Origin of the sequence: Fulverythrobacter ferritrahens, from assembly GCF_020539485.1 — a bacterium.
GTDB lineage: Bacteria > Pseudomonadota > Alphaproteobacteria > Sphingomonadales > Sphingomonadaceae > Andeanibacterium > Andeanibacterium ferritrahens.
On sequence record NZ_JACDXU010000001.1, the window covers coordinates 283,976 to 340,211 of the forward strand.

A 56,236-nucleotide genomic window follows, 5' to 3' on the forward strand; every position below is an offset into this window, starting at 1 on the left:
TCGCCCCGATCCGGGCGCAGGCGAGCATGGCCACCGCTGCTTCCAGGATCATGGGCAGATAGATGGTCACCCGGTCGCCCTTTTCGACGCCATTGGCCTTGAGCGCATTGGCGAAGCGGCAGACCTGTTCGTGCAGCTGGCTGTAGGTAAGGGTGCGGACGGGGTTGGCCGGATCGTCCGGCTCCCAGATCAGCGCAATCGTATCGCCTTTGGTTTCCAGATGCCGGTCGAGGCAATTGGCGGCGAGGTTCAGAGTGCCGTCCCAGAACCAGCGTATGCCGAAATCATCCTCGTTGAAGCTGGTGCCCTTGACCTGGGTGAAGGGCTTGATCCAGTCGAGGCGCTGCGCTTCCTCCCGCCAGAACCCTTCCGGATCTTCCACCGAGCGGCGATATTTCTCCTCATAGGTCGCGGCGTCGATCAGGGCCTTTTCGGACCATTCCGCCGGAACCGGGTGGAGGGACACCTCGTGCATCATATGCTCCCAAAGCCTAGCTTTCGGCCTCGGCTTAACGAGCGATTGGGACTAGCGCCAGAGGGCGTCGAGCGCGGGCATGAAATGTTCGCGATGCTGCAAGGGAATCCGCGCCAGCAGATCCTGCTCGAAGGCTTCTATGGTTGCCTCTATCGCGGGCACGCGCTTCTTGCCTTCTTGCGAAAGACTCAGCCCCTGCGATTTCCCGTCGATCGGCGCGCGTTCGATCAGCCCGGCATCTTCCAGTCGCTTGAGCAGGGGCACCATATTGGCCCGCTGGATGTCCAATGCGCGGCCCAGCGCGCTGGCGGTGACCTGCGGGTTCTCGCTGATCCACAGCAATACTGTGGCGTCCACGATCCTCACCCCATGTTCGGCCAGCCGCTGGGTGAGTTCCGCAGTCATGGCGCCGGATGCCCGCCTAAGGGTGTAGCCGGGATGTTTGACGAGTGGATCGTGCATGTTCGGCCCCCGCTATTGTTGTTGCGTATAACAATCCAGATCGTTATGAGCAATAACAATCCAAGCTTCCGGTGTTCGCACCGTCCTTTGAGGAGTCTTTACCATGGCCATGCCGTCGCAACCCGATCCGCGTCCCGAAGAGGAAACCGTCAAGTACGAAGTGATTGACGGTGTTGCATGGGTCTATTTCAACCGCCCCGACAAGCGCAATTGCCAGAGCCCGAAGCTCAACCGCCAGATGGGCCGCGTGCTGAACGAGCTGGAATTCCGCGATGACGTGCAGGTGCTGGTTCTTACCGGCGAAGGCAGCGCATGGTCGGCGGGCATGGACCTGCTGGAATATTTCCGCATGAACGAAGCCGGCGGCATCGGCGCGGTCCGCAAGGCCCAGCGCGAAGCCTATAGCTGGTGGGAACGCCTGCGCTGGTATGAAAAGGCCACGATCGGCATGATCAATGGCTGGTGCTTCGGCGGTGCTTACGGCCCGCTCTTCGCCTGCGATATCGCCATTGCCTCGGACGATGCGCAGTTCGGCCTTTCGGAAATCAACTGGGCGATCCTGCCCGGCGGCGGCGCCTCCAAGGTCGCGGCTGAACTGATGCCCTATCGCAAGGCGATGTATCACGCGATGATGGGCGAGAACCTGACCGGCCAGCAGGCTGCCGAGCAGGGCCTCGTGACCGAGAGCGTCCCGGCCGACAAGCTGAAGGCCCGCGTTCAGGAAATCGCGGACAATCTGAAGAAGAAGGACACCCATGCCCTTCGCGCCACCAAGTGGGCAATGCGCCGCGTCATGGAAATGACCTATGACAATGCCGAAGATTATCTGATCCGCGCTCAGGAAGCGCTGAACGATTTCGGCGGCTGGGAAACCCGCAAGGAAGCCACCAAGCAATTCCTTGACGAGAAGACCTTCAAGCCTGGCCTTGGCGCTTTCGACAAGACCAAGGTCAGCAAGGACTGATCAGCCTGAAATAGCCGCGCGGCACTTGTCCGCGCGGCGCTCCCCAATTAGGGAGCCAAACCGAAATAGGCCCCGATCCCCGCTCGTGGGGAGTCGGGGCCATTGCCTGCATGGGAGTTTCGAGCGATGAGCGGCAAGCGCTTCACCAACAAGCAGATCGACCGGCTGCTGCGCCCCAAGAGCGTTGCGGTTGTCGGTGCATCCGACCGGCACGGCGCGCTGGGCGCGACGCTGCTCAACAATCTCGTTCAGTATGAATTCGCGGGCGATATCTATCCCGTGAACCCCAAGCGGGAAGAAATTCAGGGCCTCAAGTGCTACGCCTCGGTCGACCAGCTCCCCGAGGGGATCGATTGCGCCGTGCTGGCCATTCCGCGTCCCTTCGTGCTCGATACCGTGCGCAGCCTGGCCAAGCGCGGCTGCGGCGCCGTGGTGATCTACTCGGCCGGCTTCTCCGAAGCGGGTGAGGAAGGCATGAAGGAACAGCTCGAGCTGGGCGCCATCGCCGCCGAATATGGCATGGTGATCGAAGGGCCCAACTGCCTTGGCTGCACCAATTATGTCGAGCGCGTGCCGCTGACCTTCGTGGAAACCAACATGATCAGCCCGCCCAAGGGCGCACGCGCGGTCGGCATTGCCAGCCAGTCCGGTGCTCTTGCCGCGGTTCTGGCCACGGCGCTGCACCCGCGCGGCTGCTATGTCTCCACCTCTGTCTCGACCGGCAACGAGGCCGCCTCGGGCGTGGAAGATTATGTCGAATGGCTGATCGATGACGAGAATACCCACGTCATCACCATGTATGTGGAATCGCTGCGTCGCCCCAAGGCGTTCATCGCCGCTGCCCGCCGCGCCCGCGCTGCTGGCAAGCCGATCATCATGCTGCACCCCGGCAAGTCCAACAAGGCGCAGGAATCGGCCGCGACCCACACCGGCGCCATGGCTGGCGACTATGCGCTGATGAAGGCCAAGCTCGGCCGTGAAGGCGTGATCTTCGCCGATACGCTGGAAGAGCTGGAAGACATCACCGAAATCGCCCTGCGCTGCCCCAGCCTGCCGGGCGCCAATATGGCGGTCCTGGGCGAATCCGGCGCACTGCGCGGCCTGGCCTTCGACATTGCCGAGGATATCGGGCTCGACCTGATCGATCTCAATGACGACAACAGCCCGGCCCTGCGCGCCGTGTTGCCCGATTTCGTGCCGGTTTCGAACCCCACCGACATCACTGCCGTCGGTCTTTCCGAGCCGGAAATCTACACCAAGGTGCTGACCGCGCTGCTGGCTGACGACCGCGTCGGTTCGGTGGTGGCCTCGATCATCCAGTCGGACCCGATCACCTCGAAGATCAAGTTCCCCGCGATCATCAAGGTGCTGGAAGACGGTACCTTTTCCAAGCCGCTGGTCTTTGCCGGCGTGGACGAAGGCGCGCGCGTTCCGCAGGAATATATCGACGGGCTGCGCAAGGTGGGTATCCCCTGGTTCCCGTCGACCGAGCGTGCCTATCGCGCGATTGCCCGCCTGGCCGATCTTTCCAAGCGTGACCTTGTCGATAATTCCCAGGCCCCGCTGCCGCTGCCCGCTCTCAAGGGCGTGTCGGGCGTGGTGCCGGAATACAAGGCCAAGGAACTGCTCGCTCCGCTGGGCATCCCGTTCCCCAACAGCAAGTTCGCCGCCACGGCTGACGATGCCGCCGCCGCTGCCGAGGAAATCGGCTTCCCGGTGGTGCTCAAGGCGCAGGCTGCCGCGCTGGGCCACAAGTCCGATGCAGGCGGCGTGATCCTGAAGCTCGACACCGCCGAAGCAGTGAAGGCCGCCTTCGACAAGATCTTCACCAATGTCGCGGCCTATGATGCCTCGATCCAGCTCGATGGCGTGCTGGTCGAAAAGATGGGCACGATGGGCCTGGAAATGATCGTGGGCGCCAAGTCCGATCCGGAATGGGGCCCGGTTGTCCTGGCCGGTTTCGGCGGCGTGACGGCGGAAATCCTGAAGGACGTGGTCCTGCTGACTACCGATCTTTCCGAAGAACAGGTTGCTGCCAAGCTGCTCACCCTCAAGCAGGCCGCTCTGCTCAAGGGCTATCGCGGTTCGCCCGAACTGGACGTTGCGGCGCTGGCCAAGCTGATCGTCGAGATCGGCCGCGTGATGGAAGGCAATCCTTCGATTCGCGAGATCGACCTCAATCCGGTGATCGTCCACCCCAAGGGGCAGGGCGTGGTGGCGCTGGATGCGCTGATGCTGGTCCAGCACTGATCCTGTTTTCCGCGCCATGCCGTTTTCGGGGAACCGGAGCGGCAGAGCGCGGTTTTCGGACATTATCAATCAATTGATCCGGACCGCGCGGCCTTTTATGGCTTCGCGGTCCAGATTTTTCTCACGCCTGCAAAGCAAACCAGCCATTGCCGCACGCGTGCAAACAGGCCTAGAGGGGCGCCACTATGACCCAGAACATTCTCGAAAAGCTCGCCGCGACCAATCCCGAAGCCGAAATCTGGTGGGATTCCTCGCCCCTGATTTACCCCAGCTGGAAGGAAGAAACCCTCGCCAAGGCGCCGGAAGGCAAGCGGGCTGAATGGGATGCACAGCTGACCCGTCTGATGGATCATGAAACCATCGAGACCACGGGCGAGATGGGCTTCCGCGGCGTCACCACCAACCCGCCGCTGTCGCTGCAGGCGATCAAGCTGGCCCCGGAACGCTGGGCGAACCACATCCGCGACATCGCCCGCGCCAATCCTGGCATGGACGTGGAAGGCGTGTATTGGACGCTCTATCTGGAAGTGGTGAAGAAGGGCGCGGAAGCGATCCTGCCGGTCTATGAAAAGTCGGGCGGCAAATATGGCATGCTCTCGGGTCAGGTCGATCCGCGCTTCGTGCGCGATGGCGACAAGATGCTGGCGCAGGGCCTGACAATTTACGAGCAGGCTCCCAATGTGATGGTGAAGCTGCCCGGTTCGAAGGAAGGCTATGAGGTTCTGGAAGAGCTGACCGCGCGCGGCATCTCCACCAACAACACCACCAGCTTCACCGTGCCGCAGTACATGCGCTGCATGTCCGCCGTCAGCGCCGGCCTGCTGCGCGCCCGCGCCGCTGGCGTGGATCTGTCCAAATGGCGTTCGGTCATCACCCATATGTCGGCTCGCCTCGGCGAACTTTCGGACTGGAAGACGGAAGCCAAGACCCGTGGCATCGAACTGACCCTGCCGGAAATCCGCGATGGTGAGGAAGCTGTGCTGAAGCGCGCCTATCACTTCGGCAAGTCGGAAAACCATCCGTCGAAGATGCTGCAATGCTCCATGCGCGTCGAAAAGGACGAGCGCACCGGCAAGCTGGTTAGCCGCCATATCCAGGATTATGCCGGTTCAGACATGGTCTATACCTGCCCGCCCAGCTACATCGCTGGCCTGATGAACGCCGAAGACGAACTGGAAGCCTTCGATCCCAAGGCGATCGACCGCGAGCCGAACAAGGCCAGCATCGAAAAGCTGCTGAAGCTGCCCAGCTTCCGCGCTGCCTATGAATTCGACGGTATGACGCCTGACCAGTTCGCCCATTTCGGTTCGTTCAAGGCAACCGAAACGGAATTCGCCGCCGCCACCCGCCAGACGGTGGACTTCGTGGCGATGGTGATGGACAAGTAATCGCTCAGCCTCTCTCCCGCTCAGGCGGGGGAGAGGCAGCCTTCGGGGACGGCCCCGGAGGATATTTGGCGAAGGGCAGCTCATAATGCCCGCGCTGGGGAGAAAGCGATGCATCTGAAACTGGCCGCGGGCCTTGGTTCCCTTCTGCTCGCAGGAAGTGCGATGGCACAGGTTCCTCCCGATATCGCAGCCCAGCTTCGTGAGCGTGGGCAGTCGATGGACCCGGCGGTGGGCGAGCTTTACGAACCGTTGTTTGCTGGCGAGAGCTATGCCGGCATTACTCTTACCCGTGACATCGCCTATGGCGCCGATCCGCTGCAGAAGCTGGACCTCTATGTGCCGGAAAAGGCCAAAGGGCCGCTGCCGGTGCTGTTTTTCGTTCATGGCGGCGGTTTTGTGCGGGGGGACAAGCACGGCACTTTCTACCCCGATAACATCACGGCCTGGGCCGCGCGGCATGGCATGGTGGGTGTGGGTGTCAATTACCGCCTCGCGCCGGATCATCCCTGGCCCGGCGGGGTGGAGGATTTGCGCGCGGCGCTCGGCTGGGTTCGCGCCAATATCGCGGAGCATGGTGGCGATCCTGACCGCATCGTCCTGTGGGGCCATTCAGCCGGGGCGAACCATGTGGCGGACTATGTCGGCCATACGGAACTGCACGGCGATGAGGCCAAGGGGCTGAAGGGTGCGATCCTGCTGTCACCCAATTATACGGATGAGGCGCCTGCCGAGCCGCATGTCTATTATGGCGCGGATGCCTCGCTGCAGACCCTGCCTGCCGCAATCGCCCGCCTGCATCATGTTGCCACGCCCCTGTTCATCGGCTTTGCCGAGTTCGACCCGGATTCGATGCGTCACACGGCCGAACGGATGATCGCCGATCTGTGCACCCCCGCTGGCCCTTGCTCGGCTCATGTTGATCTGCCCGGCCACAATCACTTCACCGAAGGCATGGCGGTGGGAACGGCTGACGTTTCGCTCTCTGGCCCGGTGCTGGATTGGGTGAACAAGGTGACGGCCAGGTAGCCCGGCCTCTCAATATTGCGAGCGTCTGACGTCGTAATCGATCCTGATCCGTACCCATTCGCCATATTTATACTTCCCGCCCAGGCGCGGCGGGCGGACTTTGAATTGCCAGGCGGCTGCCATTACCGCCCTGCCGATATTTGAATGGCTGGGGGACTCTTCCAGGAAAATACAGCTTTCCACGCGATATTCCGGCACGGTCTTGCAAGTTATCATGGCTGAGCCGGGGCCGCTCGCGGTGGAGAGATAACCAGCCAGTTCCTGATCGGTCGGCTCGCGATACCATTGGGCGGCATACATCGGCTGGCCATTGGGCGTAGTGCCGACGCGCTGGGAATCCCCCGCGCTGGCACTATTGGCGGGGCCATAGACCGGCTTGGCTTGTGCCGGGGCAGGCTGGGCCTTGGGCAGGTTCGAAATATCGAGCTGCGCCATCTGGTTCTTGGACAGGGCAATGACTGCCGGCGGGGCAGGCACAGGCGGCTGCACTACCGGTTGCTGCACGGGCTGCGGATCGGGCTGGGGCTGGTCCTGCGGCTGGGCAGAGGGCTGCACGGCAGGTTTCTGTTCGGCGGGCTTGGCCTCCGGTTCCTTGGAAGGCTCGTCTTCAGATGCCGAATCGAAGGTGGTGACCACCGTGGCCAGCGGCGCCTCTTCCTTCTTGCCCATGCTTAGCGTCAACAGCAGGCCGATGATGACCGCCTCCAGCAGCAGGGCAATGACAAGCCCAATCGCACGGCGGCCGAATTCGGCGCGGATCCGTTCGATCAATGTCATACTGGAAACGTAGACCGGCTGGGACAAGGAACCTCTGATGGGCTGGGCAGGGCGACGAAGGGATTCTCTGGAAGGATTCTCGGCGGCTGGATACCAGTGCGGCGAGGTAATGTCTCGTGAATGAACCACGGCTTTCATTCGGCCCGGACTGATCCGTTGCGGGTCAAATATTCCCTTTGAATTAAGGATTATTCTTTGCCCTCTATTCAAAATCTGAAATAGGGCCCATCGGGCCTTCACGGCATCGGAATGCATGTGAAAACAAGCCAAAGGACGTCTCAATCAGCTATGCGGGCCAGATGGCAAGGGATGCCGGGTCTCCGTGCTGGATGGCTTTCCCGGCTTGGAGCGATCGTGCTTCTGGGGGCCGTGTTCGGTAACTCCGTTACTGCGCTTGCCAATTCGCCGCAGCCAGGCATCGGAGCTCCGGCGCAACCCGAGGCCAAAGGCGTCGCTACCGCTACGGCGCGTATCGTCCGGGCTATCCTGGAATATACGCGCTGGCCCAAGCCGATTGATCCTGTGGAGGTTTGCATCGTGGGGACGGCGAGCATGGGCGCGGCGATCGAGACGATCAGCCTGTCCGATGGGCGCCAGGTCGCCGTGCGTCATCTCGCGCGGGATGGTTTCGCCTCGTCCAGCGGATGCGATGCCTATTATCTGGGCGCGCTTGATGCCGGGGCCATGCGGCAATGGATTAGCCGGGCGCATGGCGGGCCGGTCGTCACTATAGCCGAGCGCGATCCCCAATGCCGCAGCGAAGCCATGTTCTGCATGGTCTATGGCCCCAACACCGTTTCATTCCGGCTCAACGTCGATGCGGTTTCCCGTTCCGGCGTTCGGGTCGATCCGCGCGTCCTGCGCATTGCGAAGGACAGGTAGGCGTCGTGGCGGATATGCGGACACCCACCCTTCACGGTATTCTGGCGCGCGCGCATGGGCGGCTGATCCTGGCGGCCGTGCTCATCGCGGGGATCACCGTGCTGTTCTGCGGCGCGTCGATAATCCGCGACCATGCGGCCCGTAATCTGGAGCTGATCGCGCGGACATTATCCTATTCGGTGGAGCCGGCACTCGTCTTTGGCGACAAGGAAGCGATCCTGGAAGGTATCCACTCGGTCGCCGATAATGGCGCGGTAGCGCGGATCGAGGTGACCGATGCCGAAGGCCGCCTGCTGGCCAGCTGGTCGGGCGAGGATGATAATCCGCTTGCCTGGATCGAACGGCTGGGCAGCAAGATTTTATGGTCCCAACCGTTCCGCCTTCCTATCGAGCGTGGGGGCGAGAAGATCGGGGAAGTGCGCGTTACGGGCAGCGCGGCGGGGATCGAACGTTTCATCCTGCAAGGCGTGCTCATCGTATTTTGCTGCATGGGCATTGCCGCGGTCGCCACGCGCATACTGGCCCGCAAATTGCACAGCGGCGTGATCGCCCCGCTGAACCATGTGGCGGACGTGGCCCATTCGGTGCGCACGGAACGGGCATTTCACCGCCGCGTGCCGGCCGCCGGCCTGGTGGAAATCGATAATTTCGTTGAGGATTTCAACGGCCTGCTGGCGGAAATCCAGAGCTGGTATGACGGACTGACCGAAGAGAACGAGGAACTTGCCCGCCTGGCCCGGCACGATGCACTGACCGGCCTTGGCAATCGGGTTCTGTTCGAGCGACATCTCGATGCGGCAGTGGAAGGGGTCCGGCAGAAGGGATGGCGTTTCGCCCTGCTCTATCTCGACGGGAACGATTTCAAGCGCATCAACGACTGTCATGGGCACGAGGCGGGCGACAAGGTGTTGCAGGCCATTGCCGAGCGTCTGCGCCAGTCCGTGCGCCAGGCAGATCACGTATTCCGCCTGGGAGGTGACGAATTCGCGATCATTCTGGGCGCGCCGATCGAAAATAGCGAAGTCGATGCGATCGTGGCGCGGATCGATCAGGCGATGGACGATGCCGTCGATCTGGGCAGGGGAGGCTTTGCCGCTTTGTCCGTCAGCGTGGGGTACGTCATCTGCCCCGATCACGGCGAAGCACCGGCCGAGCTTGTCCGCAAGGCGGACGAAGCAATGTACCGAGACAAGATCAGGAGAAACAGCAATGGCTTTATCTGAACGCGTGGCGAAGAAACTGGGTTCAGGTGGCATCGCCATGGTCATGCTGCTGCTGGCCGCCTGCCAGACCGTGCCCGATAACAGCTCCCCCTATTCCCCTGCGCAGATCGCGGCCTTGCGCCAATATCAGTTTGAACAGGAGGGTGATCGCTGGTTGCTGGATCTGGACAGCAAGCTGCTGTTCCCCACCGACAGCGCCGCTCTGGTGGATGGGCAGGTCGTGACTATCGGCACCATGGCGCGCGAACTGGCGAAGGTCGGCATTGGCGGTGCGGATGTGGAAGGCCATGCGGATTCGGTGGGCGATGCCGAATATAATCGCGATCTCTCGCTGCGCCGCGCGCAGTCGGTCAAGGATGTGTTGACTGGCGGCGGCATGGCTGCTGACCGGGTGGCTGCTGCGGGCCTTGGCGAAAGCCAGCCGATCGCCAGCAATGACACTGAAGAAGGCCGGGCGCAGAACCGCCGGGTGGTGATCATCGTCTCGCCGGACGATGTCATTCCGGCCGAATAAGCCTTCCGCCTGATTCTAGGCGAAATTCTCGATCAGCTTTAGGAAGACGTTGCCATAGGCTTCACGCTTGCGGCTGCCGATGCCGGGGATCTCGGCCAGTTCGGCATGGCTGCGCGGCCGGCGGGCGGCCAGTTCGCGCAAGGTGCTGTCATGGAAGATGACATAGGGTGGCACATCGGCATCACGGGCCAGATCGCGGCGCAGCTCTCGCAAGGCATCGAACAGCGGATCGCCCACCGGGTTCGCGGTGCCGTCTCCCCGCTTGCCGCGCTTGGCCCGCGCCGGTGGCAGGACGAACTGGACCCGTTCCTCCCCGCGCAGGATCGGGCGAGCGGCCGGGCCCAGCATCAGCCCGCCATGTTCGGTCGTCTCCAGTGCGCCGCGCACCAGCAGCGCTCGCGCGACCGGTTTGATCAGGGCCGCTTCATCCCCCTCGACGATGCCGAACACCGTCAGGGCGTGATGGCCGCGCTGGATCACCTTTTCGTTCTGCTGCCCCAGCAAGACCGCTTCCAGATGGCCGAGGCCGAAGCTCTGGCCGGTGCGATAGGCGGCTGAGAGCAGCTTGCGCGCCACTTCCGTGCCGTCCACCCCCTTGGGCGGGCTGAGGCAATTGTCGCAATTTCCGCATGTCGGTGGCGGGTTTTCCCCGAAATGGCGCAGCAGCACGGCGCGGCGGCAGGTGGCGGTTTCCACCAGCGCGCCCAATGCGCCGATCCGCGCCCGCTCGCCCGGCTGGCGGGCTTCCTCTGCCTCGGCAACGCGCTGGCGGGCGCGGACGAAATCCTCCGGCCCCCACAGCAGAGTGGCCTGCGCCGGATCGCCATCGCGCCCGGCGCGGCCGCTTTCCTGATAATAGCTCTCGATGCTCTTGGGCAGGCCGGCATGGACCACGAAGCGTACGTCCGGCTTGTCGATCCCCATGCCGAAGGCGACGGTTGCCACCATCACCATATCCTCGCTGGCGATGAAGGCGGCCTGATTGCGTGCGCGCACTTCCGGGTCGAGCCCGGCGTGATAGGGCAGCACGCGGCGGGCGCCCTTGGCGGCAAGGCTTTCGGCCAGCCGCTCGGTCTGTGCACGAGTAGGGGCGTAGATGATGCCGGGGCCCGAATTGGCGGCCAGAATATCGGCCAGCTGGCGCGAAAGCCCATCGCGCGGCTGCACCGCATAGCGGATGTTCGGCCGGTCGAAACCCGAGACGATCAGCCCGTCCTGCGGGATGCCGAGTTGGGCCAGAATGTCTGTGCGGGTGTGATGGTCCGCCGTGGCGGTCAGCGCCAGACGGGGCACTTGCGGGAAGGCGTCCAGCAAGGGGCGCAGCAGGCGGTAATCGGGGCGGAAATCATGCCCCCATTCGGAAACGCAATGCGCCTCGTCTATGGCGAAGAGGCAGATTCTGGAGCGTTCGAGCAGATTGCGGAAAGCTTCGCCGCTCGCCCGTTCAGGCGCGACGTAAAGCAGGTCCAGATCGCCTGCCAGCAGCCGGTCCTGCGTCTCGCGCCAGTCGGCATCGGCGGAAGTGAGGCTGGCAGCGCGAATGCCCAAGGCCCGGGCGCTGCGCAGCTGGTCGTGCATCAGTGCAATCAGCGGGGAAATGACCACGCAGCAGCCGGGCAGGGCGACGGCGGGCAATTGGTAGCAGAGCGATTTGCCGGCGCCGGTGGGCATGATCGCCAGCGTGCCCTGGCCTTCCAGCACCCGCTCCACCACCTGTTCCTGCACGCCCCGGAAATGCTCGAAGCCGAATACATCGTGAAGCAGAGTGGCGGGGGAGGGGCGCATGGCCAGAGCCTATAGGTGGCCGGGCGGGGCGTGCCTATGGGTAGAGGGAGGCTTTCCGCAGATTTGCGGCCTTCGTCATTCCCGCGAAGGCGGGAATCCAGTTCAAACCTCGCAGCTGGATTCCCGCCTTCGCGGGAATGACGAAGATAAAAGTCGCGCTTCTGCTTCTTCAGTGAGGAGGACTTAAAACGCCGCTAGCCCTGTAATCGCCCGGCCCAGGATCAGCGCATGCACGTCATGCGTGCCTTCATAGGTGTTCACCGTTTCCAGGTTCACCATATGGCGGATCACCTGATATTCCTCGGAAATGCCGTTGCCACCATGCATGTCGCGGGCGAGGCGGGCGATGTCGAGCGCCTTGCCGACATTGTTGCGCTTCACCATGCTGATCATGTCCGGCGCGAAACGGTCTTCTTCCATCAGGCGGCCAACGCGCAGCGAGCCTTGCAGGCCTAGCGTGATTTCCGTCGCCATGTCGGCCAGCTTCTTCTGGAACAGCTGCGTGCCAGCCAACGGGCGGCCGAACTGTTTGCGATCGAGGCCATATTGGCGCGCTGCGGCATAGCAGAACTCGGCTGCGCCCATCGCACCCCAGGAAATGCCATAGCGTGCGCGGTTGAGGCAGCCGAAGGGGCCCTTCAGCCCTTCGACATTGGGCAGCAGGGCATCGCCCGGCACCTTCACCTCATCCATCATGATCATGCCGGTGGTGCTGGCGCGCAGGCTGATCTTGCCCTCGATCTTGGGCGCGGAAAGGCCCGCCATACCCTTTTCCAGAACGAAGCCGCGGATATTGCCGCCATGCGCCTCGCTCTTTGCCCAGACGACGAAGACGTCCGCGAAGGGCGAATTGCTGATCCAGGTCTTGCTGCCGGAGATCACGTAACCATCGCCATCAGCCTTGGCCACGGTGCGCATTCCGCCCGGATCGCTGCCCGCATCGGGCTCGGTCAGGCCGAAGCAGCCGATCAGTTCGCCGCTTGCAAGGCCCGGCAGATATTTGCGGCGCTGCTCGTCAGAGCCATAGGCATGGATCGGATACATCACGAGGCTGGACTGGACGCTGGCCATCGAACGATAGCCCGAATCCACCCGCTCGATTTCCCGCGCGATCAGCCCATAGGCGACATAGCCAGCACCCGCGCCGCCGAATTCCTCGGGGATGGTGACGCCCAGCAGGCCCGACTGGCCGAACAGGCGGAACAGTTCCGGCGCGTCCACTTCGTCCCGGAAGGCATCGATCACGCGGGGCTGCAGCTCGGACTGGGCGAAGCCGTGCGCGGCATCGCGGATCATCCGTTCTTCTTCGGTAAGCTGGCTGTCGAGATCGAAGGGATCGGCCCAGTCGAAGGGAACCATAAGGGATAGTCTCCTCTGAAACCGGTCACCTAGCGGGCCGCGGAAAGCCTAGCAAGAGGGATCGGCGAGGGAGGTCAGACCGCTCCGAATTTGGCCTTGAATCCCGCCTCGTCCCCGGCGGCGAGGAAACGGGCCTGTTCGGGCCAGTTATCGCGCCGAATACGGCCTGCGAAATTGCCCAGCTGGGCGTCGATCCGGTCAATATCCGCCTCGCTCCAGCCCGCGATCTCGGCATAGGTGGTGACACCGAGCGACTGAAGCAGCTTCTCAAGCTTGGGCCCTACGCCCTTGATCCGCTTGAGATCGTCGCCCGCTGCTACCGGTGCGGGTGCGGGAGTCGGCGCGGCTGCCGTGGCTGCCGCCGTTGCCGTGGGCGCGTCAATCAGGGCCTGATTGCGCTGGGCGGGGGCGGAGCCCTCTTCCAGCACATCCGGCCGGGACGTGACCACCCGGGTCGTGCGATTGGCGACGAAGATCCACCAGGCAATTGCAATGCCGATGACAAGCGCAATCACGAACAGCCACCAATTGGCGGCGACCAGTTCCATCATTTTCTACTCCTCGCTTCCACGGGCTGGCGCTCGGCCCCACAGCGCCCAGCCCAGCGCCAGCCCGCCGGCGAAGGTGAGCAGCAGCAAGACCAGTAATTCAAGCCAGATCGGCATGGGCGCATAGTTCCTTTCCGGGGTTCCTAAGCGGTGCGAAGGCCGGAGCCAAGGGGCCTGTCATGCCCGACGTCAGGGGCCGGGCGTATCGACCGGAGTGGGCTTGACCGGCTGGCTTTCCACCACAGAAAATTCGATGCGGCGATTGGCGGGATCACGCGGGTCCAGCCCTTCCACCGGGCGGGCAGAACCGACGCCCGTGGCCCTCAGGCCATCTGCCGGAATGCCGCGCGCGACCAAGGCGGTAAGCACGGCATTGGCGCGATCCCGCGAAAGCTGGAGATTGCCTGCTTCCGCGCCGGAGGAATCGGTATGGCCGGTGATTGCGATGATGGCCCCAAGGCAAGGGCGCAAGGCAGCGGAAACCTGGTCCAGCAGGCCCTGGCTGCTCGCATCGATCCTGCTGGATCCTTCCTCGAAGAGGATTGTGCGGGAACGCAATAAAGTGGCAACATCATCTTCGCAGTGAAGCGGCCGTTCCGCCGGGGCGGCACGGGAGGCCAGCGCCGAACTGTTGTCCCAGCGCACGCCGCCCACGCCCGGGATCGCGGCCACGGCACGCGCCACCCTGGCGCGGGTAGCGGCGCCCAGCCTGTTACCGCCGATCAGCACCGGATGGCGGCTGGGCATCCCGCTGGCGGTGGTAAAGCGCGCAGTCACGCCCGTGCCCCCGGCCTGTGCGATGGCGGCTTGCGCCTCACGCGCAAGGCCTGCCGTCAGCCCGGGAGCGGTCGCGCGCGCGCCGAAGATCGCCAGCAGCACGATAGCCAGGACGCCAAGGGCAAGCGGGATCAGCGGTGTGCGGTGCATGGGGCCGCACTTATTCACGGCAGGCAGGGTAAGGTCCATCCCCGAGCGGGAAAAATTCAGTCCACGCTTTCTTCAGCCTGCTTCTTGGTCACGTTGCGGCGGAACAGCAGGCGATCTTCGGGGCCGAAGCCCTTGTTCCAGATCATCCAACCATAGACGCCGAGGATCAGCGGAACGCCAAGGCTCAGTTCCAGCCATTCGGGAAGCTGGATGGCGACCCAGCCGACGAAGATCGCGGGGGCGGCGGCCCAGACCAGCGCCCAGCGCCAGTTGTTCACCGGTTCTCCCAGCAGGCGCGAGAGCAGGACACCCTTGATGATCGAAGCGAAGCCCAGCGCCAGCGCCAGCGCCAATGCGGCGCCTCCGGCATAATAGAGTTCCGACAGGTGATAATGATCCACCGCCATCATGAAGATCACGGTTAGGGCTGCCTGCAGCGAAATGGTGGAAAGCGAGATCCACAAATTCTTCATCCGCGCCACATAGATCAGCGCCGCTTCGGAAACGACCGCAGTGGCGGCCACCACTTCCGCGATCAGCAGGAAGGCCAGCGCGCCCGTGCCGCCTACGAATTCCGGCCCGACGAGGCCCATCACCGCCTCGCCCGGAATGCCCAGCGCCAGCGCCACGCCGGCCTGCATGGCGGTGATCCAGAAGCCCACCTGGCAGACCTGCTTTGCGATGGCGCGATAGTTCTTTTCCATCAGGTTGCGTGTGATGACAGGGCCGAGGATCGGCTCGAAACTGCTCTTCAGCTTGGAGGGCAGGCTGGCGACCTGCTGGGCCGCCCAATAGACGCCCACCGCCGTTGGCGTGGCGAACTGGCCCATGATCACCACGTCGATCCGCCGCGTTCCCCATTCCACCGCATCGGCGGCGGCAAGGGGCATGTTGGTGAGCGCCAGCCTGCCGATCCGGAACGGATGCGGCACCCAGCCATGCGGCAGGCCATAGGCACGGAACAGCGGCACCAGCGCGGCCATGGCGGCAGCGAAGATGGAGATGATATAGGCCAGCGCCAGCCCGCTGTGCGGCAACAGGAAGAAGGCCCCGGCCGCCGCGATGGACAGTGCCCATGGTTCCACCACAGAGCGGGCCTTCACCGTCGTTCCGATGTCGTAGCGATAGGCGAGGGCCGAAAGCGCGATGTCGGTCAGGGTGAAGGGTATCACCGCCAGTGGCAGCAGCCAGTCGATGTCCGAATATTGCCCTGCGGGAAACATCGCCTGCGGGAACAGCATCAGCAGCGCCGCCAGGGCGCCGCCGGTAATGATGCTCAACACCATGCCGTCGGCGATGATATGGGAAGCGGGCTGCGCCCCGCGCGAAAGCTGCTGCGCAAGGCCGCGCTTCTGCCCCAGCGTGGCAAGTTGCGCGGCCAGTTCCACCGCCACCAGCGCATAAGCGAAGCGGCCCAGAGCCTCCGCGCCATAGAGACGCCCGGCGATGAACAGGAACGGGATACGCGCGGCAAGGCGCAGGAGAAAACCAAAGAAATTTGTGCGCCCGCCCTTGGCAAGGGCAGCGATGTCGCCGCCTTCGGGCGCAGGATTATGCGCGGTATGGCTCACGCGGAAAGACCCTCAGCGCGGAGCGGACGCGCGAGCAGGTCAGAAGCGACTTCTGGGGCGGGGACGCCTGCCAAGAGGCGCTCGACGGCTTCGGCGATAGGCATGGCGATGCCCAGTTGCGCGGCGCGTTCCACCAGCACGGGCGCGGTGGAGGCCCCTTCCGCCACTGTGCGGCGATTGGCCAGCAGGGCTGCCGGAAGCTGCCCTTCGCCCAATGCCTTGCCGAGTGAGAAATTGCGGCTGGAGGTGGACGAACAGGTCAGCACCAGATCGCCCAGCCCGCACAGGCCCGCCAGCGTATGCGGATTGGCGCCCAGCGCCTCCCCGAAGCGGAGCATTTCGGCATAGCCACGGGCGATCAGGGCAGCGCGGGCGTTCTGGCCAAGGCCCAGCCCCTCTACCACGCCGCAGGCAATGGCGAGGACATTTTTCACCGCGCCGCCAATTTCCGCACCTATGACATCGTCGGTGTAATAGGGGCGGAAGCTCGGCCGGGCGATGGCGGGGGCGAGGCGCTGCCACTGCGTTTCCCCGCCGCCGCAGGCCAGCGTGACCGCGGTGGGCAGCCCGGCGGCGACTTCATGGGCGAATGTAGGGCCGGAAAGCACGGCAATCTCGGCATCGGGCACCGCATCGCGGGCCACATCGGCCATCAGACGCCCGCTTCCTGCCTCGATCCCCTTGCTGCACAACACCAGATCCCGCGGCGTGCCGGGCAGGCGGCGCAGCACTTCACCCATATGCTGGGCAGGAGTGACCACCAGCAGGATCGCGCATTCGGCAGTTTCGGCCACTTCACTGGTGGCGTGGATCGAGGGGGCGAGCGCGGCGGAGGGAAGATAGGTGCTGTTCAGCCGGGCTTCGTTGATTTCCTTGGCCAGCGCGGCTTCCCGCACCCACAGCAGCACCTCGCTGCCATCGCTCGCCAGCATCTGAGCCAGCGCCGTGCCCCAGGCCCCCGCGCCGATCACGCCGATCGAAGCTGCACTCACGCCTTAACTCCTGCGCCGCGCACTGTCTCGGCCTCCGGGTCCAGCGGCCAGCGCGGCCGCGCGGAAATATCCAGCGGGTCGGAATGGCCCGGCTCGAACCGTTCCAGCCCGGCCCATGCGATCATCGCGGCATTATCGGTGCACAGGGCCATGGGCGGGGCAGTGAAGGGCAGGTCGAATTGCTCCGCCACGCCTTCCAGCGCGGCCCTGATGGCGGAATTGGCGGCGACTCCGCCCGCCACGACCAGCGCGGTCACTCCGTCCTTATCCCCCGCCATGCCTTCGTCCATTTTCTCCAGGGCGATCCGCAGGCGGTCCACCACGCAATCCACGGCGGCTTGCTGAAAGCTCGCGGCAATATCGGCATCGGCATATTTGCCGCTTTCCTTGGCGCGCAGAACGGCGCTTTTCAGCCCGGCGAAGGAGAAATGCGGCTCCCCGCTGCCGACCAGCGGGCGGGGCAGGGGCACGGCCTTGGGATCACCCTCCCGCGCCAGCCTTTCCACTTGCGGGCCGCCGGGATAGCCGAGGCCGAGAATCTTGGCCGTCTTGTCGAAAGCCTCGCCCAGCGCGTCGTCGATAGTGGTGGCAAAGCGGCGATAGCGGCCCACGCCGTCCACTCGCAGAATCTGGCAGTGCCCGCCCGAAACGAGCAGCAGCGCATAGGGGAATTCCAGCCCGGCATCGGCAAGGCGCGGGCTGAGCGCGTGGCCTTCCAGATGGTTGATCGCATAGAGCGGCTTGCCCGTGGCCATGGCCAGCGCCTTGGCGGAAACCAGCCCCACCATTACGCCGCCGATCAGGCCGGGCCCAGCCGTGGCGGCAATCGCGTCCACATCGTCCAGCGTCATGCCGGCGTCAGCCAGCGTCGCCTCGATCAGCGGGGCGAGCCGCTCGGCATGGGCGCGCGCGGCAATCTCCGGCACCACCCCGCCATAGGGGCGATGTTCCTCATCCTGGCTGGCGATGCGCTGGGCAAGGATGCGCCGGTCGGCGGCGACCAGCGCAGCCGCCGTTTCGTCGCAGCTGGATTCGATGCCAAGGATCCTCCTCATCCGGGGTTTCACTGGACGCAAATGCGCTTTAGGGCAAGCGGCTGCTATGACTTCTTCAGAACGCCCCTCCGCAAAGCTTCGCCTCGGCACTCGCCGCTCTCCGCTCGCCATGGCCCAGGCGGAGGAAACCCGCCGTCGCCTGTGCGAGGCCCATGGCTGGGAGGAGAGCGACGTGGAACTCGTCCCCGTGCTGGCCAGTGGGGACAAGGTGCTGGACCGGCCGCTGGCGGAAATCGGCGGCAAGGCTCTATGGACCAAGGAACTCGACGCCTGGCTGCATGAAGGGCTGATCGATGCCGCGGTCCATTCGATGAAGGATGTGGAGACCTTGCGGCCGGACTGGCTGACCATCGCCGCTATCCTGCCGCGAGAAGATGTGCGCGATGTGTTGGTGGGCGCGGGTTCCATCGCCGACCTTCCGCCGGGATCGCGGATCGGCACCAGCGCGCCGCGCCGCGCGGCGCAATTGCTGCATCTGCGGCCCGATTGCAGCGTGGTGAGCTTTCGCGGCAATGTCGCGACGCGGCTCGGCAGGCTGGAAGCGGGCGAAGCGGATGCAACCCTGCTCGCCGCAGCTGGGCTCAACCGGCTGGGGGAAAGCCATGTTGGCACCCCTCTGGCCCTCGATCAATGGCTGCCGGCGCCCGCGCAGGGCGCCATCGGGATCGAATGCAATGCCGATGACGATGCTACCCGCGCGCTGATCGCCGCCATCGACGATGCGCCCAGCCGGGCGCAGGTAATGGCGGAGCGGGCCCTGCTGGCCGGACTGGGTGGCACCTGCCACAGCCCGATCGCGGTGCTCAGCCGGATGGCGGACGGGCAACTCGCCATGCGCGCCGCGATTTTCAGCCCTGACGGGGCAGAGCGTGTGGAGCATGAAGTGCGTTTCGCGCCCGGTGACGATGATGCGCCCCGCGCCCTCGCCGCCGAACTGCTCGCCCGCGCGGGCCCCGCTATCCGCCAGCATTTCACCGGCTCAGCTGAGTGAAACGCGCCATCGTCATTCGCCCCCGCCGGGGGATGGAGGAGACGCTGGCGGCAGGCCGTGCCGCAGGGCTGGACATAGTCGGCTGGCCCCTGTTCGAAATGCGCCCGCTGGCTTGGGACGTACCCGTGCCCGAGGGGATAGACGGGCTGCTGGTGGGCAGCGCCAATGCCTTCCGTCTGGGCGGGCCGGGGCTGGCTGCATTTACGGATAAGCCTGTCCATGCCGTGGGCAAGGCCACCGCCGATGCCGCGCGCGCGGCGGGGTTCCGGGCGGCGAGCGTGGGGGCAGGCGGCTTGCAGCAGGTGCTGAACGGGCTGGCTGGTCAGCCGCTGACCCTGCTGCGCCTTGCCGGGGAGAAACACGTGCCGCTCAACCCGCCGCTGGGCATCGTGCTGGTCACGCGGGTCATATATCAGAGCGTGGCTTTGCCTATGCCGGAGGACATGGCGCAGGCGTTGCAGGAAGGCGATCCGGTCGTGCTGCTTTACTCTGCCGACGCAGCAGGGCATCTTGCGTGCGAATGCCACCGGCTTGGCATCGGCAAGGAACGGATCGCGCTGGCCGCACTTGGCCCGCGCATCGCCGCCGCCGCGGGGCCGGGCTGGGCGCAGCTGCGCTCCGCTTCAGCGCCGAATGAGGCTGCGCTATTGGCACTCGCGCAAGACATGTGCCATTGAACTGGGACTGTTCCGTGCCATAACATAGCCAGGGTGCGGCAAGTCCGGGTCGACTAAGGACTATATGGAAGAAGAATTCCTCAACCGGGCGCGGCCCCGCATACCCGAGCGCCGGACCGGCGGCAGCGGGTTGCTGATCGGCGCGGCGATCCTCTCTTTCGCGGTGGGCGTCGCGGCGACTGGTTATGTCGCATGGCAGGGCGGGCTCGATTTCCTGCCCGGCTTTAGCGCGTCAGCACCGGAAGCCCCACCGTCGGATGGCCGCCAGCCTTTGCTGGGCAGTCATCCCGGCGACAATGCACCCACCAGCAGCGAAGCCGCCGCCCAGACGGCGGAGAAAATGGAACAGGTCGCCCAGCAGCAGGGCGGGATCGAGGCGCGCGTGGTCGCGCTGGAACAGCGGCTGGACCAGCTTTCGCTGCAGGCGCAATCGGTTGCCGGCAATTCCGCCCGGTCCGAAGCGCTGCTGATCGCCTTCTCCGCGCGCCGCGCGATCGAACGCGGGCGGGATCTTGATGGGCTGGCCGATCAGCTCAAACTGCGTTTCGGCGATGCCCATCCCAATGCGGTGCGCATTGTGATCGAGGCGGCGAAAACCCCGGTCACGCTGGACCAGCTGGTCGCCCGGCTGGACGGGCTTTCGCCCGAACTGATGGATAGCTCGGGCGGAAGGTTGAGCTGGACGCAGATCAAGCGCGAATTGTCCGAACTGTTCATCGTGCGGCACGAGGCGACTCCGTCCCCGCAGCCGGTCAAGCGGATGGAGCGGGCGCGCATGTTCCTGGAAACAGGGCGCATCGCGGCGGCAGCGGCGGAAGTGAGCAATCTTCCCGGCGCGGATTCCGCCCCGGCACGGCGCTGGATCGCCGATGCAAGGCGCTATGCCGCCGCGCAGGATGCGCTGGACCTGCTGGAAACCACCGCCATTTCCGACGAGGCCCGCCTGCGGGACGGTCAGGGCAGGCCGGTGATGCAGCCGAGCCCGGTACAGCCCTGAGCTGAAAACCCTGAACTGAGCGGGCCCATCCGGGCTGCCCCTTGGCATCTTCCTCTTGGGAATATATGGACCATATACGAATCGTATATGGAGGCCCCGATGGGCATCGTGAATATTGAAGATGAGCTGCACGAGCAGCTGCGCCGGGCGAGCAAGGTTTCCTGCCGCTCCATCAACGCGCAGGCCGCGTTCTGGATCAGGCTGGGCATGCTGTGCGAAACCAATCCCACGCTCAGCTTCACCGAGATCATGGAGCGGGAATTGCGCTCCGCCGGGGTAACGCCTCAACCGCTGGCGCTGACCGGCACATGATCAAGCAGCCTTACGAACTTGCCCTGATGGCTGAATCCGGCCGCCTGCTGGCATCGGTGTTTGAAATGCTGGACCGTACGCCGCTGGCGGGAAAATCGACGCTGGAGATCGATGCGCTGGTGGAGCGGTTCATCGTGGAGGATTTGCAGGCCCGGCCCGCCAGCAAGGGCCAATATGGCTTTGCCTTTGTCCTCAATTCCTCGGTGAACCACGTCGTGTGCCACGGCGTTCCGTCGGCGGCGGATGTGCTGAAGGATGGCGATATCGTCAATCTCGACATCACGCTGGAGAAGAACGGCTATATAGCGGATTCCAGCAAGACCTTCCTTGTCGGGGAAGTCCACCCAGCGGCGAAGCGACTGGTGCGCGGCACTTACGAGGCGCTGTGGCAGGGTATCCGCACCGTGCGCCCCGGCGCGCGGCTGGGCGATATCGGCGCCGCGATCGAACGTCACGCCAAGAAATACGGCTATAGTGTGGTGCGCGAATATTGCGGCCACGGCATCGGGCAGGAAATGCATGAAGACCCGCAGGTGCTGCATTTCGGCCGTCCCGGCACTGGCATGGTCCTGCGCGAAGGCATGACCTTCACGATCGAGCCGATGCTCAATCAGGGGCGCCGCGCCGTGCGCACCGAGGATGATGGCTGGACTGTGGTCACCCGTGACGGGTCGCTTTCCGCCCAGTTCGAACACACTGTGGCGGTTACCTCAAGCGGGGTTGAGGTGTTGACTTTGCGGGCGGATGAGCGGGGGATGGTGGGGAAAGCCTAGGCTTCTCCCACGATGCGGGCGGGCCCGCCATTCCCTTTCCCGGTCCAAACCGCTAGGCATGGCCAATGGATTTGGACGACCAGCTTCGCCGCTATTTCGGCACTGCCGACCTTTCGCAGGTCTCGCCTGCGGTTCAGGCCGACGGGCTTGACCGGATGCGGGTGGATTTCGGGCTGGAGACGGACCGTGCGCGGCGGTTTGCGCTATGGACCCTGCTCTACATGCTGGGGCAGGCGCCCGATCTCGATGTCGCCTTCAAGGATGAGGCTGACCGGGAAGCCGCGCGCAATCTGATGGATCTGATGGCCGCTTCCGAAGGGGAGTAAGAGACTAACCTGCCATCCTCGGCAGGCGCTTGCCCTTGCGGCGGCTTGTCAGATGAAACTGCCAGCAACGGTCGCAGCGATAGAGGCGCAGGTCCAGCCCCGAAGCAACGATGGCAGCCAGCGCATCGTCCTGCGTGCGATAGGAAGCCTTCTTCCGGCAGATGCTCAGCCTTGTGCGCATGGCATGAATGACCGGACGGCGTGCAACAGCCCGCCGTCCGGCTGAAGTGGCTTACTTGGCTACCGCAGCGGCCAGCATTTCCGGCGTGGGCGGAGCGGTATCCTTAGGGTCGGAACCCTTGTGCTTGTCCGTCGCGGGCAGGGGCGCGCCATTGGCGATGCCGAAGCCGGCCTGCTCGCCCGCGAACTCGGTGTAGGCGACGTTCACGTTCATATGCGCGCGGGCCAGCGGCGTGTTGCCATATTCGAGGCCCTTCTTGATATGCGTGTCGAGCAGCGGTGCGAATTCGGGATTGCGCTTCAGTTCGGCAACGGCCGCGCCCGGCGGGTCGCCACGATCATAGGCGGCCTTCGCGGCGGTTACGAGGGCGCGGTTGAAGTGGGACAGGCGCACCAGGCTCGCCCAGTCATTCACATGGCCATGGCCTTCAACCACGATCTGGATGCCCATGTCCTTCACGGCATCGACCAGCTTCTCGGTTTCGACGGCAATTGCGGTTGCGCCGCCAGCGGGAAGGAACGGGGCCATGTTCCAGGCCATCACGTCACCCATGAACAGCAGCTTGGCAGCAGGAACCACCACGAAAGTGTCGCCGCCTGTATGGCCCACGCCGGTATGGAACAGTTCGATCCGCTCGTCACCCTCACCGATAGTCAGGCGGTCCTTGTAGGTTTCGGTCGGCAGGAGCTTGGGATTGCCCTGCGGATTGGCCGCCAGTTCGGCCTTGGTGCCTTCGCTCATCACGATGCGGACATTGGGATAGAGTTCGCGGATGAAATCCGTGCTGCCCGTATGGTCGGGGTGGCTATGCGTGCAGATGATCGTCTTGATCGGCTTGTCCGTGATCTTGCGGACTTCATCCATGATTGCCTGGCCGTTGCCGGGCATCTTGGTGTCCACCAGGATGACGCCGTCATGCTGAACGACGACCAGCGTGTTACCGCCGCCGCCGAAGATCTTGTAGACGTTGCCGGTGATGTGTTCGATCGGCTCTGGCGGGGGCAGCATCGAACGCGGGGCCGCCGGGGCGCCTGCGGGGCGGGGCGGAGGCGCACCTGCGCCGGTCTGCTGCGCCGCTGCCGTTGCGGTCATGCTGCCCGCAACGAGGAACGCCAGGATTGCCTTGAACTTCATCATTTCTCTCCCTGATCGCGATTCGATCTTGTGCACGCGATGCCTAACCCGCGCAGGAATGCAGGCATAGGTCTGCAAGTGTAGCGAAAGGTCGCAACGGTGGCGGGGCGTTTGTGTTCCGCATATTTCTGAAGGGGAACGACGAAGGGTAGGGGCGTGGCTGAAACGGATTTGTTCCGGTCGAACCACTTCCGGCCGCATTCCCGATCAGTTGCCGGATCTACCCCTAAGCCTGCAGCAGTGAAGGCAGCTTGCCGCTCATCCCGCGTGCTTCATCCATGAAGAAGTTCTTCAGCGCAGGAATCCGTTGCACGCCCGCCATGCCGAAGCGGCGGATGGCGGAGGCGGTGCGGCCCTGGATGCCGAACAGGCGGGTGATCCCGTCGCAAGTGGCGGAAACGGTGAAATTGTCGAGACTGCGCCAGCGTTCGTAGCGTTCCAGAATCTGTGCATCGCCCGGATCGAGGCCAAGGCGCATCCCGTCCATCAGCACTTCCACCAGCGCGCCGACATCGCGCAGGCCCAGATTGAGGCCCTGCCCGGCAATGGGGTGGATGCCGTGGGCTGCGTCGCCCGCCAGCACCAGCCTTTGCCCGGTCATCCGCGCCGTATGCTGGAAGCCCAGCGGATAGGAGGAGATCCGGCTGTTGAGGCTGATCTTGCCGAACATGCCCTGCATCCGCTTCTCGACTTCGGCCAGGAAGGCCCGCTCGGACAGCGCCAGCGTGCCTGCCGCGTCCTTTTCCGCCACGGTCCATACCAAGGCGCTGCGGTGTTCTCCCCTGGGCCCGTCGCGCATCGGCAGCAGGGCGAAGGGGCCGGTGGGATAGAAGATTTCCCAAGCGACATTGCCGTGCGATTTTTCATGATCCAGCCCCACGATCAGGGCGCGGTGCTGGTAATCCCAATGGGCCAACTTCAGCCCGGCCTCGTCCCGCGTGGGGGAACGGCGGCCTTCGGCGGCCACCATCAGGCTGGCATGGAGCACGCGCCCGTCTGACAGGGTGGCGGAAACGCCATGTTCGCCCCGTTCACGCTTAACCACGTCGATGGGGGCGTGCCAGGCGATCAGCTTCTCGTCCCTGGCGGCCTCGAACAGGGCAAGGCGCAGGTCGCGATTGGAGAACATGCGGCCCAGCGAGCCTTCATCGGGCTGCGGGCGGAAATCGATCTTGCCGGGGCGCATCGCATCGGTGACCGCGATCGAATCGATCGGGCAGCCATACGGCTCCAGCCTGTCGCCCAGGCCGATATTGCAGAACAGGTTCCAGCTGGCGGTGGAGATGGCGCTGGCGCGCCCGTCAAACCCGTCCGCCGTCAGCTCCGCCGGATCGGCACGGTCCACCACATGGCTGGCAATGCCCTGTTTCGCGGCGGCGAGGGCCAGGGTCATGCCCACAAGGCCGCCGCCCAGGATCAGCAATTCTCGCCTCTCGTCCATCTGCCTTCCTTGCGGGTTGGGAACTCAGGCCCTACGCCGTGAGTCCCTTGCGAGACAAGTGCTACCTTAACCGACGAAAGAGACATCTTGCCATGGCGGCAATCCGGTGCATCTCCCTGCTGCTTGCGTTGCTGGTCGCGGCGCTCTCTCCCGTGCCCGCGGCGGCGCAGGGGCGTGCGAACCACATTGCGGGCGAATTGGTGGCGCAGGGGCCCGCCACGCCGGGCGGCAGGGTGCAGCTTGCCTTCGTAATGAAGCCGGAGCCGGGCTGGCATGGCTATTGGTCCAACCCCGGCGATGCGGGCTACGGGATGGAGCTGGAATGGTCGCTGCCGCCGGGATGGCAGGCGGGGGAACTGGAATATCCTGTGCCGCAGACCCTGCTCATCTCCGGCATGATGAACCACGTTTTCGAAGGGCCCTATGCCATTTTGACGACGCTTTCGGTGCCGTCGAGCGCAACTGTGGGGGCCACGGTTCCGGTGACCGTGCATGCCAATTGGCTCGCCTGTACGGACAAGATTTGCGTTCCGGAACAGGCGCTCATGGCCACTACGATCAAGGTCGGGGCGGGCGGCGCTATTGAACCGCGCTTTGACCAATGGCGCACTGCGATTCCCCCGCTGCTCGACCGCTCGGCTAATTTTGCCTTTGCAGGCAACAAGCTGCGAATTGCGATCCCGCTTCCGGAATCGCTGGAGATCGCTGCGCCCCACCTGTTTCTGGCGGAAAATGGCCTGATAGATTATGCTGCCCCCCAGACCTTCCGCCGACAGGGAAACACCCTGGTGGCGGAACTGGCGCTGGCAAAGAACGCGCAGCCTTCCGCAGAGGCGATTTCGGGCATCCTCAAGCTCGACGATGATGGCAACGGCATTCGCTTCGCCGGGCAGCCGGGCGCCGTGCCACCGGGCGGGAAAGTGCTGGAAACCGCCACGTCGGGCGCGGTCGATGGCCTTCCTGCATTCCCGCTGCTGCTGGCAATGGCGCTGGCGGGCGGCCTTCTGCTCAACATCATGCCCTGCGTCTTCCCGATCCTGAGCCTCAAGGCGATGAGCCTTGCCCGCGCGGGTGAAAGCGAGGCGGAGGCCCGGCGGGAAGGGCTGGCCTATACGGCGGGCGTAGTCCTCGCCTGCCTCGGCCTTGGCGCATTGATGCTGGGTTTGCGCGCTGGCGGCGCGGAGATCGGCTGGGCCTTTCAGTTGCAGGAACCCGGCGTGGTAGCGGCCCTGCTAGTGTTGGCAGTAGCGATCACGGCCAATTTTGCCGCGCTTTACGAGCTGCCCTCCCTTTCTGTTTCGGGCGGCGGACAGTCGATGGGCGCTTTCGCCACCGGCCTGCTGGCGGCCTTCGTGGCCACGCCCTGCACCGGGCCGTTCATGGCGGCGGCGATGGGTGCGGCGCTGTTGCTGCCTGCCGCGCAGGCCATGCTGCTCTTCGCCGCGCTGGGTCTTGGCATTGCACTGCCTTTTCTGGCGCTCGGCTTTATTCCGGCCCTGCGCCGCCGCCTGCCGCGACCGGGCAAGTGGATGAACACGTTCCGCAAGGTGATGGCTGTTCCGATGGCGCTCACCGCCATGGCTCTGGCATGGCTGGCGTGGCGGCTGGGCGGCTGGCCCTTCCTGCTGGTGGCCGTGGGTTTGGCCGTATTGTTCCTTGCTGTTCTGATAGTCGCCGGGCGCAGGCAGAGAGCCGGGCAGAAGACATGGCCGCTGGTGGCTGGCGCGGTGCCGGTGCTGGCGCTGGCCGGTGCGCTGGTGTTGCCGCAGAGCATGGCACCACCGCCATCCGCTGAAACCGGCATCATTGCTGCGCGGCCCTTCAGTGAGACGGCGCTGGCCGAGGCGCGGGCGAGCGGCAAGCCGGTATTCGTGTGGTTCACTGCCGATTGGTGCCTGACCTGCAAGGTCAATGAAGGCGTGGCGATCGAGCGGGAGGAGACGAAGCAGGCTTTCGAGAAGGCTGGCGTTGTCGCGCTGGTAGGGGACTGGACCCGGCGCGATCCAGCCATCACCCGCTTCCTGTCCGCCCATGGCGCGGGCGGGGTGCCGCTTTACCTGTGGTATCCGGCAGGCGGCGGGGAGCCGCAGCAATTGCCGCAGGTGCTGACGCCCGCAAGCCTCAAGGAACTGGCGGGCGCGAGCTAGACGCCGGGCAAAGGCGTCGCAGGCGGTTCCGCGGGCAGCGATGCGGCAAGCCCGCCCAGGCGGCACCATTGCAGGAACTCGCGCGGCAGCGAACTGCCCGCGATCTTCAACGTGCCAGAGCCGGGCAAAGTGGCTTCGATATTCCGCTGGCCAGTGAACACGTCCAGTTCCGGCGCATCGGCGGGATAAAGCCCCTCCCAGCGCCAGCCCGCTGATTTGGTGAGCGTGGCATCCAGTTTCAGCCGGGCGATGATGCCGTTCCCCATGACCGCGAAGAGCGCCCGCGCGCCGGGTTCGGATTGAGCGTGACGAATAATCTCCAGCTGCGGCTGCGCAGCCTTGGCCAGAAGACAGCGCAGCGACAGGAAGGGCTGCTGCTTGTCCTGCCCGAAGTCGATCCCCTTGCCATCAACCGAGATGTGCCACGCTGCCCCTTCACTGTTGGGTGACGGGCTGATCGCCAGCAAGGCTGCGCTTTGCGCATCCTCCAGATCGATCCGCTGCACCGGCGGCCGGTCGCAGGCGGAGAGGAGGAGGGGGGCGGCGAATATGAAAAGTGCGATTGGATGGCGGGGCACGAGCAGTTCTGGCAATTTCAGGGGAATTGGACGGTCAAGCCGCGCGACGTGTGATCCGGGAGAGTTCCTCGCCATGTGCGCGCCGCTCTTCTTCCAGATCGAAATCAATCTGCAATCCCAGGAAAAAGCCTTCGCTCATGCCGAAATAGCGCGCCAGTCGAAGGTCGATATTCGCGTCAACCGGCTCTTCTTCCGAAAGCACCGCCTGCAGGCGTTCACGGTCAATACCCGCGCCTGCGCAAACCTCATCCAACGGGATTTCGCTGCCGATCAGAAAATCCTCACGCAGGATCGCGCCCGGATGGACGTTGTCCAGCAGGCCTTCATCCCCTGTGATAGTCTTCGATCCGGACATCGTCCGCGCCTCCGTCAGACCAGATGAAGGTGATCCTCCATTGGTCGTTGATGCGTAGACTATATCGCGAAGGCGTAAAGCCTTTCAACTGTTCGAAGCGATTTCCGGCTGGAATGCGAAGGTCATAAAGGTTCGCGGTGCGGTTCAGTAGCCGCAGCTTACGCCGAGCTGTGTTCTGGATATCCGGCGGTCGCTTGCGGCTCTGTCGGCCTGTCCAGATGAGTTCGGTTTCGGGATCGGCGAAAGAACGGATCATTGCTCAGACTCTTCGCGCACAGCCCAAATACCAGAACCAATGCCGTCTACTGAACGAAACCAGTTGCGTTTCCCCAAATACGCTCCCGCATCCGCGCTATTCTGCTCAAGTTCGCGCCGGACTATGGCTTCAAAGTTGGGAGGTATCGATCGTCCGTGCTTCCGCCTAATATCACGCACGGCCTGATAGATGTCTTTAAGGTGCCCAGAGCCGCCTAAGTTCTGCAGCCCTTGCCGAACATCCTGACGCCAGAGAGCTGAGTGAATGATGCTGCCTCCCTTGGACGCCTTCGCCGCTTGCGAGTTATCTGGAGCCTTAACCCCAAGAAGGCGCTTGAGGATTTCGTCTTCACTTTCCTCACCGGCGATGCGCTGTGCCCAAATCTTTGCAAAGACTTCAGTGCTGACATCAATTTTCCGCATCCCACCTCCTGACATGGAGTGAGTAGCGGAACTTTTGCGAATGTTCTAGAACTTTTTAGAACTAGTTCTCAACGCCCCCACTTCCGCTGGGTCTTCCCATACCGCGTCTTCCGCGTTCCCGGCTTGCCTTCGTTACTTCGCCCCACCAGCGGCGCTTTCTTCTCGTCATCCGGCAAGCCAAGTTCTTCGGCTTCCAGCCTGCGGATTTCGTCGCGCAGACGGCCGGCTTCCTCGAATTCGAGATCGGCGGCGGCGGCGCGCATTTTCTTTTCGAGGTCCTCGATATAGGCGCGCAGATTGTGGCCCACGAGGTTGTTGCGGCCGTCTTCCGCCTCGATTTCCACCAGCACGCCGTCGCGGCTGGCTGTATGGGCGACGATGTCGGCGATCTGGCGCTTGATCGTCTGCGGCGTGATGCCGTGTTCCTCATTATAGGCGCGCTGCTTTTCGCGGCGGCGGTCCGTTTCGGCGATGGCGCGTTCCATGCTGCCGGTCATGCGATCGGCATAGAGGATCACCCGGCCATCCACGTTACGCGCGGCGCGGCCGATGGTCTGGACGAGCGAAGTTTCGCTGCGCAGGAAACCTTCCTTGTCCGCATCCAGAATGCAGACGAGGCCGCATTCCGGAATATCGAGCCCTTCGCGCAGCAGGTTGATGCCCACCAGCACATCATACACGCCCATGCGCAGATCGCGGATCAGCTCGATACGCTCCAGCGTCTCTACGTCGGAGTGCATGTAGCGGACCTTGAGCCCCGCCTCATGCATGAACTCGGTAAGGTCTTCCGCCATGCGCTTGGTGAGCGTGGTGACCAGCGTGCGATAGCCCTTGGCCGCCGTTTCGCGACATTCGTTGATGCAATCCTGCACCTGATCTTCCACCGGGCGGATGAAGACGGGCGGGTCGATCAGGCCGGTGGGGCGGATCACCTGTTCGGCAAAGACGCCGCCCGATTCCTCCATCTCCCAATTGCCGGGCGTGGCTGACACGGCCACGGTCTGCGGGCGCATCGCGTCCCATTCGTTGAAGCGCAGCGGGCGGTTGTCGATGCAGCTCGGCAGGCGGAAGCCATATTCGGCCAGCGTCAGCTTGCGCCGATGGTCTCCCTTGGCCATGGCGCCGATCTGCGGCACGGTCTGGTGGCTTTCATCGACGAATAGCAGCGCATTTTCGGGCAGATATTCAAACAGGGTCGGCGGGGGCTCGCCCGGCAGGCGTCCGGTCAGGAAGCGGCTGTAATTCTCGATACCCGCGCAGCTGCCTGTGGCCGCAATCATTTCCAGGTCGAAATTGGTGCGCTGTTCCAGCCGCTGATGTTCCAGCAGCTTGCCTTCGGCTTCCAGTTCCTTGAGCCGTTCCGCCAGTTCAAACCGGATCGCCTCGCTCGCCTGCTTCAGCGTGGGGCCGGGCGTGACATAGTGGGAATTGGCATAGACGCGCACGCTGTTGAGGCTGGCCCCCTTGGCGCCGGTCAGCGGATCGAATTCGCTGATCTCCTCGATCTCGTCCCCAAAGAAGCTGATCCGCCAGGCCATGTCCTCATAGTGGCTGGGGAAGATTTCCAGGCTGTCGCCCCGCACACGGAAATTGCCGCGCGCGAAAGCGGCGTCGTTGCGCTTGTATTGCAGGGCGACGAGCTTGCGGATGATCTCCCGCTGATCGACCGACTGGCCCTTCTTCAGGTCGAAGATCATGGCCGAATAGGTTTCGACCGAGCCGATACCGTAAAGGCAGGATACCGAAGCGACGATGATCACGTCATCGCGTTCCAGCAAGGCGCGGGTGGCGGAGTGGCGCATCCGGTCAATCGCCTCATTTACCGAGCTTTCCTTCTCGATATAGGTGTCGCTGCGCGGCACATAGGCTTCGGGCTGGTAATAATCGTAATAGCTGACGAAATATTCGACGGCGTTTTCAGGAAAGAAGCTCTTGAACTCGCCATAGAGCTGGGCGGCCAGGATCTTGTTCGGCGCCAGGATCAGGGCAGGGCGCTGCAGGCTTTCGATCACCTTGGCCATGGTGAAGGTCTTGCCGCTGCCGGTAACGCCCAGCAGTACCTGCGTTTTCTCTTGATCGCGAATGCCGCTGACAAGCTCGGCTATGGCGGTCGGCTGGTCGCCTGCCGGTTCATAATCCGAAACCAGTTTGAACGGGCGGCCCCCGTCGGATTTCTCCGGACGAACGGGCTTGTGCGGCGTAAAGGTGCCGGAAGTATCGGGCTCTTCCAGCCCCCTGCGGATAACGAGTTCGGCCATGGCGCGATATATGGCCGTTCTGCATGCGTTCCGCAACGGGGCGTTGGCAGAACGGCGGTGGCTTGGTATTCGCGAGGAGATGGGTCGCGTCATCCGTCCGTAATTCGAAGGGATCGATTTGATGCGTAAACTGGTTTTCCTGCCAATGGTGGCGGCGCTTGCCCTTGCCGGTTGCGGCAAGAAGGAAGAAACTGCGGCTGGCGGGGATGTCGAAGGCAAGGGCGCCAACCCTGCCGAAGCAATAGCAGCGGCGGGTATCGAGATGCCTCAGCCGGGCGAATATAAGCAGACGGTGGAAATTCTGGAGATGAGCGTGCCCGGCATGCCTGAGGCCATGGCTGCCCAGATGAAGAAGTCCATGTCGTCCGGCCGCATGACGCTGACCGATTGCCTCACGCCCGAGGAATCGAAGGAAGCGCTCAAGCAATTGACCGAGCGCGGCATGAGTAATGAAAACAACTGCACTTACGAGAAGTTCGCCGTGTCGGGCAGCAAGATCGACGCGGTGATGAAGTGCGACGGAGAGCGGGGCGCCACCGGCACATTCACTCTGAATGGCAGCTTCAATTCCACCGGCAGCGACATGACGGTGGAAGGCGATCAGGTCATTCCCGACATGCCCGGCGGCAAAATGCATATGAAGATGCGCATGGTTTCGGAACGCATCGGAGAATGCAAAGGCTGATTGCCGGGGGTGATGTGTCACCCTCTCAGGCCGGGAAATGCCCCTTTTCGTGCGAAGCGTGTCACCCCCATTCGACGCGGTTTCGAGCCATTTTTCGCGGGTATGCGTTGTCCTGGACGTAACCTTCCGTTTCGGGTTTTCGTGCATGTTCCGCAAGCGCTGTCGGGGTGGGGCGACACAGGCGGGAAGCTTAGGATTCAGGGCGAGGGCAGGGCTGTTCATCGGACAGCATAAACGCCATTTGCGGATGTGTAGGAAAGTGCAGTCGGACGATCGGTAAATACTACAGTTTCATGACGCCGGCAGATTCGTTCAGCCTGGAATAAGTCATTTCTGTTACAGTTCCGGCATGAACTCGCTGAGTCGGAACCGTGCGGGCGCCTTGCCGCGCCGGGGTGCCCATGGGCACCAGCCATCGCGCATGCCGCCGGCAGGCGACTGGCTGAGCGCGATCAAGGCGCGCGCGGCGCTGGTGGTCGAGGCGCAGCCCCATGGCATTCACGGCCCGCCGCTCAGGCATCTGCTGGGCGAACTGCAATTTCTTACCCGACCGCTCAAGCGCAAGGTCGCTGGCCCGGCAATCTGCCGCAGCGCCAATCCGCGCGTGGTCATGCTGTTGCCCGGCTTCGCAACTCATCCGGTACGGTTGCGGCGGCTGGCGCAGCATCTGGAAATGGCCGGCCATACAGTGAAGAACTGGGGCTTGGGCTTCAACATGGGGCCCTCGCCCGAGAATTTCGACATGGTGGCCCGGCGCGTGCTCGATCTCCATCGCCGCTATGGCGAGCAGGTAGTGCTGGTCGGCTGGAGCCTGGGCGGCATTTTCGCCCGCGAAGTCGCCAAGCGTAACCCCGAGGCAATCGCCAAGGTGGTGACGATGGGTTCGCCCTTCTCGGGCAATCCCAAGGCCAATAATGTCTGGCGAATCTATCACCTGATAACAGGCCATTCGGTGGAGGCACCGCCGGTTGTCGCGGATATATCCGTCAAGCCGCCCGTGCCCACCGTGGCACTGTGGAGCCCGCGTGACGGAATCGTCTCGCCCCGCAGTTCCTGCGGTCGCCCCGGCGAGCGCGACAAAGCGATTGCCCTGCGTTGCGGTCATATGGGTTTTGCCTATTCGGACGAGGCGATTGAGGCAGTTCTGGCCGAGTTGGAAAACATCTGACCTGACTCGATTTTGACCCCTTGGCAGGCGCCAAGTTCCGTGCAATTGTTGCACTGCAACATAAGGGGCAGTGAGCATAAAGCCGGAGCCTAATTTCGACGAGATGCGGCAGGCCGACGGGGCAATCTGTCCGGCTTACCGGGACTACGTAACCTGGCTGGAAGAACAGGATCCGGCCCTCATGCGGCGCAAGAGCCGCGAGGCCGAACAGTTCTTCCGACGAACCGGGATCACCTTCAATGTCTATGGCGATGATGACGCGGAAGAGCGGCTGATTCCCTTCGACATGGTTCCCCGGATCATTACCGGAACAGAATGGCGACGGCTTTCCCGCGGGATCGAACAGAGGGTGAGAGCGCTCAACGCCTTCATGCACGATCTCTATCACAGGCAGGAAATTCTGCGGTCCGGGCGCATCCCGCTCAGCCTGTTCAAAGGCAATGTTGCGTGGCTGCCCCAGATGGTCGGCTTTACGCCGCCGGGCGGGGTCTACACGCATATCGTCGGAATCGACCTCGTCCGCACTGGGCCCAACGAGTTCATGGTGCTGGAAGACAATGCCCGCACTCCCAGCGGCGTTTCCTATATGCTGGAAAACCGCGAGACGATGATGGCGATGTTCCCTGAACTCTTCGCCAGGATTCACGTCCAGTCCGTTTCCGATTACCCGCGCCGCCTCGCCAAGAGCCTAGCGGCCTGCGCGCCCGATGCAGCATCGGACAAGCCGGTAGTGGCGGTGCTGACGCCGGGGATCTATAATTCGGCCTATTATGAACATGCCTTCCTGGCGGACCAGATGGGCGCCGAACTGGTGGAAGGCAGCGATTTGCGCGTGGTCGATGGCCGGGTGCAGATGCGCACCACGGCGGGCTTCCAGCCGATCGATGTGCTCTACCGCCGGGTGGACGACGATTTCCTCGATCCGCTGACCTTCAACCCGCAATCCATGCTGGGCGTGCCGGGGATCATGGACGTCTATCGTTCGGGCGGGATCACCATTGCCAATGCGCCGGGCACCGGCATTGCGGATGACAAGGCGATCTACAGCTTCATGCCGGAGATCGTCGAGTTCTACACGGGCGAGAAGCCGCTGCTGCCCAATGTGCCGACCTGGCGCTGTGCCGAGGCCGACAGCCTTGCCTATGTGCTGGACAACATCGCCGATCTGGTAGTGAAGGAAGTCCACGGATCGGGCGGCTATGGCATGCTGATCGGCCCGACATCTTCCAGCCGGGAAATCGCCCGTTTCAGGGACAAGCTGAAGGCCCGGCCGGATAATTACATCGCCCAGCCCACGCTGGCGCTTTCCACCGTGCCGATATTCACCAAGGCCGGGCTCGCACCGCGCCATGTGGATTTGCGGCCCTTCGTACTCGTCTCGCCCAATGGAATCGACATAACGCCGGGCGGGCTTACCCGCGTGGCACTCAAAAAAGGCTCGCTGGTGGTCAATTCCTCGCAAGGGGGCGGGACCAAGGACAGCTGGGTTCTGGAAGACTGAGGGGCGCAGCGGGGAATGCTAGGCAGGACGGCCAATTCGATCTTCTGGATGTTCCGTTATCTGGAGCGGGCGGAGAATACCGCGCGCCTGCTGGAGGCGGGCTTTCGCATGGCGCTGACGCGCGGCGCGGATGCTGCCAATGAGGAATGGCGCTCGGTCATCGTCACGCTTGGCGAACAGACTGCCTATCAGGAACTGCATAGCGAATATTCCGGTGCGCAGGTCTGCAACTTCGTGCTGCGTGACAGGGAGAACCCGCAAAACGTCCTCGGCATGATCGAGGCCGCCCGGGCCAATGCACGCAGCGCCCGTACTTCGATAACGGCCGAGGTGTGGGAAGCGGTCAACGAGGCATGGATGGTGCTGGGCGACCTGCTCGATCGACCAGTGCGCGAGGCCAGCCTGGGCAGTGTGCTGGCATCCATCCGCCGCGAGGCGACGCTGGTGCGCGGGGCGACCTATGGCTCGATGCTGCGCAATGAAATCTACCATTTTGCACGGGCAGGGACTTTTCTGGAGCGGGCTGACAACACCGCGCGTATCCTGGATGTGAAATATTATCTGCTGCTGCCCTCGCTTGCCTATGTGGGGTCTAGCCTCGATACCGGGCAATGGGACACGGTGCTGCGCTCCCTTTCGGCAGAGCGGGCCTATCGCTGGCTCAATGCCGGGCGGATGGACCCGCGCGGGATCGCCGAATTTCTGATTCTCGACCGTCGTTTCCCGCGCAGCCTGGCATTCTGCTACGATGCCTTGCGGGAAAATCTGAAGGCTCTGGCCGAACTGCATCACAATAGGGGGGAATGCCACACGCTGATGCGCGAGGCGGACCGCAGACTGTGCGAGGCAACCATCGATTCCATCTTTGACAAAGGGCTGCATGAATTTCTCACGGCCTTCATCAGCGAGAACGAGGCCATCGCCACCTCCATTGCCACCGATTACCGGTTTATCGCCTGAGCCATGCGCCTTTCCATCCGCCATACGACGCATTACCGTTTCGCAGAACCCGTTGCACACGGGCTCCAGCGCCTTCGCCTCACCCCCAAGGCTACCCGCGGGCAGGAGATACTTTCATGGTCGATGACCTACGAAGGGGCTGCGCTGGAACTGGAATACGATGACCAGAACTGGAACCATACCGCGCTGATCGCGGTGCTGCCGGGTGTGCAGGAAGTGGCGATACATTGCGAGGGGCTGGTCGAAACCCAGGACAAGGCCGGGGTGATCGGGGGGCACTCCGGACATCTACCGCTCTGGGTCTTCCTCTCGCAGACCGAACGGACGAAGCCGGGCGCGAAGATGCGTTCGTTGGTGGGGCAGGTTCGGGGAAGGGATGGCGATACGCTTGCCATGCTGCACGAGCTTTCGTCCGCCATCCACTCCATGGTGCGGTACGAAACCGGGGTGACGCATGTTCAGACGACGGCCGAGGAAGCACTCAGCGAAGGCGTAGGGGTCTGTCAGGACCATTCGCATATCTTCATCGGCGCGGCCCGCGCGCTCGATATTCCCGCCCGCTATGTCTCCGGGTACCTGATGATGGATGGCCGGGTGCATCAGGAGGCGACCCATGCCTGGGCTGAGGCTCATGTCGAAGGGCTTGGTTGGGTTGGCTTCGACGTATCCAACGGAATCAGCCCAGATCCCCGCTATGTTCGCGTCGCGACGGGGCGGGATTATGCGGAGGCGGCACCGGTTACCGGGATCAGCTTCGGTACGGCAGAGCAGGAACTGCATGTCGTATTGGCGGTAGAACAACAGGGCGTGGAACAGTAATCTTCGTTGAGGGGTGCGTTGCCAGCGGAGTTCTCGCCCGCAATGGCAGCTGATTGGTATGTGTCAGGGGATTTGAAGTGACCTATTGCGTGGGCATGATGCTGGAAAAGGGGCTGGTGCTGATGAGCGACACCCGCACCAATTCGGGCGTCGACAACATCTCCACCTTTCGCAAGATGTTCCACTGGGAAGTGCCCGGTGAACGCATCCTCACCCTGATGACCGCCGGCAATCTGGCGACGACGCAGGCCGTGATCAATCAGCTTGAGGAGCACAACAAGGCGCCTGATCAACGGCAGAATTCCTTGCTCGAGGCTCCCACCATGTTCCAGGTGGCGGTGGAAGTGGGGAGGCTGCTGCGCTCCACCATCCAGTCCTCGCAGGCCGGGAATGGCATGGAGAGCGAGGGGCGCTTCACGGCTTCCATGATTCTTGCAGGGCAGATCAAGGGCATGCAGCCGCGCATGTTCCTGCTGTACCCCGAGGGCAACTTCATAGAAGCCAGCTGGGACACGCCCTTCTTCCAGATCGGTGAAACGAAATATGGGCGCCCGATCCTGCTGCGTGGCTATGAGCGGGAGATGGACTTCGAGGATGCGGTGAAGCTGCTGATGGTCAGCTTCGATTCGACGCTGAAGGCGAATCTCTCGGTCGGCATGCCGCTTGATCTGCTGGTGGTGGCGCGGGACTGCTTCACGCCTTTGCACGAACGGCGAATCGAGAAGGATGATCCCTATTTCCTTTCGATTTCTTCAATGTGGGGCAACTCGCTCAAGGATGCGGTCCACGCTTTGCCGGATTATCGCTTCGATACCCCCGCTTAAATCCCCCATACGGCTGTTCGAATCCCTCGTTTCGGGACGTTCCTTAAGGGCAATTCCGTAATTCAAATCCAGTTCGGACCGATTTCTACACTGGTTCTGACATATTGGTGCGAATTTACGGTATCTTATTATCCTGAATCGGGGCCAAGTCGGAGCGCATGCCAGGGGGCATGCCCACATTACTGAGGGCATGGGACAGGTTTTTACCATTCACTTTGTCGAACGAGACATCAAGGCACGGGCGGAGGCCGCCCGGCTGGCGCTTGCGCTTGGCTATCATGCGGAAGTCTATGCAAGCCTCGATGAGATCGCGAAACACCCGCCCCGGGAAGGGGTTCTCGTCGCGCGGGACGATGAACTCGACGGCGGCCCGGCAGCGGTCCTGGGCGCGCTGGACCGGCTCGGCGTATCGCTGCCGCTGGTGATCGCCTCGGTCGCCAACTCGGTCTCCGATGTGGTTGAAGCCGTCAGCATGGGCGCTCTGGATTATCTCGTCCTGCCGATCACCGAGGAAGAATTCGCTGCCATGTTGTCGCGTGTGGAGCACCGCGCCCCGGGTGAAACACTTGCACGACGGCGCATGATAGAAGCGCGGGAACGGATCTGCGGATTGTCGGAAAGGGAGCGGGAAGTACTCGAATTGCTGGTCAACGGCTCTTCCAACAAGCTGATCGCCAGGGAACTCGAGATCAGCCCGCGCACCGTGGAAATTCATCGTGCCAATATGATGGAAAAGCTGGGCGCCAAGCATGTGGCGGAAGCTGTGCGGCTCTATCTCGACGCGCGGCTGGACCGGTTGCTTCACCGCGCCGCCTGAGCCGCAGGCTGACGGCAGTGGCTAGCGGCAGAAGGGCCTGTCGCCCCCTTCCAGATGGAAATGGTCCTTATGCGCCTCGTTATATTCGGGGCCGAGGACCGTGCCGAAACGTTTGCAGGCGCTGTTGTGGACGATCCGCAGGAATTCCCGCTCTGCCGGACTGCCGGAACTCCATCCCTGCTTCACGCTGATGCGGCGGCCATCCGCCAGCACGAAGCCGGAAACGTCGATCGCATTTCCCGTTGAATGGGCGGAGCGGCGCGAGGTGCCCGCGACATTGCGGCAACTATAGCTCCCGAAAGTTTCGATCCGGGCGAGCGGGCTGCCGAGTATCGAACGGGCTGCCCGATCAACCCCGAAGCGGGCCCATCCGGCAAAACTGTTCGCTACCGGGCAGGCGACTGGCCCCAGATTGCCGATACCGAGCGTGCGCTGGTCATCGCCGTAGAGTGCGGAAAGCTGCACCGTATTGACGGTCGAGCAGCCGGCACCATGGAATTTGTCTGGCAGGGGCGCAAAGCTCGCGTCGGCCGCGCCGAGCTGGCTGAGGCACTGGCGAGTCTCTGCCGTAGGCACGTAAGCGGGCTGGGCAGGACGCATTGCCTGGCGGGAGGAATTGCCCTGCGATCCACCGGGGACCATCGAGCAGGCGCCTAGTGTTACGGCAGCCAGAAACAGGGCGACGGCGTGTTTCATGGCATGATTCTGCCGGATTCAGAGTAAAAAATCCATTAACTTCAATCTGCGCGAATTCGGATATCTTTGAGGGTAGGCGGCAATTCACCTTGACTCGTTTCAAACCGCCACTAAGTGCGGCGACGGGCCACGCGGTCCCAACGCCGCGCGTGCTCTCTGTGAGGAGAGTCTACATGACTGATACCAATGCCCGTCCGGCAGCTAAGCCGGCGCGTCCTTTCTTTTCTTCCGGTCCCTGCGCCAAGCCGCCCGGATATTCCCCCGAAAAGCTCGCTACCGAATCGCTCGGCCGCTCGCACCGCGCCAAAATCGGCAAGTCGCGTCTTGCCTATTGCATCGACCTGATGCGCGAAGTGCTTGAGCTGCCCGATACACACCGCATCGGCATCGTGCCCGGTTCTGATACCGGCGCCTTCGAAATGGCCATGTGGACCATGCTGGGCGCGCGCGGGGTTACGGCGCTGGCTTGGGAAAGCTTCGGTGAAGGTTGGGTCACCGATGCCGTGAAGCAGCTCAAGCTCGAAGCCAATGTGATGCGCGCCGATTACGGCCAGCTGCCCGATCTGGACAAGATCGACTGGTCGGACGACGTGATGTTCACCTGGAACGGCACCACCTCGGGCGTGCGCGTTCCCGATGGCGAATGGATTCCTGACGATCGTGAAGGCCTGTCCTTCGCCGACGCGACCAGCGCCGTCTTCGCTTACGATATTCCGTGGGACAAGATCGACGTCGCCACCTTCTCCTGGCAGAAGGTGCTGGGCGGCGAAGGCGGCCATGGCGTGCTGATCCTCGGCCCCCGCGCCGTGCAGCGTCTGGAGGAATATACCCCCAGCTGGCCGCTGCCGAAGGTCTTCCGCCTCATGTCCAAGGGCAAGCTGGCCGAAGGCGTGTTCAAGGGCGAAACCATCAACACCCCGTCCATGCTGGCGGTGGAAGATGCGATCTTCGCACTGGAATGGGCGAAGGGCCTCGGCGGCCTCAAGGGCCTGCAGGCACGCAGCGACGCCAATGCCGCGGCGCTGGACAAGATCGTGGCCGAGCGCGACTGGCTGAGCCATCTCGCGACCGACATGGGCATCCGCTCCAAGACCTCGGTCTGCCTCTCGGTCGAGGGCGCCGATGCCGACTTCATCAAGCAGTTCGCCGGATTGCTGGAGAAGGAAGGCGCGGCCTATGACATCGCCGGTTATCGCGATGCCCCTCCGGGCCTGCGCATCTGGTGCGGCGCCACGGTCGATACTGCCGACATCGAGGCGCTCGGCCCCTGGCTCGACTGGGCCTATGCCGAGACAAAGGCCGCTCTGGCCGCTGCCTGACAGCCGTGAGCTCCTGCGCAAGCAGGAGCCCATGCATCCTTGCGCGACATTCCCATGGGCTCCTGCCTGCGCAGGAGCTCACCAAAGGATACCAACATGACCAAGCCTAAAGTCCTCATTTCGGACAAGATGGACCCGAACGCCGCCCGCATCTTCGAGGCACGCGGCTGCGACGTGGACGTTATCACCGGTGAAACCCCGGAACAGCTGATCGCCCGCATCGGCGACTATGATGGCCTTGCCATTCGTTCCTCGACCAAGGTGACGAAGGAAGTCCTCGACGCCGCCAAGAAGCTCAAGGTGATCGGCCGCGCCGGTATCGGCGTGGACAATGTCGATATCCCCTATGCCTCGGCAAAGGGCGTGGTGGTGATGAACACCCCCTTCGGCAACTCGATCACCACGGCTGAACATGCCGTCGCGCTGATGTTCGCGCTCGCTCGCCAGCTGCCCGAAGCCGATGCTTCGACCCAGGCCGGCAAGTGGGAAAAGAACCGCTTCATGGGCGTGGAACTGACCGGCAAGACGCTGGGCCTGATCGGTGCGGGCAACATCGGCGGCATCGTGGCCGACCGTGCGCTGGGCCTGAAGATGAAGGTCGTCGCTTATGACCCGTTCCTCTCGCCCGAACGCGCGGTGGAACTGGGCATCGAGAAGGTGGAGCTGGACGAGCTGCTCGCCCGTGCGGACTTCATCACGCTGCACACCCCGCTGACGGACCAGACCCGCAACATCCTGTCGAAGGAAAACCTCGCCAAGACCAAGAAGGGCGTGCGCATCGTCAATTGTGCCCGCGGTGGCCTGATCGACGAGGCGGCGCTGAAGGAAGGGCTCGATTCCGGCCACATCGCTGGCGCTGCGCTGGACGTGTTCGCGGTGGAGCCGGCCAAGGAATCGCCGCTGTTCGGCACCCCGAACTTCATCTGTACTCCGCATCTTGGCGCTTCCACCAATGAAGCGCAGGTCAATGTTGCGCTGCAGGTGGCTGACCAGCTGAGCGACTTCCTGGTCAATGGCGGCGTGACCAACGCGCTCAACATGCCTTCGCTCTCGGCAGAAGAAGCGCCGAAGCTCAAGCCCTATATGGCGCTGGCTGAAAAGCTCGGCTCGCTGCTGGGTCAGCTGACGCATGGTTCGGTGCCCCGGATTTCGATCCACACCGAAGGCGCGGCTACCGAACTGAACGCCAAGCCGATCGTGGCCGCAGTGCTCGCGGGCTTCCTGCGGGTCCATTCGGATACGGTGAACATGGTCAATGCTCCGTTCCTGGCCAAGGAACGCGGCCTTGAAGTGCGCGAAGTGAAGACCGAACGTGAAGGCGACTACAACACGCTGATTCGCGTTTCGGTGAAGACCGATGCGGGTGAGCGTTCGGTGGCCGGCACCCTGTTCAGCAATGCCGAGCCGCGTCTGGTCGAACTGTTCGGCATCAAGGTGGAAGCCGAACTGGCTGGCCACATGCTGTATATCGTCAATGAAGACGCTCCGGGCTTCATCGGCCGGATCGGCACCCTGCTGGGCGAAAACAGCATCAATATCGGCACTTTCAACCTTGGCCGCCTGGCCGCCGGTGGCGAAGCCGTTCTGCTGCTCTCGGTCGATACGCCGGTTCCGGCCGACGTTCTCGAGAAGGCGCGCGCGCTGCCGGGCGTGAAGCGGGCGATGCCGCTGAACTTCGCGTAAGGCACGCTGTAACTGTCTCTCCATGGGCCCGGCTCCGGATTTTTCCGGGGCCGGGCTTTCCTTTTGCGAGCCCGGATTGAATTGGGGGTTCGACAGGCCAAGCCCGAGGAGTTAGGGGCTCTCCGTCATGAGCGATATCGACCGCGACCTGCTGCCCGAAGGGCTTGAGGATCGGCTGCCGCAAAGCGCGGCTGCCGCCACCCGGATCATGCGTGCCATTCTGGATGTAATGGATGCGCATGGATATGATCGCGTGCGCCCGCCGCTGATCGAGTTCGAAAAGTCGCTCGCCGCGCGCATGGCGGGAATCCAGCCGCGTCGCATGTTCCGCTTCATCGATCCGGTGAGCCTGCGCACGCTGGCCCTGCGCAGCGACATCACGCCGCAGGTTGGCCGTATTGCCGAAACCGGGCTTGCCGCCGCGCCGCGCCCTCTGCGCCTTGCCTATGCGGGGCCGGTCGCAACGATCAAGGCCGATGCGCTCGACCCCAAGCGGGAACGGCTGCAAGTGGGCGCCGAACTGATCGGCAGCGACGGTGTGGCTGCCGCCGCCGAAGTGGTCGCCATGGCGATCGACGCGGCCAAGGCAGCCGGGGCGACGGGCATTTCCGTCGATTTTACCCTGCCTGATCTTGTCGATACGCTGGCTACCAGCATCCTGCCGCTCGACCCGCAGGCGATCGATGCCGTGCGCCGGGAACTGGATTCCAAGGATGCAGGCGGGTTGAAGGCTGCTGGCGGCGAAAGCTATCTGCCGCTGCTTTACGCCGCTGGGCCGTTCGAAAGCGCGATCGAGAAGCTTGCACAGATCGATGTCGGCGGCGTTCTGGCGAGCCGCATTGCGGGCTTGAGGGAAATCGCCGCGCGGGTTGGCGGGGCGGCCCGGCTGACGCTGGACCCCACCGAGCGCCACGGCTTCGAATATCAGAGCTGGTTCGGCTTCACGATCTATGCCGATGGCGTGCGCGGCCTGCTGGGCCGGGGCGGTACTTACCGGATCAGCGGAGACGCTGAAGGCGGTGAACCGGCCACCGGTTTCTCGCTCTATCCCGATCCGCTGATCGACGTGGCTGCCAATGGCACTGCGCGCGAGGCGGTATTCCTGCCGCTGGGCTACGATCCGGCGGTGGCGGCGCAGCTCCGTTCCGGCGGCTGGCGTACCATCGCCGCGCTTTCCGATATAGATGAGGCAAAGGCGCTCGGCTGCACTCACATACTGGATGGAACCTCGGTGCACCCCCTCTCCTGAGGACAAGCCGTTCAGCGGAATATCCGCTTAAGCCATTCATCCACTACGGGGGTTGCGACATAGTCCGGGTCGCCCAGGCTGCGGTTGATGGTCATGTGACCTTTCAGCCCTTTGCCGGGGAATGGTTTCACTGTCACATCGGCTCCGGCCTTGCTCAGCGCATCGGCCAGGCCATTGCTCTGGCGGATGCCATCGGCACGCTGGACATGCAGGATCAGAAAGGCAGGTGCGTTGGGCTTTGCCGCCTGCAGCGTGGGGGAGAGTGCCCTTTGCCGGGCAGGGTCCGTTCCAAAGGCAGTGCCGAACAAGTTGCCCAGCCACGGACCGCGCGCCGCTTTCATTTGCGCAGGCACATCATAGGCTGCCCCGTCGATCGGGATTACACCTGCAATGTCCCTTTCGGAAAGGCCTGCAGCCTGCAAATATGTCGGGTCGGTGCCGACCAGCGCCACCAGATGCGCGCCAGCTGAATGGCCCATCAGCACCACGCGGCTCCTGTCGATGCCAAGTGCCGAGGCTCGGTCGAGCAGCGCCTTTACCGCGCTTGCAACATCTTCCGCCTGCTGTTCAACCGTCGCCTCGGGCACTAGCCGGTAATTGATGGTCGCGAAATTATAGCCAAGCCCAGTGTAATGCGGCGCCTTGGCTTTGCCGGTGGCATTGTCCTTGTCGCCCCTTGCCCAGCCGCCGCCATGGACGAACACTACCAGCGGGGCGGGACCGCGCGTGTTTCTCGCTGCGTGGAAATCCAGCGACTGGAGCCTGTCCGTGCCATAGCTGATGGTCTGTTTCTCCCCCGTCTGGGCGGGCGCGGCGCGAGCGGCGATTTGCCGGCTGTCGCGCGATGCTGCCCAAGCCGCATCGGCAAAGGTGAGCGTGAGGCTGGAGACGAAAAGCAGGCCTGAGGCCAGCGGGATGAACTGCATGTGTCTCGTCCTTTCCTGCCCCTGTGCGCACGCTAATCCCGCAAAGCGGGCATTCCAGCCGCGAATTGTCGCGAATTGTCGTGGGGCGCCATGTGACATGGCCTTGACTCTGAGAGCCGGAAGCCATTAACGCGCCCCCGCACTGAGGAAGTATAAACTGCTTCCTCCCTGGTTTTCATCCCGTCGCCGAGTCCTGTCGAAGGGCGTAGAGGATCCACCTGGCAGGGTGGTGAGGTATAAGCATGGCTAACGTTACCGTAATCGGTGCCCAGTGGGGCGATGAAGGCAAGGGCAAGATCGTTGACTGGCTCGCCAGCCGCGCAGATGCCGTCGTGCGTTTCCAGGGCGGGCATAATGCCGGCCACACGCTGGTGGTGGGCGAAAAGGTCTACAAGCTCAGCCTGCTGCCGTCCGGCATCGTCACCGGCACGCTTTCCATTATCGGCAATGGCGTTGTGCTCGATCCCTGGGCCCTCAAGGCCGAGATCGAGAAGCTTGAAGGGCAGGGCGTCGTCATCAATGCGGATAATTTCGCAATTGCCGACAATTGCCCACTGATCCTGCCTCTGCATCGTGACCTTGACGGTCTGCGGGAAACGGCGGCCGGTTCCGGCAAGATCGGCACTACCGGTCGCGGCATTGGCCCGGCCTATGAAGACAAGGTCGGCCGCCGCGCGATCCGCGTGTGCGATCTGGATCATCTCGATTCGCTCGATTCCCAGCTCGACCGCCTCTGCGCTCACCATGATGCGTTGCGCGCGGGCTTTGGCCAGCCGCCAGTCGATCGGCAGGCGCTGCTGGACGAGCTGCGGGAAATCGCTCCCTTCGTGCTGCAATTCGCCCAGCCGGTATGGAAGCGCCTCAACACCGTGCGTAAGGCTGGCGCCCGTATCCTGTTCGAAGGGGCGCAGGGCGTGCTGCTCGACGTCGATCACGGCACCTATCCCTTCGTCACCAGCTCCAACACGGTGAGCGGCACGGCAGCCTCGGGTTCTGGCCTTGGCCCCAGCTCCACCGGTTTCGTGCTCGGTATCGTCAAGGCCTACACCACCCGCGTCGGCTCCGGCCCGTTCCCCACGGAACTGGAGGACGAAACCGGCCAGCGTCTGGGCGAAAGGGGCCATGAATTCGGCACCGTTACCGGACGCAAGCGCCGCTGCGGCTGGTTCGACGCTGTGTTGGTGCGCCAGAGCTGCGCGATTTCCGGCGTCACTGGCATCGCGCTGACCAAGCTGGACGTGTTGGACGGGTTCGAGACCGTGAAGATCTGCACCGGCTATCGCCTGCGCGGTAAGGTGCTGGATTATTTCCCCAGCCACGCCGCCGATCAGGCTGAAGTGGAGCCGATCTACGAGGAAATGGAAGGCTGGAGCGGCACCACCGCTGGCGCCCGTTCCTGGGCCGATCTTCCCGCACAGGCGATCAAATATATCCAGCGCGTGCAGGAACTGATCGAAACCCCCGTGGCGCTGGTTTCGACCAGCCCCGAGCGTGAGGATACGATCCTGGTACGGGATCCGTTTCTGGACTGATCCGGGCCCGCACTGATATTGATCCGGGCGATGTCGATGCGTATCGCCCATTGCGCCCTTGCGGGGCTCGCGCTCGCTTCCAGCGCTGCCAAGTCGGAGGAGAGCCTGCCGCCGGTCGAGCTGGTGCGGGTGGACAAATCCGCTCGGACGATCACCCTGTTCGTCGATGGCCGCGCGGTGAAGACCTATGCGGGCATTCAGCTGGGCGGTGCGCCGCAGGGCCATAAGCGTTTCGAGGGAGACGAGCGCACGCCCGAGGGGCGCTATTCCATCGACGCGCGCAATCCGCAGAGCGCCTATCACCTCTCGCTGCGCATATCCTACCCCAATGCTCGGGACAGGGCCTATGCCGCTACGCATGGCCGCTCGCCAGGCGGTGACATCTTCATTCATGGCCAGCCTAATGCGTTGCCGCTGGGCCGCCTGCCGGGCGACTGGACCGATGGCTGCATCGCCCTCTCCAATGCCGAAATGGACGAATTATGGCAGGCCATTGCTGATGGCACTCCAATAGAGATCATTCCTTAGTTGAATGTCCTTGACCTGATCTTCATTTGTTCTCACTATGTTCATAGTGGATTGAAACCGGATGGATCAGGGGACGCGTGGCATGGCTCAGGCGCAATTCGCCTATGAAGAGGCTTTCGAAGCAGAAAACGATGCGGATCGAGTGAGGCTCACCGTATCGATTTTTGCCGACCGGGTGCATGTGCGGGATGAGATTCGCGAGGATACGCTCGCGGCGGGCATGCGTGTTGGCCAGTGCGGCGATCTTGCCAGCCTGCTGGAGCGGGACGCCATCCCGCTGGGGGAAGTGGTGCTGGTCGATTGTCCGCATGTCGATGCGGTCACGCTGGCTGCGCTTGCGCGATTGGACATGAAAGCCGCGCGTTCGGTCACACAACTGGTTGTGGCGACCGGGATCGAGGCGCTGGACGATGTCTTTGGCTGTCTCGACCAATCCGGGGCACAGATTCTCGTGGCGCCGGGCAGGGCGGAGCGTGTGGTGGCGCTTGGTCGCGTGCTCGGCCACGCGGCGCAGCGGAACCTGCAGGAATTGTCGGAAGAGGATCGCATCCGCCTCATTCGTTTGTCCGAACAGGTGGAAGCGCTGGCGCAGAAGCTGGATGGCTTCAGCTTTGGCGGCGCTTCATCCGGCCACGCGGCGGGCGATGGTTCGGAAGGCAGCACTTTGCGGGTTGAGGCCGCACCTTCCTCATGGCGCGGTGGCGGCAGCGGCGATGATGGTGAGCGGATGCGGCGGGCTGTGCGTCCCGCGCTTCCCGACCCACGCCTGATCCGTCAGATCATCCGCCAGCGGCAATTGCGGGCGCGGTTCTTCGATGCGGATCTCTTCGCCGATCCTGCTTGGGATATATTGCTGGACCTCGCGGCGGCCCGTGCGGAACACAAGCGCGTTTCGGTCACATCCCTTTGCATCGCCTCAGGGGTGCCGCCCACCACGGCGCTACGCTGGATCAGCCAGATGACCGAGGCAGGTCTGCTTGTGCGGATCGAGGATGAAACGGACAGGCGCCGTGCCTTCATTGCCCTGTCGGACCGGGCAACAGAGGGAATGGCCCGTTATTTCGCCGAACTGGGCATGACTACCGCCCATCTTTCCTGAAGGTCTGGCGTGCGAGTCGTCAGATCGCGCGCCACTCCAGCACTTCGAAATCCGAACAGCCATTTCCTCAGCGCAGGTCCAGCCGGATCGTACCTGTAGTGAGGCCTTGCTCCAGGGCCAGATGTGCTGCGCGAGCATCTTCCAGCAGATAATCCGGCCCGATGTCCACCGTGAGACCTTCTATCAGCATCTGGAAGAAGGAGGCTGCGGCTGTGCGATAGCGCGCCGTATCGGAGATATAGCCCATCACACTGGGGCGAGCGATCGCGATGGAGCGTTTCGGACCGAGTTCGACAAGGGGAATATCCGGCAGGCTGCCGCTTGCCTGCCCAAGGCTGGCGACAAGGCCAAATGGCCGGACGCAATCGAGACATTGCAGCAGCATAGAGCCACCTACCCCGTCGAACATGGCATCCACGCCGAGCCCGCCGGTAAGGGCACGGACAGCGGTGGGGAAATCCTCCTGGCTGTGGACAATGACTTCTCCGGCCCCAGCCGCCCTTGCGCGCTCCACCTTGGCAGGGTTGCCGACAATTCCGATCACATCCGCCCCCAGTCGGCTTGCCCAGCGGCACAACATGGTACCTAGGCCGCCTGCCGCGGCAGTTACTGCGATCCGGCTGCCCGGGCCCGTCCGGGTTACCTCATGGAGCAGCATGTGGGTGGTCAGGCCGCGCAGCAGTGCCCCGGCAAGCAGGCGGTCCGGAAGGCGCGCGGGGATAGCGAGAAGGCGCGCTGCCGGGATTATGCGGGCCTGTGCATAGCCGCCCATCGGCAATCCTGCCCAGGCAACGCGCTGGCCGGGTTTGAAGTCCAGTACGCCGGGCCCCACTCGCTCGACAACGCCGACTGCCTCTACGCCGGGCGTAGCTGGTAGGGAGGGCACGCTATAGAGGCCCGTTCGATGATAGATGTCGAGGAAATTGACGCCTGCGAAATTCTGTCTGATGCGCACTTCACCCGGGCCGGGTTCCCCCGTTTCAATCTCTTCGTGCATCAGCACGTCAGCCGCGCCGGTACTGTGAAAGCGAATAGTGCGATCCATCGTCGTTCTCCAGTTTGGAGACCGAGAATTAGGCCGGGCAGCAGGCCTTGCCGATCCGGAGATCGTGCAGACATAATGTGCAAAATTGCACAGGTTGGAGGGATCAATCTTGCGGGTCGAGAAGTGCGCGGCTGGCGGTGATTGCTTCCGCCAGATAATCGAATGCAACTCTGATGCGGGGGGATCGTCGCAGGTCGGGGTGAACCAGCAGCCAGATATCGCGTGTGGCGCCGGCTGCGTCCACTGGGATCCGGGTGAGTCGTTCGTCACCGTCCCCGATGAAGCGTGGCAACGCGGCCATGCCCATTCCCTGGGCCGCCGCCGCGTGGAGTGCGGCCAGATCGTTTGAGCGGAAGGCTATCCGGCGGCCTCGCGCGACCGAATGAAGCCATTTCTGCTGCGGAACATTATCCAGGCTGTCGTCATAGGCGAGAAATTCCCGCTCGGCGTCGCTGGCATTGGCAAGATAGGCGGGCGTGGCATAAAGGCCATAGGCCAGCTTGCCCACCAGTCGCGCGATAGTTGAGGATTCCTGGGGGCGAGACAAGCGGATGGCGATATCTGCATCCCGGCGGAAAAGGTTGATCGCCGTGCTCTCCCCCGCCAGCTCAATCTCGAGACGAGGATGCAATTGGCGGAGGGAGGCAAGTCGGGGGGCGATGAAGCACGCGGCGAATACGGGAGGCGCAGAAATCCTGACCTTCCCCTCTATGGATGGCGCTCCAGCTTCAACCTGTCGGAGCAGGGCGTGGACCTCTTCCTCCACTCGCTGCGCATGTACGACTGCCTGTTCGCCTTGCGGGGTGAGAATGAAGCCGCCAGCCTGCCGTTCGAACAGGCGAGTGCCAAGCGCCTGCTCAAGTGCGGCGACCCTGCGCGAAACGGTAGTATGTTCCGCCTTGACCTCCCGTGCTGCGCCGGAAAGGGTGCCATGCCGCGCGAGGGCCAGAAGATAGCGAAGGTCAGCCCAGTTGATCATTGTGCCATTCTGCACAGATACAGCCTGGCTGGCTAGCCCGCTCGCAGCAAGTGGGCCTGCTCAGACGTAGTTGGAAATCCAGGCGACCGCGGTGGCGGCGGGCAGGAACAGCAATTGAGCCAGCACGGTTCCAGCCAGGCGGCTGGCGGAAATCCATACGATGACGCGCCGGAAGCCCGCTTCACTGACCCGGCCTTCGGCGGCATCGTCGGTGATGACCGAAAGATGCGGATCGATGAAGGCGAACAGCAGGATTGTGGCGAAACCGTTGATTACTGCAGAAAGTTGGGACGCTGTGACGCGATATTCAGGATTGAGATAGCCGGCATAGATCGATGCGAAGACGCCGACGGCAAGGATAGCTTGTGCCAGGCAATTGGCGATCACGATCCCCCAGCCAAGCTCGGCGGGCTTGGCGAAGGGGCGCAGGCTGGCAGTGTGCGGAGCGGCGAGCGACTGCCACATTACTCGCATTCCCGAGGGCGAGGCGCTGTGCAGAAGCAGTCGCCCGACCGAGCGGGAGCGCTGCAGCTGGCCGATGGCGTGCGAGAACATCCGCTGGGCTGTCGGTACAAGCAGAATGCCCAGCAGCACGGCGATACTGGCCGAGGCGAGCATCAGGTGGAAGTCCCCCTGCAGCCGGGCATTGCCGCCATGGGCAATGGCGTTCTCGATCCGCTTGGCCACGAGCGGGCCGAGCAGGCCGTTAGACAGTCGCGACACCAGAATGAGGATATTGAACAGCGCAAAGCTCATGGCGATGCGCCGCGTGCGCACCCCGGCGATTCTCGCGGCATAGGCCAGCGCGCCGATCAGGTTGATCACCCCCGTGAGCACGCAAATCACAATCAGCTGGACGTCCATGCCGGCTTAACCCCGTGTCCTTGCGCTACCCTGAAGGATTGGTCCTCAAAGATCGGCCCTAGAAGATCGGCTCTAGAAGATCGGCCACGCCTTGATAATGCTGAACAGGCTGGTGGCGATCAGCACGAGAGAGACTGCTGCGAGCAGAAACCGGGGATTGAGCCTTTTGGCGAAGATCGCCCCGAAGGGAGCCGCTGCGACACCGCCGATGATCAGGCCGATGACGGCATGGGTGAAGGCCGCAAGCCCCAGCGTGCCGAGGAAGGTGATCGAGATCGTGAGAGTGATCAGGAATTCGGCCGAATTGACCGTGCCCACCGTCTTGCGCGGATCGCTGCCCTGCACCAGCAGGTTGGACGTAACTACCGGCCCCCAGCCGCCGCCGCCCGCCGCATCGAGGAAGCCCCCGGTCAGGGCGAGAGGCGCGGTGGCTTTCGGGTCCTTGAAATGCGGATCGGGATCGTGGCGAACCGCCTTGTAAAGCAGATAGAAGCCGATCACGGTGAGATAGGCCATTACAAAGGGCTTGGCCGCGCTGGCATCGATGCTGGAGAGCAGATAGGCCCCCGAGACACCGCCGATGATGCCTGCGGGCACCAGGCGCCAGAACAGCTTCCAGTCGACATTGCGATGGATGATGTGGCTGGTGCCCGATGCCCCGGTGGTGAAGACCTCCACCAGATGGACGCTGGCCGATGCGGTGGCGGGCGGAACGCCCAGCACCGCGACCAGCATCGTCTGCGTCAATACGCCGAAGGCCATGCCGAGTGCACCATCCACCAGCTGGGCTACGAAGCCCACCGCGATGAAGGGCAATATGTCGGCAAGGCCGATCGACGAAATATCGAACATGAGGTCGTCCTCTCTGTTTCAGCCCAGCGCGATCAGAAATCGAACCTGACCGTACCGCCCCAGGTGCGCGGATCGCCAGGGATGCCGGCAATCAGGCCCGTATTGGCAGGCGCGACCAGCAGCTGATCGAAGTAGTTGGTGTCGAAGGCGTTGCGTACCCAGCCATAGATGCTGAAGCCATCGCCGGCGCGGAAACCCGCACGGAAGTTGGTGATCGTATATCCATCGATCCAAGTATAGATCGAAGGCGTGGGGTTCGAAGAGAATTTTGAACGATAGCTCACGTCCACCCCGGCAAACACCTCACCTTCCTTGCCGAAGACACTGGCAGGCGTATTGGCCTCGGCCCCGGCCGAGAACGACCATTTGGAAACGCCGGGCAGGACACTGCCGGAAGCATCCACATAGGGCGGGCTCTTGTTGGTTCCGGTGAGCGGCACGCCGGGTGCGCCGATGGGCTCGATGATGTTGCCGTTGATGTCGATCGCCGCGCTCGTGCTGCTGCCGCTGGTATATTCGGGCGGGGGCGGGGCCTTGGTGAACTTGGTATAGGTCGCGTCAGTATAGGCGCCGCTGGCATAGAAGCTCAGCCGTTCGCTCGGACGCAGCTGGAAGTCGGCTTCGATACCCTGGCTGCGGGCCTGTTCGGCATTGGCGATATAGGGGCGCACGAGGCCTGGATCGCGGGTAGAGATCAGGCTGGCCTGGAAATCGTCGATTACGGTGCGATAGACCGACAGATTGAAGGTGGCCTTACGATCCAGGAACTGAGTCTTCAGGCCCGCCTCATAGTGATTGATCGACTCCGGCTTGGCCGTCGCCAGATCGAGCTGCGGAACGCCATTAAGCGCCGGCACGCCGTTCTGGTTGAGGCCGAAGGTCTTGAAGCTCTTGGCATAGGTTCCGTACAGCAGGATATCGGGAGCAAGCTGGTAACTGGCGGTGACGTCGTAGCTGAAATTCCAGTCGGAGCCGCTGGGTTCGATGTGTTGCGGGGCGAAGATGCTGCGCTGATCGGTGCGGATCTGCCCGCCGCCGGTTGCGGGAACCAGCACACCCTGGCCGTCATAGACGACGCGATCGTAGAGACCTTCCTTCTTGTCGTAATTGAGGCGAATGCCCGGCTGGATCTTGAAGCCGTCCGCAATTTCATAGCTGACCTGCGCGAAGGCGGCGAGGCTGGTGCTCTTGAGGTACTGCGTGTTGTAGGCGGTAAGTCCTTCGAGAACGGCCGGATTGTTCCGATTGGCGCCGGAGAGGTTGTAATAGCTCGAATCCGCGCCCTGCACTTCGGTGCCCTGCGTGTCGATCCGCTGATAGAAGGCGAAGGCGCCCAGCACGAAGTCCAGACGGCTGCTGGAGAAATTGTAGCGCAATTCCTGCGAATACTGGTTCTGCTGCGAGGGGTTCTGCGACTTGCGAACTACGTCGAGGCCGGAATAATCGCGATCGTTCTCGGGCTTCCAATCCCAGAAACGCCAGGCTGTGATCGAGGTCACCGTGCTCTTGTCGTCGATTTCCCACACCGCCTTCAGCGAGGCGCCGCCGGTGATGTTGCCGGCATTCAGAGTGGCATCGACGTCAGTCAGGCGATCGAACGGATTGGTGCTGGGCGGCGCGTAGCCCAGTGCCGTCGCAATGGCGGGGAACTGGCGGTTCGCGGCCTTTTGAGTGGCGCCATATTTGACAAAGACAGTGCCACAGCATTCTGGATCCTGCGTGCTGTAGTCACCCGACAGGGTGATATCCAGATTGCTGGTCGGCCGGAATAGCAACTGGCCGCGGATGCCCAGATTGTCCTGAGCGTTGATGTAATTGCCGGTTGTGACGTTATAGATCGTACCGCGACGGCTGGTCGAGGACCCGGCAAGGCGCACTGCGATATTCTTGGTGAGCGGGCCCGAAACCGCCACTTTCGCCTGACGGAAATTGTAATTGCCCAGCGTCAGTTCGGCGCTGCCTTCAAAGTCGAACGTCGGCTGGTTGGTTCGGATATTGATTGCGCCAGCCGTGGTGTTCTTGCCGTACAGTGTGCCCTGCGGGCCACGCAGCACTTCGACCTGGTTGACGTCGAGGAAGTCAAACACTGCCGAGGCGGGCCGGGAGTAGTATACGTCGTCCACATAGATGCCGACGCCCTGCTCGAACCCGTCATTGGTCAGGCCGAAGGGCACGCCGATACCACGGATGTTCACCGAGGTATTGCGCGGATTTTGCGAATAGACCTGCAGGGTGGGGGTGAGCTGCTGCACCTTGTAGATGCTGGACGCGCCCGTGTCGTTGATTGAGCGCTGATCAAGCACCGAGATTGCAAGGGGGACTTCTTGGGCCTGTTCGTTGCGGCGGCGGGCGGTGATGATAATGGTATTTTCGGGGTAATTCCCGTCATTTTGGACGCTGGCAGTAGCCGTCGAGGCGGCAGAGGGAAGAGCGGGGGCCTCTGCATGGGCGGGAAGGGCGAAAAGCGCGCCTGCGGCGGAGCCGGCAAGCAGGGCTGCGCGTGAAACTGCGCGAGAGATCATGTGCTTCCTCCTGTTGGATACACGATGCCTCCGGCGGTCCGGTTGGCCGTGCCATTCTGGTTTGTCTGTTTCTGGCATGATGAGAGTGGCCGCCGACGGGCACCTTCAAGGCGGTTGCGCGCAGGCGGGTTGCGGATATGCGAGGGCTTAGCCGCCTATGAGCCGACGCTTCTCGGTCACGTCGATCTGGACGACGCGGCCTTCGTGAACCGTGATCGATACACTGCCGAAGCGCAGGCTCGCCAATGCGTCGCGAACGCTGGCGAGGCCTTCTTCCAGCAGGCGCTGTGCGTCGGACACAGGCCGGGCGCCGGGCTGAGAGCTGGTGCTGGACGTCATGTCAGGGCTCCGTTCAAATGGGATGGTAAAGGCGTGTTACAGCCGTCATCCCGGAATACCCCATAATGTCTATCTAACTGGTAGGGATAAGCAAGAGCGATTCTTTCGCCCTATCCTGCCCGGCGCACTTCATGGCCCGGTTCGACGCCGTAAGGATTGTTGTGCAGGGCATCCGCCAAGGTGCGGCTGTCCAGCACCTGGCGGCTGGCATCATAGGCCCGGCCGAACTCTCGGCGGATTTCGCAAGCGGCTTCGCTCACGCAATCCTCGCAGCGGCGATAGGCGTTGCGGGAAAGGCAGGGCAGGGGCGCCAGCGGCCCTTCGAACAGGCGCAGCACTTCCCCGAAACTAACGGTATCTGCTGGGCGAAGCATCACATATCCGCCACTTTTGCCCCGGCGGCTGTCCAATATTCCGGCCTTTTTCAGATCCAGCAAAATCTGTTCGAGGAACTTGTGGGGAATGGAATGGGTCCGGGCGATCTCCGCACTCGTCAGGGCTTCCCCTTCCGGCTGGGAAGCGATCGCGAGCAATGCGCGGAAGGCATATTTGGCTTTATTGGAGATCATTGAAACGGCCCTTGCGCTTTCCCTAGCGGTTTAGTCGGCATTTAGGCTGGGATATGAATTCTATCAACCCCTCAGCCCTCCAGCAGCCAGCCGAGCACCGGAATCGCGGTCAGCAGGCAGACTGCCAGCAGGGGCGCGCCGAATCGCGGGAAGTCCCGGAAGCGATAACCGGCCGCCCCCATCACCACCGTGTTGTTGTGATGGCCAAAGGGGGTGAGGAAATCGAGCGAGGCACCGATCGCTACCGCCATTAGCAACGGCTCCACCGGAACGCCCGTGCGTGTGGCCAGCCCCGCCGCAATCGGGCTGAGGATGATCGCGGTGGAGACATTGTCGATAAAGGGCGTGATGATCACCGCCAGCAGCAGGATGATCGCGGCGACCATAAGGGGGGAGAATGCCGGCAGATATCCGGCTATCTCATTGGCAATTATACGCGCAGCGCCGGTATCCTCTACCGCGAGGCCCAGCGGTATCATGCAGGCCAGCAGGATTACGCTGGACCAGTTGATGTCCTGAAAGGCGGCGCGCAGGTTCAGGCTCCCAATCAGCGCAAGGGCAAGCACCACTGCACCAAAGGCGATTTCCGCCGGGACGAAGTTGAAGGCTGTGGCCAGCACGCCGCATGCGAAAATTCCGACGCCAATGGCCGCACCGCGTCGGGGAGAAGCTTGGCGGCGGCTCGAAAGCGGCAGCAGCGCGCAATCGGCAACCGCCTCGCGGATTGCCTCCCGCTCGCCGCTCAACACCAGCACATCGCCCGTGCCGACCATCAGATCCTCGAAACGGCCTTCCACACGGTGCCTGCGACTGGCAAGGCCAACCACGCGCACGCCGAGATCTGCGAAGGCGATGACGTCTCCAACCCTGGAGCCGATGACAAGGCTTTCCGGCATGACCACCGCCTCGATCCGTTCGGAAGAGCCGTTGCTCTCGCGGTCATTTGCGAGATGGAGAACCTCATCCTCGCGCAGCTGGTCCAGCTGGGCCATGCTTCCTTCCACCAGCACGATGTCTCCGACTGTCAGCACGATGTCATTGCGTCGGGAGAAGACATGCGCGCCGTTGCGGAACACGCCATGGATGGTGATTTCGTGACGGGCTTCGGCATCGGGCAGCGGCACGCCCGAGAGCGCTGAGCCTGCCGGTATCTCGAATTCGCCCAGAAAGTCGGATGGGCCCGATGCAAAAGGTGCCGCGGCAGGCTCCATGTTTCGGAAATAGCGCGGGGCAGCGATCAATATCCAGGCGAGGCCCGCCAGAGCCACGGGGCCGCCCAGCAGCGCGAGTTCGAAATAGCCCATCCCTCGACCGGTTTCCTGCACGACCCATTGGTTGACGATGAGGTTGGCGGGCGTGCCGGTGAGCGACCAGGTACCGGTGAGCAGGGTCGCAAAGGAGAGAGGCATCAGCATTCGCCCCGGCGCGATGTTCAAGCGGGCGCAGACCGACAGCGTAACCGGGAACATCAGCGCCAGCGCGCCGATATTGTTCATGAAGATCGAAACAAACGCGCCCACGCCGCACAATATCGCCAGCACGGCGGTGGGGTTCTGGGTCCGCACGAGAATTCGCCGTGCAAAATTGTCCACGGCCCGGCTGGAAGAGAGAGCCGATACGATCAGCAGCACTTCCACCACGGTGACCACCGCCGGGGTGGCAAATCCGGTGAATACCTCGCGGGCCGGCACCACGCCGAACAGGAACCCGGCGGCCAGACCTGCCATGGCGACCAGCTCCACCCGCACTCTTTCAGTGGCATAGGCGGCCAGCATCACCAGCAGGATGCCAACGATCACGAGCTGATCGAAATTCATGCCGTTCCCCGAACCTGCCTTGCGACCTGTCTAGCGGCGGATTTACCTGGCGTCATTCCCCCTCGACAAACTGGGGTGATAGTTTGCGTTTCATCGCAAGCAGCTTTCACTCTGGCTTCCGCCGGTATGAAGGCTCTTGATCATTAATCCCTATTAAATAAGTAGGGATATAGGGCGGAGTGGTTCCGTCACTCGATTCATAGGCCGATACCTGGGCGACAACGCCAAGTGTCGTGTTCCCTCCAGAACAGGAGCGTATCATGACCTTTCCCGCAAAATCCTTCCGGCAAGCCCCGCTGATCCTGACCGTGCCCGGCCTCGGCAATAGCGGGCCGACGCATTGGCAAAGCATCTGGGAACGTGAACGCAGCGATTGCCGCCGCGTGGAGCTCGGCAT

At 63.2% G+C, this 56,236-nt stretch carries 56 protein-coding genes (2 of these 56 cut by a window edge); 28 read left to right on the forward strand and 28 right to left on the reverse strand.

The window, feature by feature from the left end; all coding sequences use genetic code 11:
- On the reverse strand, positions 1-475 hold the beginning of the coding sequence (gene acs, locus H0274_RS01265; protein WP_226792397.1) for an acetate--CoA ligase. Its footprint begins 1,487 nt before the window's first position; the window shows 475 of its 1,962 coding nt (coding positions 1-475); the start codon lies at positions 473-475; the stop codon falls past the left edge of the window.
- 51 nt (positions 476-526) lie between these two features.
- On the reverse strand, positions 527-880 hold the full coding sequence (locus H0274_RS01270; RefSeq protein ID WP_226792400.1) for a MarR family winged helix-turn-helix transcriptional regulator: 354 nt from the start codon (positions 878-880) through the stop codon (positions 527-529).
- A 160-nt stretch (positions 881-1,040) separates the two neighbouring features.
- Here H0274_RS01270 and H0274_RS01275 point away from each other — a divergent pair, with 160 nt between their 5' ends.
- From H0274_RS01275 to H0274_RS01290, 4 genes are all read left to right on the forward strand, one after another.
- Positions 1,041-1,901: a p-hydroxycinnamoyl CoA hydratase/lyase gene (locus H0274_RS01275; RefSeq protein ID WP_226792403.1), complete on the forward strand. Its 861-nt coding sequence runs from the start codon at positions 1,041-1,043 to the stop codon at positions 1,899-1,901.
- 126 nt (positions 1,902-2,027) lie between these two features.
- A complete protein-coding gene (locus H0274_RS01280) occupies positions 2,028-4,151 on the forward strand; it encodes an acetate--CoA ligase family protein (protein ID WP_226792406.1) in 2,124 nt (707 codons plus the stop codon).
- Positions 4,152-4,336: 185 nt separating this feature from the next.
- The gene (locus H0274_RS01285; RefSeq protein WP_226792408.1) at positions 4,337-5,539 is read left to right on the forward strand and encodes a transaldolase family protein; all 1,203 of its coding nucleotides are present in this window, start codon (positions 4,337-4,339) and stop codon (positions 5,537-5,539) included.
- Positions 5,540-5,701: 162 nt separating this feature from the next.
- The gene (locus tag H0274_RS01290) at positions 5,702-6,565 is read left to right on the forward strand and encodes an alpha/beta hydrolase (RefSeq protein ID WP_226792411.1); all 864 of its coding nucleotides are present in this window, start codon (positions 5,702-5,704) and stop codon (positions 6,563-6,565) included.
- 9 nt (positions 6,566-6,574) lie between these two features.
- Here H0274_RS01290 and H0274_RS01295 read toward each other — a convergent pair whose 3' ends face one another.
- Positions 6,575-7,342: a hypothetical protein gene (locus H0274_RS01295; RefSeq protein WP_226792414.1), complete on the reverse strand. Its 768-nt coding sequence runs from the start codon at positions 7,340-7,342 to the stop codon at positions 6,575-6,577.
- A gap of 354 nt (positions 7,343-7,696) precedes the next feature.
- On the opposite strand from H0274_RS01295, the gene H0274_RS01300 reads away from it, so the two are divergent.
- From H0274_RS01300 to H0274_RS01310, 3 genes are read left to right on the forward strand one after another with little or no spacing between them, the layout of a single operon-like run.
- Entirely contained in the window at positions 7,697-8,224 is a 528-nt protein-coding gene (locus tag H0274_RS01300) for a YfiR family protein (RefSeq protein WP_226792417.1), read from the forward strand.
- Between the two features lie 14 nt (positions 8,225-8,238).
- Positions 8,239-9,447, forward strand: a complete 1,209-nt coding sequence (locus H0274_RS01305; RefSeq protein ID WP_226792421.1) for a diguanylate cyclase domain-containing protein — start codon at positions 8,239-8,241, stop codon at positions 9,445-9,447.
- The gene (locus H0274_RS01310) at positions 9,434-9,961 is read left to right on the forward strand and encodes an OmpA family protein (RefSeq protein ID WP_226792424.1); all 528 of its coding nucleotides are present in this window, start codon (positions 9,434-9,436) and stop codon (positions 9,959-9,961) included. The genes H0274_RS01305 and H0274_RS01310 overlap by 14 nt, the downstream gene beginning before the upstream one ends.
- Before the next feature lie 15 nt (positions 9,962-9,976).
- On the opposite strand, the gene recQ is transcribed toward H0274_RS01310, so the two are convergent.
- From recQ to tsaD, 7 genes are all read right to left on the reverse strand, one after another.
- Positions 9,977-11,746: a DNA helicase RecQ gene (recQ, locus tag H0274_RS01315; protein ID WP_226792427.1), complete on the reverse strand. Its 1,770-nt coding sequence runs from the start codon at positions 11,744-11,746 to the stop codon at positions 9,977-9,979.
- Between the two features lie 183 nt (positions 11,747-11,929).
- Complete coding sequence (locus tag H0274_RS01320; protein WP_226792430.1) at positions 11,930-13,105, reverse strand: acyl-CoA dehydrogenase; 1,176 nt, start codon at positions 13,103-13,105, stop codon at positions 11,930-11,932.
- A gap of 74 nt (positions 13,106-13,179) precedes the next feature.
- Positions 13,180-13,656 (reverse strand): hypothetical protein, encoded by a 477-nt coding sequence (locus H0274_RS01325; RefSeq protein WP_226792433.1) that lies wholly within the window; start codon positions 13,654-13,656, stop codon positions 13,180-13,182.
- A gap of 186 nt (positions 13,657-13,842) precedes the next feature.
- The gene (locus H0274_RS01330) at positions 13,843-14,580 is read right to left on the reverse strand and encodes an OmpA family protein (protein ID WP_226792436.1); all 738 of its coding nucleotides are present in this window, start codon (positions 14,578-14,580) and stop codon (positions 13,843-13,845) included.
- Positions 14,581-14,636: 56 nt separating this feature from the next.
- The gene (locus H0274_RS01335; RefSeq protein ID WP_226792439.1) at positions 14,637-16,151 is read right to left on the reverse strand and encodes a lipopolysaccharide biosynthesis protein; all 1,515 of its coding nucleotides are present in this window, start codon (positions 16,149-16,151) and stop codon (positions 14,637-14,639) included.
- Positions 16,148-17,143 (reverse strand): NAD(P)H-dependent glycerol-3-phosphate dehydrogenase, encoded by a 996-nt coding sequence (locus tag H0274_RS01340; RefSeq protein WP_226792442.1) that lies wholly within the window; start codon positions 17,141-17,143, stop codon positions 16,148-16,150. The genes H0274_RS01335 and H0274_RS01340 overlap by 4 nt, the downstream gene beginning before the upstream one ends.
- A complete protein-coding gene (gene tsaD / locus H0274_RS01345; protein WP_226792445.1) occupies positions 17,140-18,198 on the reverse strand; it encodes a tRNA (adenosine(37)-N6)-threonylcarbamoyltransferase complex transferase subunit TsaD in 1,059 nt (352 codons plus the stop codon). Before tsaD ends, H0274_RS01340 begins: the two co-directional genes overlap by 4 nt.
- 46 nt (positions 18,199-18,244) lie before the next feature.
- Between tsaD and hemC the strand changes: the two genes are divergently transcribed.
- The 6 genes from hemC to H0274_RS01375 all read left to right on the forward strand — a co-directional run bounded on the left by hemC (position 18,245) and on the right by H0274_RS01375 (position 22,274).
- The gene (gene hemC, locus H0274_RS01350; RefSeq protein WP_226792447.1) at positions 18,245-19,189 is read left to right on the forward strand and encodes a hydroxymethylbilane synthase; all 945 of its coding nucleotides are present in this window, start codon (positions 18,245-18,247) and stop codon (positions 19,187-19,189) included.
- On the forward strand, positions 19,186-19,866 hold the full coding sequence (locus H0274_RS01355) for a uroporphyrinogen-III synthase (RefSeq protein WP_226792449.1): 681 nt from the start codon (positions 19,186-19,188) through the stop codon (positions 19,864-19,866). Before hemC ends, H0274_RS01355 begins: the two co-directional genes overlap by 4 nt.
- Before the next feature lie 64 nt (positions 19,867-19,930).
- Positions 19,931-20,863, forward strand: a complete 933-nt coding sequence (locus tag H0274_RS01360) for an MICOS complex subunit MIC60 (protein ID WP_226792452.1) — start codon at positions 19,931-19,933, stop codon at positions 20,861-20,863.
- Positions 20,864-20,962: 99 nt separating this feature from the next.
- Positions 20,963-21,175 carry a ParD-like family protein gene (locus H0274_RS01365; protein ID WP_226792455.1) on the forward strand — a complete coding sequence of 71 codons (213 nt, stop codon included), beginning with the start codon at positions 20,963-20,965 and terminating at the stop codon, positions 21,173-21,175.
- Positions 21,172-21,948, forward strand: coding sequence for a type I methionyl aminopeptidase (gene map / locus H0274_RS01370; protein WP_226792457.1), 777 nt, complete (start codon positions 21,172-21,174; stop codon positions 21,946-21,948). The genes H0274_RS01365 and map overlap by 4 nt, the downstream gene beginning before the upstream one ends.
- 65 nt (positions 21,949-22,013) lie before the next feature.
- Entirely contained in the window at positions 22,014-22,274 is a 261-nt protein-coding gene (locus tag H0274_RS01375) for a hypothetical protein (RefSeq protein WP_226792459.1), read from the forward strand.
- A 4-nt stretch (positions 22,275-22,278) separates the two neighbouring features.
- Here H0274_RS01375 and H0274_RS01380 read toward each other — a convergent pair whose 3' ends face one another.
- The 3 genes from H0274_RS01380 to H0274_RS01390 form a co-directional block, all read right to left on the reverse strand.
- The gene (locus tag H0274_RS01380) at positions 22,279-22,455 is read right to left on the reverse strand and encodes a hypothetical protein (protein ID WP_226792461.1); all 177 of its coding nucleotides are present in this window, start codon (positions 22,453-22,455) and stop codon (positions 22,279-22,281) included.
- Positions 22,456-22,506: 51 nt separating this feature from the next.
- Positions 22,507-23,589 (reverse strand): MBL fold metallo-hydrolase, encoded by a 1,083-nt coding sequence (locus tag H0274_RS01385; RefSeq protein ID WP_226792463.1) that lies wholly within the window; start codon positions 23,587-23,589, stop codon positions 22,507-22,509.
- Between the two features lie 226 nt (positions 23,590-23,815).
- On the reverse strand, positions 23,816-25,030 hold the full coding sequence (locus H0274_RS01390) for an FAD-dependent monooxygenase (protein ID WP_226792466.1): 1,215 nt from the start codon (positions 25,028-25,030) through the stop codon (positions 23,816-23,818).
- A 92-nt stretch (positions 25,031-25,122) separates the two neighbouring features.
- Here H0274_RS01390 and H0274_RS01395 point away from each other — a divergent pair, with 92 nt between their 5' ends.
- Positions 25,123-27,177: a protein-disulfide reductase DsbD family protein gene (locus tag H0274_RS01395; RefSeq protein WP_226792469.1), complete on the forward strand. Its 2,055-nt coding sequence runs from the start codon at positions 25,123-25,125 to the stop codon at positions 27,175-27,177.
- On the opposite strand, the gene H0274_RS01400 is transcribed toward H0274_RS01395, so the two are convergent.
- The 5 genes from H0274_RS01400 to uvrB all read right to left on the reverse strand — a co-directional run bounded on the left by H0274_RS01400 (position 27,174) and on the right by uvrB (position 31,046).
- Positions 27,174-27,755 carry a hypothetical protein gene (locus H0274_RS01400; protein ID WP_226792474.1) on the reverse strand — a complete coding sequence of 194 codons (582 nt, stop codon included), beginning with the start codon at positions 27,753-27,755 and terminating at the stop codon, positions 27,174-27,176. The two genes, H0274_RS01395 and H0274_RS01400, sit on opposite strands and share 4 nt — an antisense overlap.
- Positions 27,756-27,789: 34 nt before the next feature.
- Positions 27,790-28,110 (reverse strand): HigA family addiction module antitoxin, encoded by a 321-nt coding sequence (locus H0274_RS01405; protein WP_226792476.1) that lies wholly within the window; start codon positions 28,108-28,110, stop codon positions 27,790-27,792.
- Entirely contained in the window at positions 28,079-28,366 is a 288-nt protein-coding gene (locus H0274_RS01410) for a type II toxin-antitoxin system RelE/ParE family toxin (protein ID WP_226792478.1), read from the reverse strand. Before H0274_RS01410 ends, H0274_RS01405 begins: the two co-directional genes overlap by 32 nt.
- Entirely contained in the window at positions 28,363-28,788 is a 426-nt protein-coding gene (locus tag H0274_RS01415) for a hypothetical protein (RefSeq protein ID WP_226792480.1), read from the reverse strand. The genes H0274_RS01410 and H0274_RS01415 overlap by 4 nt, the downstream gene beginning before the upstream one ends.
- Positions 28,789-28,856: 68 nt before the next feature.
- Entirely contained in the window at positions 28,857-31,046 is a 2,190-nt protein-coding gene (uvrB, locus tag H0274_RS01420; protein WP_226792482.1) for an excinuclease ABC subunit UvrB, read from the reverse strand.
- 121 nt (positions 31,047-31,167) lie between these two features.
- On the opposite strand from uvrB, the gene H0274_RS01425 reads away from it, so the two are divergent.
- The 7 genes from H0274_RS01425 (at position 31,168) to H0274_RS01455 (ending at position 37,820) form a co-directional block, all read left to right on the forward strand.
- On the forward strand, positions 31,168-31,731 hold the full coding sequence (locus H0274_RS01425; protein WP_226792484.1) for a DUF3617 domain-containing protein: 564 nt from the start codon (positions 31,168-31,170) through the stop codon (positions 31,729-31,731).
- A 421-nt stretch (positions 31,732-32,152) separates the two neighbouring features.
- Entirely contained in the window at positions 32,153-32,899 is a 747-nt protein-coding gene (locus H0274_RS01430; protein WP_226792486.1) for an esterase/lipase family protein, read from the forward strand.
- A gap of 103 nt (positions 32,900-33,002) precedes the next feature.
- Positions 33,003-34,400 carry a circularly permuted type 2 ATP-grasp protein gene (locus H0274_RS01435; protein WP_226794411.1) on the forward strand — a complete coding sequence of 466 codons (1,398 nt, stop codon included), beginning with the start codon at positions 33,003-33,005 and terminating at the stop codon, positions 34,398-34,400.
- Positions 34,401-34,415: 15 nt separating this feature from the next.
- Positions 34,416-35,360 (forward strand): alpha-E domain-containing protein, encoded by a 945-nt coding sequence (locus tag H0274_RS01440; protein ID WP_226792489.1) that lies wholly within the window; start codon positions 34,416-34,418, stop codon positions 35,358-35,360.
- A gap of 3 nt (positions 35,361-35,363) precedes the next feature.
- Positions 35,364-36,179: a transglutaminase family protein gene (locus H0274_RS01445; protein ID WP_226792492.1), complete on the forward strand. Its 816-nt coding sequence runs from the start codon at positions 35,364-35,366 to the stop codon at positions 36,177-36,179.
- Positions 36,180-36,256: 77 nt separating this feature from the next.
- On the forward strand, positions 36,257-37,003 hold the full coding sequence (locus H0274_RS01450) for a peptidase (RefSeq protein ID WP_226794412.1): 747 nt from the start codon (positions 36,257-36,259) through the stop codon (positions 37,001-37,003).
- 190 nt (positions 37,004-37,193) lie between these two features.
- A complete protein-coding gene (locus H0274_RS01455; RefSeq protein ID WP_226792495.1) occupies positions 37,194-37,820 on the forward strand; it encodes a response regulator transcription factor in 627 nt (208 codons plus the stop codon).
- Positions 37,821-37,841: 21 nt separating this feature from the next.
- Here the strand turns inward: H0274_RS01455 and H0274_RS01460 are convergent, their stop codons facing one another.
- Positions 37,842-38,516 (reverse strand): extensin family protein, encoded by a 675-nt coding sequence (locus H0274_RS01460; RefSeq protein ID WP_226792498.1) that lies wholly within the window; start codon positions 38,514-38,516, stop codon positions 37,842-37,844.
- Positions 38,517-38,689: 173 nt separating this feature from the next.
- On the opposite strand from H0274_RS01460, the gene H0274_RS01465 reads away from it, so the two are divergent.
- The 3 genes from H0274_RS01465 to H0274_RS01475 all read left to right on the forward strand — a co-directional run bounded on the left by H0274_RS01465 (position 38,690) and on the right by H0274_RS01475 (position 42,767).
- The gene (locus tag H0274_RS01465; protein ID WP_226792501.1) at positions 38,690-39,835 is read left to right on the forward strand and encodes a phosphoserine transaminase; all 1,146 of its coding nucleotides are present in this window, start codon (positions 38,690-38,692) and stop codon (positions 39,833-39,835) included.
- Between the two features lie 96 nt (positions 39,836-39,931).
- A complete protein-coding gene (gene serA, locus H0274_RS01470; protein ID WP_226792504.1) occupies positions 39,932-41,518 on the forward strand; it encodes a phosphoglycerate dehydrogenase in 1,587 nt (528 codons plus the stop codon).
- A 127-nt stretch (positions 41,519-41,645) separates the two neighbouring features.
- A complete protein-coding gene (locus H0274_RS01475; protein ID WP_226792507.1) occupies positions 41,646-42,767 on the forward strand; it encodes an ATP phosphoribosyltransferase regulatory subunit in 1,122 nt (373 codons plus the stop codon).
- Between the two features lie 11 nt (positions 42,768-42,778).
- Here the strand turns inward: H0274_RS01475 and H0274_RS01480 are convergent, their stop codons facing one another.
- Positions 42,779-43,693, reverse strand: a complete 915-nt coding sequence (locus tag H0274_RS01480) for an alpha/beta hydrolase (RefSeq protein WP_226792510.1) — start codon at positions 43,691-43,693, stop codon at positions 42,779-42,781.
- Positions 43,694-43,935: 242 nt separating this feature from the next.
- Here H0274_RS01480 and H0274_RS01485 point away from each other — a divergent pair, with 242 nt between their 5' ends.
- From H0274_RS01485 to H0274_RS01495, 3 genes are all read left to right on the forward strand, one after another.
- Positions 43,936-45,225 carry an adenylosuccinate synthase gene (locus H0274_RS01485; RefSeq protein ID WP_226792512.1) on the forward strand — a complete coding sequence of 430 codons (1,290 nt, stop codon included), beginning with the start codon at positions 43,936-43,938 and terminating at the stop codon, positions 45,223-45,225.
- A gap of 36 nt (positions 45,226-45,261) precedes the next feature.
- The gene (locus H0274_RS01490; protein ID WP_413463468.1) at positions 45,262-45,753 is read left to right on the forward strand and encodes a L,D-transpeptidase family protein; all 492 of its coding nucleotides are present in this window, start codon (positions 45,262-45,264) and stop codon (positions 45,751-45,753) included.
- A gap of 82 nt (positions 45,754-45,835) precedes the next feature.
- Entirely contained in the window at positions 45,836-46,852 is a 1,017-nt protein-coding gene (locus tag H0274_RS01495; protein WP_226792516.1) for a helix-turn-helix domain-containing protein, read from the forward strand.
- A 67-nt stretch (positions 46,853-46,919) separates the two neighbouring features.
- Here H0274_RS01495 and H0274_RS01500 read toward each other — a convergent pair whose 3' ends face one another.
- The 8 genes from H0274_RS01500 to H0274_RS01535 form a co-directional block, all read right to left on the reverse strand.
- A complete protein-coding gene (locus tag H0274_RS01500; RefSeq protein ID WP_226792520.1) occupies positions 46,920-47,897 on the reverse strand; it encodes a quinone oxidoreductase family protein in 978 nt (325 codons plus the stop codon).
- A gap of 103 nt (positions 47,898-48,000) precedes the next feature.
- Positions 48,001-48,891 (reverse strand): LysR family transcriptional regulator, encoded by an 891-nt coding sequence (locus tag H0274_RS01505; protein ID WP_226792523.1) that lies wholly within the window; start codon positions 48,889-48,891, stop codon positions 48,001-48,003.
- A 45-nt stretch (positions 48,892-48,936) separates the two neighbouring features.
- Positions 48,937-49,740 (reverse strand): lipid II flippase Amj family protein, encoded by an 804-nt coding sequence (locus H0274_RS01510; RefSeq protein ID WP_226792525.1) that lies wholly within the window; start codon positions 49,738-49,740, stop codon positions 48,937-48,939.
- A gap of 72 nt (positions 49,741-49,812) precedes the next feature.
- The gene (locus tag H0274_RS01515) at positions 49,813-50,592 is read right to left on the reverse strand and encodes a sulfite exporter TauE/SafE family protein (RefSeq protein ID WP_226792527.1); all 780 of its coding nucleotides are present in this window, start codon (positions 50,590-50,592) and stop codon (positions 49,813-49,815) included.
- 32 nt (positions 50,593-50,624) lie between these two features.
- Entirely contained in the window at positions 50,625-53,114 is a 2,490-nt protein-coding gene (locus H0274_RS01520; RefSeq protein WP_226792530.1) for a TonB-dependent receptor, read from the reverse strand.
- 147 nt (positions 53,115-53,261) lie between these two features.
- Positions 53,262-53,453 (reverse strand): YezD family protein, encoded by a 192-nt coding sequence (locus tag H0274_RS01525; RefSeq protein ID WP_226792533.1) that lies wholly within the window; start codon positions 53,451-53,453, stop codon positions 53,262-53,264.
- A 110-nt stretch (positions 53,454-53,563) separates the two neighbouring features.
- Entirely contained in the window at positions 53,564-54,022 is a 459-nt protein-coding gene (locus tag H0274_RS01530) for an RrF2 family transcriptional regulator (RefSeq protein WP_226792536.1), read from the reverse strand.
- Positions 54,023-54,093: 71 nt separating this feature from the next.
- Complete coding sequence (locus tag H0274_RS01535) at positions 54,094-55,839, reverse strand: SLC13 family permease (RefSeq protein ID WP_226792539.1); 1,746 nt, start codon at positions 55,837-55,839, stop codon at positions 54,094-54,096.
- 260 nt (positions 55,840-56,099) lie between these two features.
- Between H0274_RS01535 and H0274_RS01540 the strand changes: the two genes are divergently transcribed.
- Positions 56,100-56,236: the beginning of an RBBP9/YdeN family alpha/beta hydrolase gene (locus H0274_RS01540; RefSeq protein ID WP_226792545.1), read on the forward strand. 526 nt of this gene lie beyond the right edge of the window; the window shows 137 of its 663 coding nt (coding positions 1-137); its start codon is at positions 56,100-56,102; its stop codon lies off the right edge, out of view.

Bases quoted from the DNA above. Each gene is read 5' to 3' on its own strand.
- H0274_RS01270 (WP_226792400.1), bottom strand. From the start codon at position 880: ATGACTGCGGAACTCACCCAGCGGCTGGCCGAACATGGGGTGAGGATC.
- H0274_RS01275 (WP_226792403.1), top strand. From the start codon at position 1,041: ATGGCCATGCCGTCGCAACCCGATCCGCGTCCCGAAGAGGAAACCGTC.
- H0274_RS01280 (WP_226792406.1), top strand. From the start codon at position 2,028: ATGAGCGGCAAGCGCTTCACCAACAAGCAGATCGACCGGCTGCTGCGC.
- H0274_RS01285 (WP_226792408.1), top strand. From the start codon at position 4,337: ATGACCCAGAACATTCTCGAAAAGCTCGCCGCGACCAATCCCGAAGCC.
- H0274_RS01290 (WP_226792411.1), top strand. From the start codon at position 5,702: ATGGCACAGGTTCCTCCCGATATCGCAGCCCAGCTTCGTGAGCGTGGG.
- H0274_RS01295 (WP_226792414.1), bottom strand. From the start codon at position 7,342: ATGACATTGATCGAACGGATCCGCGCCGAATTCGGCCGCCGTGCGATT.
- H0274_RS01305 (WP_226792421.1), top strand. From the start codon at position 8,239: ATGCGGACACCCACCCTTCACGGTATTCTGGCGCGCGCGCATGGGCGG.
- H0274_RS01310 (WP_226792424.1), top strand. From the start codon at position 9,434: ATGGCTTTATCTGAACGCGTGGCGAAGAAACTGGGTTCAGGTGGCATC.
- recQ (WP_226792427.1), bottom strand. From the start codon at position 11,746: ATGCGCCCCTCCCCCGCCACTCTGCTTCACGATGTATTCGGCTTCGAG.
- H0274_RS01320 (WP_226792430.1), bottom strand. From the start codon at position 13,105: ATGGTTCCCTTCGACTGGGCCGATCCCTTCGATCTCGACAGCCAGCTT.
- H0274_RS01325 (WP_226792433.1), bottom strand. From the start codon at position 13,656: ATGATGGAACTGGTCGCCGCCAATTGGTGGCTGTTCGTGATTGCGCTT.
- H0274_RS01330 (WP_226792436.1), bottom strand. From the start codon at position 14,580: ATGCACCGCACACCGCTGATCCCGCTTGCCCTTGGCGTCCTGGCTATC.
- tsaD (WP_226792445.1), bottom strand. From the start codon at position 18,198: ATGAGGAGGATCCTTGGCATCGAATCCAGCTGCGACGAAACGGCGGCT.
- hemC (WP_226792447.1), top strand. From the start codon at position 18,245: ATGACTTCTTCAGAACGCCCCTCCGCAAAGCTTCGCCTCGGCACTCGC.
- H0274_RS01360 (WP_226792452.1), top strand. From the start codon at position 19,931: ATGGAAGAAGAATTCCTCAACCGGGCGCGGCCCCGCATACCCGAGCGC.
- H0274_RS01365 (WP_226792455.1), top strand. From the start codon at position 20,963: ATGGGCATCGTGAATATTGAAGATGAGCTGCACGAGCAGCTGCGCCGG.
- map (WP_226792457.1), top strand. From the start codon at position 21,172: ATGATCAAGCAGCCTTACGAACTTGCCCTGATGGCTGAATCCGGCCGC.
- H0274_RS01375 (WP_226792459.1), top strand. From the start codon at position 22,014: ATGGATTTGGACGACCAGCTTCGCCGCTATTTCGGCACTGCCGACCTT.
- H0274_RS01380 (WP_226792461.1), bottom strand. From the start codon at position 22,455: ATGCGCACAAGGCTGAGCATCTGCCGGAAGAAGGCTTCCTATCGCACG.
- H0274_RS01385 (WP_226792463.1), bottom strand. From the start codon at position 23,589: ATGAAGTTCAAGGCAATCCTGGCGTTCCTCGTTGCGGGCAGCATGACC.
- H0274_RS01390 (WP_226792466.1), bottom strand. From the start codon at position 25,030: ATGGACGAGAGGCGAGAATTGCTGATCCTGGGCGGCGGCCTTGTGGGC.
- H0274_RS01395 (WP_226792469.1), top strand. From the start codon at position 25,123: ATGGCGGCAATCCGGTGCATCTCCCTGCTGCTTGCGTTGCTGGTCGCG.
- H0274_RS01405 (WP_226792476.1), bottom strand. From the start codon at position 28,110: ATGTCCGGATCGAAGACTATCACAGGGGATGAAGGCCTGCTGGACAAC.
- H0274_RS01410 (WP_226792478.1), bottom strand. From the start codon at position 28,366: ATGATCCGTTCTTTCGCCGATCCCGAAACCGAACTCATCTGGACAGGC.
- H0274_RS01415 (WP_226792480.1), bottom strand. From the start codon at position 28,788: ATGCGGAAAATTGATGTCAGCACTGAAGTCTTTGCAAAGATTTGGGCA.
- uvrB (WP_226792482.1), bottom strand. From the start codon at position 31,046: ATGGCCGAACTCGTTATCCGCAGGGGGCTGGAAGAGCCCGATACTTCC.
- H0274_RS01425 (WP_226792484.1), top strand. From the start codon at position 31,168: ATGCGTAAACTGGTTTTCCTGCCAATGGTGGCGGCGCTTGCCCTTGCC.
- H0274_RS01430 (WP_226792486.1), top strand. From the start codon at position 32,153: ATGCCGCCGGCAGGCGACTGGCTGAGCGCGATCAAGGCGCGCGCGGCG.
- H0274_RS01435 (WP_226794411.1), top strand. From the start codon at position 33,003: ATGCGGCAGGCCGACGGGGCAATCTGTCCGGCTTACCGGGACTACGTA.
- H0274_RS01440 (WP_226792489.1), top strand. From the start codon at position 34,416: ATGCTAGGCAGGACGGCCAATTCGATCTTCTGGATGTTCCGTTATCTG.
- H0274_RS01445 (WP_226792492.1), top strand. From the start codon at position 35,364: ATGCGCCTTTCCATCCGCCATACGACGCATTACCGTTTCGCAGAACCC.
- H0274_RS01455 (WP_226792495.1), top strand. From the start codon at position 37,194: ATGGGACAGGTTTTTACCATTCACTTTGTCGAACGAGACATCAAGGCA.
- H0274_RS01460 (WP_226792498.1), bottom strand. From the start codon at position 38,516: ATGAAACACGCCGTCGCCCTGTTTCTGGCTGCCGTAACACTAGGCGCC.
- H0274_RS01465 (WP_226792501.1), top strand. From the start codon at position 38,690: ATGACTGATACCAATGCCCGTCCGGCAGCTAAGCCGGCGCGTCCTTTC.
- serA (WP_226792504.1), top strand. From the start codon at position 39,932: ATGACCAAGCCTAAAGTCCTCATTTCGGACAAGATGGACCCGAACGCC.
- H0274_RS01475 (WP_226792507.1), top strand. From the start codon at position 41,646: ATGAGCGATATCGACCGCGACCTGCTGCCCGAAGGGCTTGAGGATCGG.
- H0274_RS01480 (WP_226792510.1), bottom strand. From the start codon at position 43,693: ATGCAGTTCATCCCGCTGGCCTCAGGCCTGCTTTTCGTCTCCAGCCTC.
- H0274_RS01485 (WP_226792512.1), top strand. From the start codon at position 43,936: ATGGCTAACGTTACCGTAATCGGTGCCCAGTGGGGCGATGAAGGCAAG.
- H0274_RS01490 (WP_413463468.1), top strand. From the start codon at position 45,262: ATGCGTATCGCCCATTGCGCCCTTGCGGGGCTCGCGCTCGCTTCCAGC.
- H0274_RS01495 (WP_226792516.1), top strand. From the start codon at position 45,836: ATGGCTCAGGCGCAATTCGCCTATGAAGAGGCTTTCGAAGCAGAAAAC.
- H0274_RS01500 (WP_226792520.1), bottom strand. From the start codon at position 47,897: ATGGATCGCACTATTCGCTTTCACAGTACCGGCGCGGCTGACGTGCTG.
- H0274_RS01510 (WP_226792525.1), bottom strand. From the start codon at position 49,740: ATGGACGTCCAGCTGATTGTGATTTGCGTGCTCACGGGGGTGATCAAC.
- H0274_RS01515 (WP_226792527.1), bottom strand. From the start codon at position 50,592: ATGTTCGATATTTCGTCGATCGGCCTTGCCGACATATTGCCCTTCATC.
- H0274_RS01520 (WP_226792530.1), bottom strand. From the start codon at position 53,114: ATGATCTCTCGCGCAGTTTCACGCGCAGCCCTGCTTGCCGGCTCCGCC.
- H0274_RS01525 (WP_226792533.1), bottom strand. From the start codon at position 53,453: ATGACGTCCAGCACCAGCTCTCAGCCCGGCGCCCGGCCTGTGTCCGAC.
- H0274_RS01530 (WP_226792536.1), bottom strand. From the start codon at position 54,022: ATGATCTCCAATAAAGCCAAATATGCCTTCCGCGCATTGCTCGCGATC.
- H0274_RS01535 (WP_226792539.1), bottom strand. From the start codon at position 55,839: ATGAATTTCGATCAGCTCGTGATCGTTGGCATCCTGCTGGTGATGCTG.